General features: G+C 42.4%; 53 protein-coding genes and 1 other annotated feature (2 of these 54 only partly in view). Of the genes, 18 read left to right on the top strand and 35 right to left on the bottom strand.

The features are described from left to right. Positions 1-277, bottom strand: partial view of a DUF47 domain-containing protein gene (locus ACFSMW_RS07120; RefSeq protein WP_390354315.1) — the beginning only. It extends 341 nt beyond the left edge of the window; 277 of the gene's 618 nt are visible here — the first part of the coding sequence; its start codon is at positions 275-277; the stop codon falls past the left edge of the window. Between the two features lie 212 nt (positions 278-489). Then, positions 490-948, bottom strand: coding sequence for a hypothetical protein (locus tag ACFSMW_RS07115; protein ID WP_390354313.1), 459 nt, complete (start codon positions 946-948; stop codon positions 490-492). Positions 949-1,113: 165 nt separating this feature from the next. Between ACFSMW_RS07115 and ACFSMW_RS07110 the strand changes: the two genes are divergently transcribed. Further along, positions 1,114-1,665 carry a GNAT family N-acetyltransferase gene (locus ACFSMW_RS07110; RefSeq protein WP_390354755.1) on the top strand — a complete coding sequence of 184 codons (552 nt, stop codon included), beginning with the start codon at positions 1,114-1,116 and terminating at the stop codon, positions 1,663-1,665. 188 nt (positions 1,666-1,853) lie between these two features. Here the strand turns inward: ACFSMW_RS07110 and ACFSMW_RS07105 are convergent, their stop codons facing one another. Next, the gene (locus tag ACFSMW_RS07105) at positions 1,854-3,569 is read right to left on the bottom strand and encodes an ABC transporter ATP-binding protein (protein ID WP_390354311.1); all 1,716 of its coding nucleotides are present in this window, start codon (positions 3,567-3,569) and stop codon (positions 1,854-1,856) included. 157 nt (positions 3,570-3,726) lie between these two features. On the opposite strand from ACFSMW_RS07105, the gene ACFSMW_RS07100 reads away from it, so the two are divergent. Beyond that, complete coding sequence (locus ACFSMW_RS07100; protein WP_390354308.1) at positions 3,727-4,095, top strand: DoxX family protein; 369 nt, start codon at positions 3,727-3,729, stop codon at positions 4,093-4,095. Positions 4,096-4,361: 266 nt separating this feature from the next. Here the strand turns inward: ACFSMW_RS07100 and ACFSMW_RS07095 are convergent, their stop codons facing one another. The 10 genes from ACFSMW_RS07095 to ACFSMW_RS07050 all read right to left on the bottom strand — a co-directional run bounded on the left by ACFSMW_RS07095 (position 4,362) and on the right by ACFSMW_RS07050 (position 16,630). Next, complete coding sequence (locus ACFSMW_RS07095) at positions 4,362-5,579, bottom strand: S1C family serine protease (protein ID WP_390354307.1); 1,218 nt, start codon at positions 5,577-5,579, stop codon at positions 4,362-4,364. A gap of 94 nt (positions 5,580-5,673) precedes the next feature. Continuing rightward, entirely contained in the window at positions 5,674-6,459 is a 786-nt protein-coding gene (locus tag ACFSMW_RS07090) for an MBL fold metallo-hydrolase (protein WP_390354306.1), read from the bottom strand. After that, on the bottom strand, positions 6,456-7,382 hold the full coding sequence (locus ACFSMW_RS07085) for a two-component system regulatory protein YycI (RefSeq protein WP_390354305.1): 927 nt from the start codon (positions 7,380-7,382) through the stop codon (positions 6,456-6,458). The genes ACFSMW_RS07090 and ACFSMW_RS07085 overlap by 4 nt, the downstream gene beginning before the upstream one ends. Positions 7,383-7,384: 2 nt before the next feature. Further along, a complete protein-coding gene (locus ACFSMW_RS07080) occupies positions 7,385-8,701 on the bottom strand; it encodes a YycH family regulatory protein (protein WP_390354303.1) in 1,317 nt (438 codons plus the stop codon). Further along, positions 8,698-10,545, bottom strand: a complete 1,848-nt coding sequence (gene walK, locus ACFSMW_RS07075; RefSeq protein ID WP_390354301.1) for a cell wall metabolism sensor histidine kinase WalK — start codon at positions 10,543-10,545, stop codon at positions 8,698-8,700. The genes ACFSMW_RS07080 and walK overlap by 4 nt, the downstream gene beginning before the upstream one ends. A gap of 5 nt (positions 10,546-10,550) precedes the next feature. Continuing rightward, positions 10,551-11,255, bottom strand: coding sequence for a response regulator YycF (yycF, locus tag ACFSMW_RS07070; protein WP_390354299.1), 705 nt, complete (start codon positions 11,253-11,255; stop codon positions 10,551-10,553). Between the two features lie 255 nt (positions 11,256-11,510). Beyond that, entirely contained in the window at positions 11,511-12,875 is a 1,365-nt protein-coding gene (gene dnaB / locus ACFSMW_RS07065) for a replicative DNA helicase (RefSeq protein ID WP_390354753.1), read from the bottom strand. 208 nt (positions 12,876-13,083) lie between these two features. Then, complete coding sequence (rplI, locus tag ACFSMW_RS07060; RefSeq protein ID WP_390354297.1) at positions 13,084-13,527, bottom strand: 50S ribosomal protein L9; 444 nt, start codon at positions 13,525-13,527, stop codon at positions 13,084-13,086. Continuing rightward, positions 13,524-15,500 carry a DHH family phosphoesterase gene (locus ACFSMW_RS07055; RefSeq protein WP_390354295.1) on the bottom strand — a complete coding sequence of 659 codons (1,977 nt, stop codon included), beginning with the start codon at positions 15,498-15,500 and terminating at the stop codon, positions 13,524-13,526. The genes rplI and ACFSMW_RS07055 overlap by 4 nt, the downstream gene beginning before the upstream one ends. Positions 15,501-15,682: 182 nt before the next feature. After that, the gene (locus ACFSMW_RS07050) at positions 15,683-16,630 is read right to left on the bottom strand and encodes a YybS family protein (protein ID WP_390354294.1); all 948 of its coding nucleotides are present in this window, start codon (positions 16,628-16,630) and stop codon (positions 15,683-15,685) included. 323 nt (positions 16,631-16,953) lie between these two features. Between ACFSMW_RS07050 and ACFSMW_RS07045 the strand changes: the two genes are divergently transcribed. After that, positions 16,954-17,454: a hypothetical protein gene (locus tag ACFSMW_RS07045; protein ID WP_390354292.1), complete on the top strand. Its 501-nt coding sequence runs from the start codon at positions 16,954-16,956 to the stop codon at positions 17,452-17,454. On the opposite strand, the gene ACFSMW_RS07040 is transcribed toward ACFSMW_RS07045, so the two are convergent. After that, the gene (locus ACFSMW_RS07040; RefSeq protein ID WP_390354290.1) at positions 17,438-18,358 is read right to left on the bottom strand and encodes a substrate-binding domain-containing protein; all 921 of its coding nucleotides are present in this window, start codon (positions 18,356-18,358) and stop codon (positions 17,438-17,440) included. The two genes, ACFSMW_RS07045 and ACFSMW_RS07040, sit on opposite strands and share 17 nt — an antisense overlap. A 95-nt stretch (positions 18,359-18,453) precedes the next feature. Here ACFSMW_RS07040 and modA point away from each other — a divergent pair, with 95 nt between their 5' ends. The 3 genes from modA to ACFSMW_RS07025 all read left to right on the top strand — a co-directional run bounded on the left by modA (position 18,454) and on the right by ACFSMW_RS07025 (position 20,687). Next, positions 18,454-19,248, top strand: a complete 795-nt coding sequence (gene modA / locus ACFSMW_RS07035) for a molybdate ABC transporter substrate-binding protein (protein WP_390354288.1) — start codon at positions 18,454-18,456, stop codon at positions 19,246-19,248. A 24-nt stretch (positions 19,249-19,272) separates the two neighbouring features. Further along, positions 19,273-19,980, top strand: a complete 708-nt coding sequence (gene modB / locus ACFSMW_RS07030; protein WP_390354751.1) for a molybdate ABC transporter permease subunit — start codon at positions 19,273-19,275, stop codon at positions 19,978-19,980. A gap of 92 nt (positions 19,981-20,072) precedes the next feature. Further along, positions 20,073-20,687, top strand: coding sequence for a sulfate/molybdate ABC transporter ATP-binding protein (locus ACFSMW_RS07025; RefSeq protein ID WP_390354287.1), 615 nt, complete (start codon positions 20,073-20,075; stop codon positions 20,685-20,687). Positions 20,688-20,931: 244 nt separating this feature from the next. Here ACFSMW_RS07025 and rpsR read toward each other — a convergent pair whose 3' ends face one another. The 7 genes from rpsR to ACFSMW_RS06990 all read right to left on the bottom strand — a co-directional run bounded on the left by rpsR (position 20,932) and on the right by ACFSMW_RS06990 (position 26,006). After that, positions 20,932-21,162, bottom strand: coding sequence for a 30S ribosomal protein S18 (gene rpsR / locus ACFSMW_RS07020; RefSeq protein WP_390354285.1), 231 nt, complete (start codon positions 21,160-21,162; stop codon positions 20,932-20,934). Between the two features lie 137 nt (positions 21,163-21,299). Continuing rightward, a complete protein-coding gene (gene ssb, locus ACFSMW_RS07015; protein ID WP_390354283.1) occupies positions 21,300-21,806 on the bottom strand; it encodes a single-stranded DNA-binding protein in 507 nt (168 codons plus the stop codon). 15 nt (positions 21,807-21,821) lie between these two features. Next, positions 21,822-22,112, bottom strand: coding sequence for a 30S ribosomal protein S6 (gene rpsF, locus ACFSMW_RS07010; RefSeq protein ID WP_390354281.1), 291 nt, complete (start codon positions 22,110-22,112; stop codon positions 21,822-21,824). Positions 22,113-22,311: 199 nt separating this feature from the next. Next, positions 22,312-23,412 (bottom strand): redox-regulated ATPase YchF, encoded by a 1,101-nt coding sequence (gene ychF / locus ACFSMW_RS07005; RefSeq protein WP_390354279.1) that lies wholly within the window; start codon positions 23,410-23,412, stop codon positions 22,312-22,314. A 248-nt stretch (positions 23,413-23,660) separates the two neighbouring features. Continuing rightward, positions 23,661-23,843: a DUF951 domain-containing protein gene (locus ACFSMW_RS07000; protein WP_390354277.1), complete on the bottom strand. Its 183-nt coding sequence runs from the start codon at positions 23,841-23,843 to the stop codon at positions 23,661-23,663. A gap of 18 nt (positions 23,844-23,861) precedes the next feature. Continuing rightward, entirely contained in the window at positions 23,862-24,752 is an 891-nt protein-coding gene (locus ACFSMW_RS06995) for a mechanosensitive ion channel family protein (RefSeq protein ID WP_390354276.1), read from the bottom strand. 231 nt (positions 24,753-24,983) lie between these two features. After that, entirely contained in the window at positions 24,984-26,006 is a 1,023-nt protein-coding gene (locus tag ACFSMW_RS06990) for a YkvI family membrane protein (protein WP_390354274.1), read from the bottom strand. Between the two features lie 123 nt (positions 26,007-26,129). Here ACFSMW_RS06990 and yyaC point away from each other — a divergent pair, with 123 nt between their 5' ends. Beyond that, complete coding sequence (gene yyaC / locus ACFSMW_RS06985) at positions 26,130-26,747, top strand: spore protease YyaC (RefSeq protein WP_390354272.1); 618 nt, start codon at positions 26,130-26,132, stop codon at positions 26,745-26,747. A 343-nt stretch (positions 26,748-27,090) separates the two neighbouring features. On the opposite strand, the gene ACFSMW_RS06980 is transcribed toward yyaC, so the two are convergent. The 13 genes from ACFSMW_RS06980 to rpmH form a co-directional block, all read right to left on the bottom strand. Beyond that, the gene (locus ACFSMW_RS06980; protein WP_390354270.1) at positions 27,091-27,804 is read right to left on the bottom strand and encodes a DUF554 domain-containing protein; all 714 of its coding nucleotides are present in this window, start codon (positions 27,802-27,804) and stop codon (positions 27,091-27,093) included. 26 nt (positions 27,805-27,830) lie between these two features. Beyond that, positions 27,831-28,982, bottom strand: a complete 1,152-nt coding sequence (locus ACFSMW_RS06975; RefSeq protein ID WP_390354268.1) for an aminotransferase class V-fold PLP-dependent enzyme — start codon at positions 28,980-28,982, stop codon at positions 27,831-27,833. Between the two features lie 40 nt (positions 28,983-29,022). Further along, on the bottom strand, positions 29,023-29,763 hold the full coding sequence (locus ACFSMW_RS06970) for a CPBP family intramembrane glutamic endopeptidase (RefSeq protein WP_390354267.1): 741 nt from the start codon (positions 29,761-29,763) through the stop codon (positions 29,023-29,025). Positions 29,764-30,000: 237 nt separating this feature from the next. Further along, positions 30,001-30,837 (bottom strand): ParB/RepB/Spo0J family partition protein, encoded by an 837-nt coding sequence (locus tag ACFSMW_RS06965; RefSeq protein WP_390354265.1) that lies wholly within the window; start codon positions 30,835-30,837, stop codon positions 30,001-30,003. Continuing rightward, complete coding sequence (locus ACFSMW_RS06960) at positions 30,818-31,591, bottom strand: ParA family protein (RefSeq protein WP_390354263.1); 774 nt, start codon at positions 31,589-31,591, stop codon at positions 30,818-30,820. The genes ACFSMW_RS06965 and ACFSMW_RS06960 overlap by 20 nt, the downstream gene beginning before the upstream one ends. Positions 31,592-31,809: 218 nt before the next feature. Next, entirely contained in the window at positions 31,810-32,673 is an 864-nt protein-coding gene (gene noc / locus ACFSMW_RS06955; RefSeq protein WP_390354262.1) for a nucleoid occlusion protein, read from the bottom strand. Positions 32,674-32,913: 240 nt separating this feature from the next. Beyond that, on the bottom strand, positions 32,914-33,630 hold the full coding sequence (gene rsmG, locus ACFSMW_RS06950; protein WP_390354261.1) for a 16S rRNA (guanine(527)-N(7))-methyltransferase RsmG: 717 nt from the start codon (positions 33,628-33,630) through the stop codon (positions 32,914-32,916). A 247-nt stretch (positions 33,631-33,877) separates the two neighbouring features. After that, on the bottom strand, positions 33,878-35,764 hold the full coding sequence (gene mnmG, locus ACFSMW_RS06945) for a tRNA uridine-5-carboxymethylaminomethyl(34) synthesis enzyme MnmG (RefSeq protein WP_390354259.1): 1,887 nt from the start codon (positions 35,762-35,764) through the stop codon (positions 33,878-33,880). Positions 35,765-35,794: 30 nt separating this feature from the next. After that, entirely contained in the window at positions 35,795-37,171 is a 1,377-nt protein-coding gene (mnmE, locus tag ACFSMW_RS06940) for a tRNA uridine-5-carboxymethylaminomethyl(34) synthesis GTPase MnmE (protein ID WP_390354749.1), read from the bottom strand. Between the two features lie 438 nt (positions 37,172-37,609). Continuing rightward, positions 37,610-38,230 carry an RNA-binding cell elongation regulator Jag/EloR gene (gene jag, locus ACFSMW_RS06935; protein WP_390354257.1) on the bottom strand — a complete coding sequence of 207 codons (621 nt, stop codon included), beginning with the start codon at positions 38,228-38,230 and terminating at the stop codon, positions 37,610-37,612. Then, positions 38,227-38,988, bottom strand: a complete 762-nt coding sequence (gene spoIIIJ / locus ACFSMW_RS06930) for a YidC family membrane integrase SpoIIIJ (protein ID WP_390354748.1) — start codon at positions 38,986-38,988, stop codon at positions 38,227-38,229. The genes jag and spoIIIJ overlap by 4 nt, the downstream gene beginning before the upstream one ends. A 72-nt stretch (positions 38,989-39,060) precedes the next feature. Next, complete coding sequence (gene rnpA / locus ACFSMW_RS06925; RefSeq protein ID WP_390354746.1) at positions 39,061-39,402, bottom strand: ribonuclease P protein component; 342 nt, start codon at positions 39,400-39,402, stop codon at positions 39,061-39,063. A gap of 159 nt (positions 39,403-39,561) precedes the next feature. Next, a complete protein-coding gene (gene rpmH, locus ACFSMW_RS06920) occupies positions 39,562-39,696 on the bottom strand; it encodes a 50S ribosomal protein L34 (protein ID WP_035724279.1) in 135 nt (44 codons plus the stop codon). 1,030 nt (positions 39,697-40,726) lie between these two features. On the opposite strand from rpmH, the gene dnaA reads away from it, so the two are divergent. The 8 genes from dnaA to ACFSMW_RS06880 all read left to right on the top strand — a co-directional run bounded on the left by dnaA (position 40,727) and on the right by ACFSMW_RS06880 (position 51,475). Next, positions 40,727-42,073, top strand: coding sequence for a chromosomal replication initiator protein DnaA (dnaA, locus tag ACFSMW_RS06915; RefSeq protein ID WP_390354255.1), 1,347 nt, complete (start codon positions 40,727-40,729; stop codon positions 42,071-42,073). 204 nt (positions 42,074-42,277) lie between these two features. Further along, the gene (gene dnaN / locus ACFSMW_RS06910; RefSeq protein ID WP_390354253.1) at positions 42,278-43,414 is read left to right on the top strand and encodes a DNA polymerase III subunit beta; all 1,137 of its coding nucleotides are present in this window, start codon (positions 42,278-42,280) and stop codon (positions 43,412-43,414) included. A 233-nt stretch (positions 43,415-43,647) separates the two neighbouring features. Next, entirely contained in the window at positions 43,648-43,890 is a 243-nt protein-coding gene (gene yaaA / locus ACFSMW_RS06905; RefSeq protein WP_390354252.1) for a S4 domain-containing protein YaaA, read from the top strand. A gap of 219 nt (positions 43,891-44,109) precedes the next feature. Next, positions 44,110-45,222: a DNA replication/repair protein RecF gene (gene recF, locus ACFSMW_RS06900; RefSeq protein WP_390354250.1), complete on the top strand. Its 1,113-nt coding sequence runs from the start codon at positions 44,110-44,112 to the stop codon at positions 45,220-45,222. 13 nt (positions 45,223-45,235) lie between these two features. Continuing rightward, the gene (gene remB, locus ACFSMW_RS06895; protein WP_390354249.1) at positions 45,236-45,514 is read left to right on the top strand and encodes an extracellular matrix regulator RemB; all 279 of its coding nucleotides are present in this window, start codon (positions 45,236-45,238) and stop codon (positions 45,512-45,514) included. Positions 45,515-45,638: 124 nt separating this feature from the next. After that, positions 45,639-47,555 (top strand): DNA topoisomerase (ATP-hydrolyzing) subunit B, encoded by a 1,917-nt coding sequence (gyrB, locus tag ACFSMW_RS06890; protein ID WP_390354247.1) that lies wholly within the window; start codon positions 45,639-45,641, stop codon positions 47,553-47,555. 117 nt (positions 47,556-47,672) lie between these two features. Next, positions 47,673-50,171: a DNA gyrase subunit A gene (gyrA, locus tag ACFSMW_RS06885; protein WP_390354246.1), complete on the top strand. Its 2,499-nt coding sequence runs from the start codon at positions 47,673-47,675 to the stop codon at positions 50,169-50,171. A gap of 188 nt (positions 50,172-50,359) precedes the next feature. After that, positions 50,360-51,475 (top strand): HD-GYP domain-containing protein, encoded by a 1,116-nt coding sequence (locus ACFSMW_RS06880; RefSeq protein ID WP_390354245.1) that lies wholly within the window; start codon positions 50,360-50,362, stop codon positions 51,473-51,475. On the opposite strand, the gene ACFSMW_RS06875 is transcribed toward ACFSMW_RS06880, so the two are convergent. Continuing rightward, positions 51,465-52,427, bottom strand: coding sequence for a YaaC family protein (locus ACFSMW_RS06875; RefSeq protein ID WP_390354243.1), 963 nt, complete (start codon positions 52,425-52,427; stop codon positions 51,465-51,467). The genes ACFSMW_RS06880 and ACFSMW_RS06875 overlap by 11 nt on opposite strands. 235 nt (positions 52,428-52,662) lie before the next feature. Here ACFSMW_RS06875 and guaB point away from each other — a divergent pair, with 235 nt between their 5' ends. The 3 genes from guaB to serS all read left to right on the top strand — a co-directional run. Next, positions 52,663-54,135, top strand: a complete 1,473-nt coding sequence (gene guaB / locus ACFSMW_RS06870) for an IMP dehydrogenase (RefSeq protein ID WP_390354242.1) — start codon at positions 52,663-52,665, stop codon at positions 54,133-54,135. Between the two features lie 503 nt (positions 54,136-54,638). After that, positions 54,639-55,976 carry a serine hydrolase gene (locus ACFSMW_RS06865; RefSeq protein WP_390354240.1) on the top strand — a complete coding sequence of 446 codons (1,338 nt, stop codon included), beginning with the start codon at positions 54,639-54,641 and terminating at the stop codon, positions 55,974-55,976. 84 nt (positions 55,977-56,060) lie between these two features. Further along, positions 56,061-56,286: a binding site (T-box leader), on the top strand. A 114-nt stretch (positions 56,287-56,400) separates the two neighbouring features. Then, positions 56,401-57,671 carry the 5' portion of a serine--tRNA ligase gene (gene serS, locus ACFSMW_RS06860; RefSeq protein ID WP_390354238.1) on the top strand. Its footprint extends 4 nt past the window's final position, so the window shows 1,271 of its 1,275 coding nt (coding positions 1-1,271); it begins with the start codon at positions 56,401-56,403; its stop codon lies beyond the right edge, outside the window.

Genomic DNA, 57,671 nt, shown 5'->3' with positions numbered 1-57,671 from the left:
ATTCTTCCATGCCATCAATGACATCATCAAGATTCATTGCCAGCTGCATGATATCTTCTCGTTCAATCGGTGTGATGAATGCCTGATTGAGATCCTTGATGATTAGATGGACTTTCTCATCAGCTGCCGTTTCATATTGCTTCACGGTATCAGCAAATTCCCGCAATGTTTTGGAATCCTTCACCTTAAAGCGCACGAAATAATCCGCTGTTTCATCAAGATGCTTCGCAAAATCAACTAAATATGCAGAAAACTTGTCCGGCTTTTTATTAAACATGTTTTAACCCTCCGTTTGTACACAGCAAAACATTCTCTTACAATAACAAATCATACCCAGTCATTATATATCTTTCAACAATATATTGCACGTTTCGAGCTACATATTATACATCCTTCTACATGGTAACAAAAAATGATAGTATAGAACAACCCTATATTTTATTGTTTTATCGTGATAAGGCATTAAAAAAGCGGGGATATGCCCCGCTTTTATTGGATAGTTTTATCGTAAATCAGCCCATTACTGTTAAATTGGATCAGTTTCAACCGGCCATCCTCTTTCATGAAGATGGATTTATATTCCTTTCTGTGATTGTCTTTGTTTTGCAGGATAATGACCCGTTTATGCCGATTGTCCTCTACCACATTCAGCCGATAATCATCCATGACCACCTGCCCCTTGATGATTTTGTACTCAGGCATTTTGGTCACATCTTCCATGTTTCCTTTTTGCTCGTCTTGCATTTCTTCTGCCGTATCATCTATTTTGTCACCAGCATCTCCAACTGACTCCTCATCTGTGTTAGTGTCTTCGTCATGCTGATCCGCCTGCTTGGAAGACTGACTGTCATGCTCGTTATTTTCCGGATTTCCTGTTTCCTGATGACTTTTTCCACACGCGGTGAGTACGAGAATGCATCCCAGCAGCAATATTATTCGTTTTGTCATTTTATCCTCTCCCTGTCCTGTTTCTCTATCATATATCCTATCTGGTTTTCATAAGATTATCTGGTGAAGAAGATGAGAATTCACTAAGAATCATTTCCTGTTATCAGTCATCCTTATGATAAACTTAGTATAGTGACAATTATACACATCAGGTGGTGAAAGATGATGTTTCTTTATGAAGTGGATGAAAAAATCACATTAAGATTGCTTAATTTCGATGATACAGCAGATTTATTCAAGCTGATTGATGCTTCAAGGGCTTATTTACGAAAATGGCTTCCATGGCTGGATAATAATACAACAGAGGAAGACTCCAAACAGTTCATTGATCATGCCTACCAGTTATATGCTAACAGACAAAGCTTGACTGCTGGTATTTTTTACAATGAAAAACTCATTGGTATGACAGGCTATAACCAACTGGATTGGACAAATCATATCGGCTACATCGGCTACTGGATCGCACCGCAGTATCAAGGGATGGGTGTGATGACCCGTAGCGTCCGGGCAATGATTGACTATGGTTTTCAAGTCCTGGAGCTTAATCGCGTGGATATCCGGGCTGCCTATGAGAACAAGAAAAGCCGCGCCATCCCTGAAAGACTGGGATTCCGTACAGAAGGGCAAATCCGGCAGGCAGAATGGCTGTATGATCATTATGTCGACCACGTCATTTACGGCATACTTAAATGGGAATGGCTTCATGGTGCCAAATAAAGAGAATAACCCAACTGCTTCATTTTAAGATGGCTGGATTATTTCCTGGGAAATATCGACATACTTCACCCATTTCCGCAAAAATTTTCTTCAGCTATAAGTGTACCTTTACCTATAGGCTAATAAAAAAGCTGTCTCTTCAGGAACCAGGATTAATTCCCTCATTTTAGAGACAGCTCATTTTATCATTAAATCATTTGTATTTTATTCAAATGGGCGAATAAACCGTTTCGCTTCATTAATTCTTGCGGTGTTCCCTCTTCTTCAATGCCGTTTTTAGTAATTACCAATACTCTGTCGGCATTTTTAATGGTTGCCAGTCTATGGGCAATCACAATGGTTGTCCGGTTTGCAGCCAGTTCAGTGAGTGCTTTCTGGATAATCATCTCTGTTTCCGTATCCAATGCTGATGTCGCTTCATCAAGAATCAGTATGGGCGGATTTTTTAAAAACATTCTCGCAATTGCAATCCGTTGCTTCTGTCCACCGGACAGCTTCAAACCCCTCTCACCGACCTGGGTTTCGTAACCATCTGGCAAGCCGGCAATGAATTCCTCCATATGCGCACGTTTGGCGGCTGTTTTGATTTCCTCATCCGTCGCATCCAGTTTTCCATAGGCAATGTTTTCTTTCAATGTCCCTGTGAATAAAAACACATCCTGCTGCACAATGCCGATTTGACTCCTTAACGACTGCTTCGTCATGTCCCGGATATCCATTCCATCGATAGCAATCCTGCCTGCATCGACATCATAAAAACGTGGTACGAGCGAAGAGATTGTCGTTTTTCCGGCTCCTGATGGACCGACTAAAGCTACTGTCTGTCCCGCATTCACTTTAAAGCGCATATTCTTCAAAATTGGCTCTTGTGTTTTTTCATACCCGAATGTCACATCTTCAAATGCGATTTCGCCCCGAAGCGTGACCACATTTTTGGCATTTTCCCGGTCAGTGACATCAGGTGAAACTGCCAATAAATCAGAAAAACGTTTAAAACCAGCCATCCCTTTCGGATATAATTCAAGCAAGGCACTGATTTTTTCGATCGGTTTGAACAGAACATTGGTGAACAAGACGAAGCTGACTAGTTCCCCGATTGTCAGACTCCCGTGGAAAGCAAGATAGGCTCCAACGACAAGCACGACAAGTACCATCAGCCGCATCACCATATAAATATTGGAATTCACAAAAGCCATCACGCGATAGGCGACAAGCTTTGCTTTTCTAAAACTATAATTGTCCTTTGTAAAACGCTTCATCTCAAATGATTCGTTTGTAAAGGACTGGACTACTCTTGCACCTGAAATAGCATCTTCCACACGCGCATTCACTTCGGCAATTTCTTCATACATGGACTTCCAAGCCTTATTCATTTTCATATTGCTGTATGCGATTAACCAAACCAGAATCGGAACAACAATCAGGATAATGAGTGACAGCTGGAAATTGATATTGAACATGATGATGAAAGCACCAACAAATGTCATGATTGCTATGAAGAAATCCTCCGGCCCATGATGAGCCAGCTCGCCAATATCGAATAAATCATTGCTGATGCGACTCATGATGTGCCCTGTTTTCGTATTGTCGAAAAAGCGGAATGATTGCTTCTGCACATGGTCAAACAACTGTTGACGCATATCCGTCTCGATATTGATGCCAAGTTTATGTCCCCAGTAAGTGACGATATACTGCATGAAGGTACTAAGCAGATAGACGAACAGCAGCAAGACACTTACCAGTACAATCAGCTGCCAATTATTTCCCGGCAGCAATTTATCAATGAACTCCTGTACAGCCACAGGGAAAGCAAGCTCCAGGATGGCTACAAACACAGCGCATGAAAAATCAATCATAAACAACCGGCGATGCGGCTTATAATAAGAGAAAAACTGCTTGAGCATGAATGCACTTCCTTCTTTTATAAAATTCAATATAAGTATATGGATATTCAGCTCAATTCGCAAACAAACGCTACAAATAAAAGGCATTAGCTCCAAATAGGAGTCAAGCTTGAGGAATTTTTTGCATATACATAGGCAAAAAGGAGTTGTCCACATCATGCAATGTAGGAATTGGCTTTGCTGGATAGTCGGCTATGTTTTTATCATTTCCGGAGCAATCAAATTGCTCTCCACGGGATTTTTGGACTTTTTTATACAGGTGGGAGTTCCTTATCCGCAAGTCACTTTTTTTCTTGTGGCTATCTTGGAGGTTGGCTGCGGGGCATGTATCGCTGGGAAGTTTGCTGTAAAGCAAGCTGCAGCGGCCTTGATCGTCATCATGCTTGGGGCGCTTTATTTTGCAAAACTCCCTGCCCTGATGGATAAAGGCCTGCTCCAATTTGCTTTTGATGCACGATTGGATATTGTCATGCTCGTAATTCTCATACTGCTATTCCGGCAAGCTAAAACTATTTCTTTCACTTGATTTTAATCCACAGTTTTATCCACATATGCACAAATGTTCTTAGCTATTTTGTACCCGAAAATTCGTTTGCCACAAAATATGGATTTTACAAACAGAATATCCACGGTTTGTGTATAACTTTGACGAATTGTGGATATTTTTGTTGATTTTCTGTTTAAAACTGGACAGTTTCATAAACTTTTCCACAAACGTTCTGTTCCTAAGTCTGGACTGGTTGACAAACAAAAACAGCCCGCAAAAAAACGAGCTGTTCTTCCACTTGCTATTTATTTCTGTTCACCTAAAGTTACTGTTGTTTCATGCTTTTTGCCATCTCGGTAATAGGTCACTTTCACTTTGTCACCGACCTTTTTCTCTTGGAACAAAATCCGGCGCAATGCAATCATGTCCGTGATTTCTTTGCCGTCAAGTGCAGTGATGACGTCCAGGCGCTTGATGCCTGCTTTATCTGCTGGAGAGAAAGTCTCGACACTCCAAACGTAAACACCTTTATCGATGTTTCCTGGCAGCTTGAGCGAGCGATGAAGCTCCTCTTTCGGCACATCATCGAGTGAATAAAGCTCTAATCCCAAATATGGACGGACCACTTTTCCTGTTTTCTCCAGCTCATCCATCACAGGTTTAGCCGTGTCGATTGGAATAGAAAAGCCGATGCCCTCTACTGCCTCTTCATTTATCTTCATCGAATTGATGCCGATCAGCTGACCCTTCATATTGATCAATGCCCCGCCGCTGTTGCCGGGATTGATTGCAGCATCCGTTTGAATGACTTCTGCCTGCCAATCCGGCCGGCCATCATTATTGAAATCCTGTGGCACGGTCCGCAGCTTCCCGCTGATAATACCCTGCGTAACAGACCCGGCAAATTGCAGCCCGAGCGGATTTCCGATAGCAATCACTGGCTCACCGACTTTGATATTTTTCGATGTACCAAGCTCAATGATTTTTTTGACTGGCTTTTTGTCTATTCGCAGTACGGCGAGGTCAGAAAACAAATCACCGCCAAGCAGCTTCGCATCCAAGTCCGTATCATCATTCAGCACCACACCGATCTGGTCGGCATCTTCAATTACATGGTAGTTCGTAACCACATAAGCGTATTTACCGTCTTCTTTGTAAATAACGCCTGATCCTGTTGCAGCCTCACTAGCCTTCTTGTCCTGTTCCCAGAAATTCGACTGATTTTGATAATTGCTAACTCCCACAACTGCAGGCGATACGTCGCCAACAATGTCTGTGATTTGCGAACTGATGTTGACTTTCATATTCGTTATATCGCCGCTGCCGGCATTCTGGTCAGGCTGCTGGCTGATGCCATTTTCATTAGCCTGCTTATTCGAAAAAATACTGGAATCCTCCACAGCAGGCAGTGCTACGGTCACCAGCAAGATACCGATGATGATACCAAGAAGCACTGGTACAAGCCAGGAGGATCGTTTTCTTTTTTTCGGATCTTGCTGATAATGGTCGTCGTAATATCCCATTTACCCGTCTCCTCTTAGTTTGCATATGTAACCTCATCATTACATAAATAGTATTACCCCAAGATGGAAAAATATGAACCTGATCTTCCTTCAATCAGCCTACTTCATACAACGGTGTTGCCTGCCCTGGATCAGTGTCATGCAGTTCAATTTCAATGCCGCGCTCCTTGAGAACCTGATCGACAGACATCCTCGCTAAATCCTTCAAATTGTTATGCTGGCTGAGGTGTGCCAAATAAATCCGTTTGGTGCGGTTGGAAATAATGTCCGCCAGGGCAAGTCCCGAATCTTCATTGGATACGTGTCCGGAATCACCAAGAATGCGTCGCTTCAAATTCCACGGGTAGCTTCCCATCCGGAGCATTTCAACATCATGATTGGCTTCAAAGATATACGCGTCAGCATCCTCGACAGTTTTCTTGATTCTTTCTGATACATAACCAAGATCTGTCACGAGAGCCACTTTTCTATTTTCATGCCGGAACGTGTAGAACATCGGCTCTGCCGCATCATGGGATACACCGAATGATTCCACCTCCATATCTCCGAAGGTTTTCACTGTTTCCATATCGAAGTGGAACTTCTGATCCGTCTCGATACGCCCGATACTGCCCTCCATGGCACGCCAAGTCTTGTCATTCGCATAAATCGGCAGTTTATACTTTCTGGCCATGATGCCAAGCCCTTTAATATGGTCACTATGTTCATGCGTAACAAGAATGCCTGTCAGTTTCGCAGGGTCAAGACTTTCCTGGTCGAACAGACTGGTAAGTTTTTTGCCGCTAAGTCCGGCATCCACTAGTAATCTCGTTTGATCTGTCTCTATATAAAAGGCGTTTCCGGTACTGCCGGAAGCCAGTACACTAAAACGTAATGTCACTGTGTATCACTCCGATTGAGAATTTTCTCCTTCTCTGTTAGCATTTTACGCATTTCCTTTCCAGCTGCCTTATCATCGTCCACTTGCTGCAGTTTCGTTTTAATGAACTTGACCGCTTCTCCAAGAAATGATACGTCATCCTTCGATATGACGACCCCTTCAATCGCATTGACAAAATAACTGCGTTTGTCATTCACGGTCAATTTCCACGTCGGCGCAAAAACCTGGACGCCATTTGTGAGCGGAACGACGGTGTGATAACCGATTTTGATTTCTGATACTTCATCACCGCTGTTCAGCTGGTTGTTTTCATATAGCTTGCCGACTGCATCCATTGGTTTGACCAGCGTTTTTTTGTCTTTGTTTTTTTCGGGTGTGCTCAGCATCGATTGAAAATACCCTACAGCTTCATTGTCATCATTTAAAAATACAGCTACCATGCCGCTTTGATTGTAATAAACGGGGCGATTATTCTTCACTTGAAAAAAGAGGATCACATTCACATCTTTGTTCCACTCTCCGTATTGATATTCATTCAAACCGACGATTTCTTTACGTAATTTGTTGTAAATACTTTCTTTTGAATCATCCTCTGATAGAAGCGGATGTTTTTTAAAATGTGAAATGATATATTTATCATCTGCGATAGCTGCATCTTGGTTGGACAAGTGGTTCACTTTTTCAATCTGGCTTTTGGATAACGATTTTTGTTTGACGGAGATGAAGGCATCATCCGGTTGTGCTTCGGGCAGCTGCTTGATAGTGATTTTTTCATCTGATAGTCTTTCTTCCAACGTTGCACTTTCCGGTTCCAGCAAACTGAGATCGGCTGCTTCCCTTTTTTCCAGAAACTGAAAGATCAAATAGATATCCAGCACTAAAAAACAAAGGATGAATAATGTTTTTATCTGGCTCCATTGCATTGCTAATTCACCTCTGGATTGCCGTCTTTATTTTCCGTGAAATCTATTTCCTTCCAGTGTCCATCATACTTGATAAACCAAGCAGGCTCCAGCAGCAGAATGAAAGAAGAGGCTTCTTCCTGCTGAAAATTCATGCTGTAGCCGATGGAGATATCCGATATATCTGCTTCCTTATAATTTTCTTTGACAAATTCTTTCACAGTTGCTCCAGAAGGTATGGTTACCGTATCACTCTTCAGCGAATTGTTAATGCTGAACAACGGGCGTTTATACTGGTATAATTCCTGGTTGCGCCATTGCTGCTCAATAGTTGCCAATCCAGTCTGGCTGATGACCGGATAACCATCATAGTGCAGCAAATAGGTAACTGTATGATTCGTACCATTAAGTCCGTCCAAATAGTAGTCATCCGTCCAGCCTTTATGTTCATTGATGTTAAGAATGCTTTTATCAAGCAGTTCATAAAATGTCATTCGGTGCGTATCCGTTTGTTTTGGATTGATATAATCCATCACATGCCGATCCTGGTACACTCTCATTTGCCGGCCAGCATCTGTATAGTATGCCTCATTCGCGTTGGAAACGTTCCTTCTGACAGACGAGGGATCCGGGAATAATGCATTGACCAGTTTCTTCGGATTGGTGTTATTGACAGAAAAAGTATGTTCTTTCATCTGCACGGGATTAGAAGGAAAATAGACTGGCAAATTCGCCGGTCCGATAGCCTGCAGCTCCTGCATGCCTTTCAAATTGGACATAAGCTTCCATAAATAATCATATTTTGTTGCATCATTGACTACTGCTGTCGCTTCTTTTCTTCCATCAAGCGACAAAAAGTGGAATCTTAACAGATATTTATCTGGATTGAAAGTGATGAACAGGCGCTTGAATGAACCGAGGGCTCCTGTCTCAATATCATCATTAAATTGAAACAGGTTGCCGATAGTCTCCATCGGAATAGCGGTTGGGAACCGGAATTCAAGCTGATACTTTTCGTTAGGGACTTTTTCCAGATCCCTTAATTTAAAATCATATAATGTCCAGGTCTGCATATTTTTGTACATGGACAGGCTTTTCTTCGGATTTTTGTACCCATAATGTTTGGACTGATGCTGAAAAATGACTTCACTTGGCATCACAATGTCACGCTTGCTTTGCTCATCGCCTTCGATATAATAGTCTGCTTCATTCAAGTACTGGCCTTTTTTCTCCAATAATAATTCATTATCAGACTTATAGCTCCAGATATTGAAGGTGAGCAGCAGGCTCATGCCGACTAAGATAACCAAAATATACGATTTTACAACTTCGAATTTCATTTGCCGGCCCCCCGATCCCGGCCCATCAATGGCAAGGCGATAAACACTGTCGTTCCTTTTCCTTCTCTGCTTTTCGCCCAGATATCGCCCTGATGCGCTTCAACGAGTTCCTTGGAGATAGCCAATCCAAGGCCAGTACCGCCTAGTTTGCGGCTTCTGGCTTTATCCGCACGATAAAATCGTTCGAAAACCTTATCGACTTTATCGTATGGGATTCCCATTCCTTCATCCTCGACGCTTGCCAGAATGCGGTGCTTTTGCTTGATGGCCCTGAAATAGATTTTTCCGCCATCGGGAGAGTATTTAATCGCATTAGAAATCACATTGTCCAGCACCTGGATCATTTTATCCCTGTCTATCCACACAAACATTCTTTGCGGAGGCAATTCCCGACTGAAAGAAATGTGCTCAGGGACGTTCATTTCAAACCGGTCGATCACCTCATGGAAAAATGCGATGAAATCAACACGTTCCTGTTCCAGCTTATAATCTCTGCTGTCCATTTTGGACAACTGCAACAGGTCATTGACCATGCGGATCATCCGCTCGGTTTCATTTTGTGTCACTTGCAAAAAACGCGGTGCAATTGACTCGTCCTGCCAGGCACCATCTGTCAAAGCTTCGATATAACTGCGCATAGTTGTCAGTGGTGTCCGCAATTCATGGGACACATTGGAAACGAATTCTCTGCGTTCTGCTTCGATTTTCTCCTGTTCGGTGACATCACTCAATACAAGGATATAGGCTGCTGTGTCTTCATCCTCATCAAGAACCGTTGAGAATTTAGCCCGGATGAGCAAATCATTTTCTTCATCACCAAAATCAAAAATGACAGAACCGTGATCAGCCATTGTTGCAACGTGCAGCTGTTCCTTGTTCATTTCCACGATATCCAGCAAGTAACGTCCCTTACAATCTTCAGGGCTCTTTCCAAGCAGGATGGCAGCTGGCTCATTCATCAATGTGACGATGCCATTGACATCCGTTGCGATGACACCATCTGACATGTTTTCCAGCACCGAAGTGAGCTTGCGCTGTTCTTCCTCGACAATCGCGTACGTATGGCGCAAGCGATCATTCATATCATTGAAAGAAACAGCCAGCTGACCGATTTCGTCAGTTCCATAGATGTTGACATTTTGTGAAAAATCGCCGCGTGCAATGGTCTGTGCCTGTCTGCGCATTTCTTTGATCGGCTTGGTGATTGTCCGTGCCACTAATATTCCGAGAATGGCAGAAATAATGATAGCCAGAATAGAAGCTTTCAAGAAAATCTCGCTGATATTCTGCAGCTGGTCATACACGCTTTTTAAGGAGACCACCATATAGATGGCCCCTGCGACATCGCCATTTTTGTCATTGATATGAACTGCCTTCACAAGTACACGGCTGTCGATCTGCGGGTCATAGAATGTTTTATCCTGGTCGGATCCTCCGAGTGCGTATTGCACAATATCTTCAGTCGATTTTTTTCCGACAATATCATAATTCAGTGTATCATTGGTGCCAAGAACCTTTCCCTGGCTATTGACAACCTGCAAGGTCGTAAAATCCTTCGTGTCGATATCATCGATGACAGACTGTACTTCCTGTTCCAATGTCGGCATTTCTGGATTTTGTGAATCCTCTGGGGTTTCCGGTCGTTCTTTTTTAAAAACCTGTTCCAAATTATAGCTCATCAGCTCAATCCGGTCGTTGACACTCGACTTGAAATTGGTAATCAGTTCTTTTTCAAGTTTGGTGGCAAAGTACGAGCCGATGACCTGCACGGCCACCAGCAATAACAAAATATAGATAAGAATGAATTTTAGCTGAATCGAGCGAAAAAAGCCGATTTTATGCATAAAACCTACTCCTGTTCAGGATTGCGCAAATAATACCCGACACCACGACGGGTAACGATCCATGAAGGGGTGCCCGGATTTTCCTCTACTTTTTCGCGCAGTCTTCTGACTGTCACATCGACTGTACGGACATCGCCAAAGTAATCATATCCCCAAACCGTTTCCAGCAGATGTTCCCGTGTCATGACCTGCCCGATATGGCGGGCGAGATAATGCAGAAGCTCAAATTCACGATGAGTGAGTTCAATTTCCGTTCCATCTCTTGACACAGTGTAGGCATCGGGATGGATGACCAGCTGACCGATTTCAATATCCTTGTTCGCAAATTCTTCTTCTTCAGGCATTTGCTGCTGTCTGCGCAGATTGGCTTTCACTCTGGCGATCAGCTCCCTGTTGGAAAATGGTTTGGTCACATAATCATCTGCACCAAGCTCAAGTCCAAGAACCTTATCGATTTCCGAGTCTTTCGCAGTCAGCATGATGATCGGCATGCTTTGGGTTTTGCGGATTTCCCTGCAAACCTCATTGCCATCCTTACCTGGAAGCATGATATCAAGCAAAACAAGATCAGGCTTCTCTTCCTCAGCTAGCGCTACCGCCTCATCACCATCATAAGCACAAACTACTTCGTAACCTTCTTTTTCCAAATTAAAGCGTAAAATATCAGCAATTGGCTGTTCATCATCGACGACCAATATTTTCAATGTCATTTTTCATAACCCCTTTTGTCATTTTCCTATATGATTCGATTCATTCGTTATTAGATTTATCATATGCCGTTCGTAATCATCCAGTTTATAGACGGGACAAAAATGATACTTGTCCCTTTGTCTCATTTTACATTACTTTAACCTAAATGTCTTTTAATAGACGATAATTTCCGATATGTGGCATTTTAGCTGCGAGATAAGAAAAGCACCACCGAATGTGAGATGTTGTGTCTGACATTTGGGGTGCAATCCATACTATGCATGTATCGGCTCTGGAGGTACATCGCTCGAGTCATAGCGGTGATCCAGATCCACGAACTTATTATATTCTTTGACGAATGCCAGCTCGACGGTGCCCACCGGACCGTTACGCTGTTTGGAAATGATGATCTCTATAATGTTCTGTTTCTCTGATTCTTTATCATAGTAATCATCCCTGTATAGGAAACCGACAATATCCGCATCCTGCTCGATACTGCCCGATTCACGAAGGTCCGACATCATCGGACGCTTGTCCTGACGCTGCTCGACACCACGCGATAACTGGGACAGGGCAATAACAGGCACATTCAATTCTCGGGCCAATGCTTTTAATGACCTTGAAATCTCAGAAACTTCCTGTTGCCGGTTATCGCGGGAGCTGCCGCTTCCCTGTATCAACTGCAAGTAGTCTATCATTATCATGCCAAGGCCATGTTCCTGCTTCAGGCGGCGGCATTTGGAACGGATTTCACTGACCCGGATACCAGCGGAATCATCGATATAAATTCCCGCATTAGACAAGGAACCCATAGCCATAGTCAGTTTTCCCCAGTCCTCGCCCTGCAGCTGACCGTTACGTAAACGCTGGGCGTCGATGTTGCCTTCTGCACAAAGCATACGCTGGACCAGCTGTTCCGCTCCCATCTCGAGACTGAATATCGCAACATTTTCATCCGTTTTCACAGCAACATTTTGGGCAATATTCAAGGCGAATGCCGTTTTCCCGACAGAAGGGCGTGCGGCGATGATGATAAGATCATTACGCTGAAAGCCGGAGGTGATCCGGTCCAAATCCTGGAATCCCGTCGCAATGCCGGTGACATCGGAATCGCGGTTATGCAGCTGTTCAATACTGTCATATACATCAATCAGTACATCTTTGATTGCTTTGAACGCACCGGCGTTTTTTTTGCCGGATACAGCCAGGATATTCTTTTCAGCTTCGTTCAGCACCTCATCGACTTCATCTTCTTTGGCAAACGTGGATGTGACGATATCCGTAGCCGTATGAATCAGTCTGCGCAGTAATGCTTTCTCTTCTACAATTCTGCAATAGTAACCGATATTCGCCGCGGTAGGCACGCTTTCCGCAACTTCTGTCAAGTAGGAAACACCGCCGACTTCCTCCAGCAATTTGCTGTCCTTCAATGCAGCAGTCACCGTTAACAAATCAATTGGCTCGCCACGGTCAGAAAGCTTCAGCATGACTTCAAAAATCCGCTGATGGCCCGCCCGGTAGAAATCTTCCGGAGCCAGTGATTCTGAAGCAGTGGAAAAGGCTTCAGGCTCTAAAAAGATGGCACCAATGATGGACTGCTCTGCTTCTATATTGTGTGGCGGGACCCGATCATTACTCATATCGTTCACAACACCATTGCCTCCTTCAATTGCTGCAGCTTGAACATGCGTGTCCAGCTGCATCTGGCACAAACAAAACAAGTAAGAGACAACCAGATTCGACGAACAGCGGGTGCCCAGCTATTGTCGAACCTAGCTGTCTCGTGTATCCATTCAAGGGGTGTTCAATGTCTCATTTAAACCGGACCTGTTGAACAGCCTTCATTTATTATTTTTCTACTACATGAACCTTAATGGAACCGGAAACTTCTGGATGTAATTTGACAGGGACGACTGTATATCCCAGTGATTTGATTGGCTGATCCAATTCTATCTTTCTTTTATCCAGTTTATAGCCATGTTCCTTCTGAAGTGCTTCAGCAATCTGCTTGCTCGTAATGGAGCCAAACAATTTGCCTTCCCCGGATTTCGCCTGAATTTCCACTGTCAATTCTGCCAGTTTGTCTTTCAGCGTCATAGCTGCTTCTTTTTCTTCTTGTTCCAGCTGTTTCTGTTTGCGTTTTTGTGCTTCCAGGCCTTTCATGTTGCCAGGAGTGGCCTCGACAGCAATATTATTTTTCAACAAATAATTGCGTGCATATCCGTCTGAAACATTTTTTACTTCACCTTTTTTACCTTTTCCCTTAACATCCTTCATAAAAATTACTTTCATTCTTCGTCTCTCCCCTCAGCATATTCATCTAAAATATCCTTCAGCAATTGTTTTGCATTTTCGATGGTCGTATCTTCCATTTGTGTGGCGGCATTTGTTAAATGGCCGCCGCCATTCATTTTTTCCATCACGATCTGTACATTGATTTCCCCTAATGAACGAGCACTGATGCCGACTTTTCCATCTTTACGGTTGGAGATGACAAATGCTGCTTCCACGCCGTTCATTGTCAGCAGTGTATCAGCCGCTTGTGCAATGAGGACATTGTCACAGATCATATCATCGGGAGCTGCTGAAATAGCGATAGTGTTACGATACATTTCCGCACGTTCGATCAGCTTGCTTCGTTTTACGAATATATCCATATCTTCCTTCATGAACTTTTGCACAAGAACTGTATCAGCCCCTTTGGAGCGCAGATAGGACGCGGCATCGAATGTCCGCGATCCCGTACGAAGCGTAAAGCTTTTCGTATCAACAATGATACCTGCAAGCAAGGCTGTCGCCTCAATCATTTTCAACTTTCTGCCCTTTGGCTGGTATTCAAGCAGTTCTGTCACCAGCTCGGCTGTCGATGACGCGTATGGTTCCATATATACGAGGGTCGGATTCTCTATGAAATCCTCCCCGCGCCGATGGTGGTCGATCACGATTTTATATTCCGTTTTGCCAAGCAGTCGTGAATCAGCGACCATGGATGGCTTGTTGCAATCAACTACCACAATCAAGCTTTTTCTTGTGATGATTTCTTCCGCTTCATCCGGGCTGATAAAATTATTCCACAGTTCCTTATCCTGTTTGACTGCTTCCATCATACGGTATAGCCCGTCATTGACATCATCTTTGTCGAAGACGATAAACCCGTCGACACCGTTGAGCTCAGCAATGTTCAATATGCCGATGGCAGCGCCGATTGCATCCATATCCGGAGATTTATGACCCATAATGATTACTTTATCACTAGCTTGCACCAGACCGATCAATGCATGGGAAATAACTCTTGCCCTGACTCTTGTACGTTTTTCCATCGGGTTCGTTTTCCCGCCATAAAACCGTACTTTTCCGGTATCGTCTTTAATCGCTGTTTGATCGCCGCCACGCCCAAGGGCTAAATCAAGACTGGACTGTGCCAATTCTCCAAGGACTGGCAAAGAGTTGCTTCCGACACCTAACCCGATACTGATGGTAAGCGGGATATTCTGATCCGTGTGGATCTCTCTGACTGTATCAAGAATGTTGAATTTGTCTTTTTCCAACTGCTGTAAAATTTCAATCGAACCGACAGCCATGAATCTTTCCTGTGATGTACGCTTTAAATAAAGACCATTTTTCATTGCCCAGTTGTTCAGCACGGAAGTGACTTCTGTGTTCAGCTGGCTTTTTGTTGTATCATCGAGATTTTGTGTTACTTCATCATAATTATCCAAATATATGAACGCCAGCACCGTTTTCTCATTTTCATATCTTTCTTGGATCTCCGCCTGCTCGGTACGGTCAAAGAAATATAGCAACCGTTCTTCTTTATTGATGCTTGTTTCAAATGCATATCCATCAAGCATCACCCAAACTTCGCTTTTGTTCTCATTAATGGCAGGTATAAGATCTTCCGAAATGAAATTGAGCGATTTTTTCACTAATGTTTCTTCTTCAGGAAAAAATCTGTTCAAGTAATTATTTGTCCATTCGATCTGATATTCATCACTGAAAAGGATGATCCCGATCGGCATTTCCAATAATGCCTCTTCTCCGACTTTCTTGACACGGTGGGATAATGTCGTAATATATCTCTCTGTTTCATTTTTCTTGATTTGCTCCGTCCGGACACTCAGATAGAATGACACAGACAATAAAAGTGTCATTACCAAGCCAAGTATCCATTGATAATACCAGATAACAAGCAATAACATGATGGACAACGCGTAAATCGTCCATAAATGTTTGCCTAGTCCTGGTCTATTTTGAAAATCCGGCATAATTGTTTTCAGCTCCTGTGTTGATACCTTAAAAAACTATGGTATCATTTGCTCTTATCGCTGACAAATCGATCTGTTGGCCATGCGTCAGTCCGAGCTGTCGAAAGCGCCTGCAGCTGCTCATGCGTACAGGAAATAACTCCTTGTTCTCCTGCCTGCCCAATGCCGCCAGGGATGTTCAATCACTTCTTTTTCTCCATCATATTCCGCAGATTGAATCCTATATCAATTATACCAAGGATTCTCACCAATGGAAGGAGTAATGTGGAGAAGAATACGGTCAATATGATAACAATTATTGGCAGTGCTTTTGGCATTTTTTTCTCATGTGCGTAAAAGAACACAAAGGACAGTCCCTGAAGAACCATCAATGTCCCCGCAAGAAACAGGACATTCTGAACACCGATGTATAAAATGGTTTGCTTGCCGGGTCCGAAAAGCGTAATCACCAAAGCAAAAAAATAAATCCAGACAATGGCAACCGGGAATCTCATTTGGCGAAATGGCGGAAAGCGAAATTGTTTCCGTTCCACTCGATTGATTATTTTATATCCCAGCAATTGGCTGATCCATGCATAAAATAGCCCAACGATGACAAGCATGGCAGGGACAAGCAGTTTAAATGCCTCGAATTGCTGTTTCAATAAATCTAATTGTTTATCCATTTCGCTGGATGCTCCGCCCATTTTTCCGGCAAACTGCTGTGCATTCGAGATCGATTCTTCCAGTACTTGATCAAATTCTTTGCTGAAATTCACTCCGGAAATCGTCTGGACAAACATGAAGGCCATCAGCAAACCGATAACAAATCCAACGGTTCCACGTGCCAACGTCTCAAATCCCGGTGTTTTACGATGCATTGCTGTACCGATCATGACCCCGCCAAGTGCAGTAGTGATCGTCATCGGAAGGCTGAATACTGTGGCAAACAAACTTGCAAGAATTGCTGCTGCGGCAAACATGATAATGGCCGGCTTCCAGTCATATCTGTATGCATATATAATGAATGGAACTGGCAATAAAAAATAGATGACGAACGCCAGATAGGGGATGAAAAAAGATGCGACCAGCAGTACCAGATACATGACGGTCATCATTGCCCCATCCGTAAGTTTTTTCGTTTGATTCATTGCTACACCTCTGATTGATTTACAATTACATATATATCATATGATAACACGACTACTGAGCTTTTTGGAAACGCAAAGGGCTGGTCAAATAGCTTCTAACATGCACATTAAAGCAAATGGAAGCAGGTGACACTTTGTTTTTAGGAATATTCTGTGATATACAAAGTGATATGATCATAAATGGAATGTGCCAATTTATGGTTGGGGCACTGTTCCAAAGAGACTGCATTGTTGTGGGATAACAACGCAATATACTGCCTTCTGCCAGCCAACTCCTATATAATAAGAAAGACAAGTAGTATTTTAATGAGCAGGTGATTGGAATGACTTTATGGAAAATATGGACAGACAGCCTGAGACTGCCGAACAAACAGGCAATGTTCCGTTTAAATCGGACCGGTATGGATATGATGTTGATTTATATGCTTCTCTTGCTGGCAATTGTCTCCATTCCGGCTTTTATTGGGGTCCGCGCCGATCCCTTTGAGAAAATGGCACAGATTCATCTTGCCTTTCAACTTGTATATTTCCTGATTTTTTCTTATTTGCCGTTAGTAATCATCATTTGTTTATTATTATCAGGCATCGCCTATGCAGCAACAGGAATTTGCAAGCTGCTGCACAGGAAAGTGAAGTATTCTCTATTGTGGAAGCTTACCGCAGCCACAACGACCATCCCTTTTCTACTGTATACCATTATTGCCTTGACTTATCCTATCAATGAAAAATGGCTTTGGCTTTTCATCCCGATCAGTCTGTTGTTTATGATCAAGAATATTACCGTGTTTCCGAAACGTCGAAACAAGGCTACTGCTGCCAAATGATTTTTCCAATATCTTTTATCTGGTAGCCGAGTGATGCCAGGCGCTCGCGAAAGTCAGCCTGCTGCAGCAGTTCCAGCACTTTATCAGCCAACGGCAGGTGGAATTTGTCCGCCAGCATGACCAAATCATAGTTTTCTGTCAGCAGCGGCACAAACTGGATATTGGCTGATGTTGCCACCTGTTTGATGCCGATGCCAACATCACTTTTTCCAGCTGCTACTGCAGCAGCCACATCCTGATGACTCATTTGCTCATTATCGTAGCCGTGTACCTGTCGGCGATTGATACCAGCCAGCCGAAGCTTTTCATCCAGCAGCACCCTCGCTCCGGCGCCCGGTTCACGATTGACAAGCATGACGTCTTTTCGTGCCAGATCCGCCCAGTCTTGGATGTTTTTCGGGTTTCCTATAGCCGTATAAAAACCGATTTCCCGCTGGAGGAACCGTACGACTATGAAAGGTTTGCTGACTAAGAGCTTTCGTACATATGGAATATTGTATTGCAGTGTTTCCCCGTCAAAAAGATGTGTACTGACAATGTGCGTCTCTCCCTTATACATGGCGATCAGGCTGTCCAAACTGCCAGTATAAGAGCGAAGCGGCCGATATACGGTATCCTTTTCCAGATGTCTTGCCAATATATCCAGACTGCCATCTTGCCCGCTGATTACAATTTGGCTTGTATTGTTTTTATCTTCTTGTCCCCCATCCGCTGTCTTGATTTCCTGGGGAGTTTCTTTACTTCGAACCTTGTAATCTTCCAGTTCACCAGCATCAACGCGCATTTGCCTGCCAACCCTATATGCCTGCAATTCTCCTTTTTTAATCAAATCATAAATGGTCAGCTTGGATACTTTGAGCATTTGTGCAAGCTCATCAGTTGTATATGATATATTTGCCGCCACTTTTTCACCTCATTTTCAGTATTACTTGATAACTAGTTATATTTAGTTATAATTAGATATAATTAAATATAACTTATTGTAAAGGGGTTATACATATGAAAAGACTCATATTATTATTACTGCTTATTGTACCATTAATTGTTTCCGGTTGTAGTAGTAATAAAGACAATACTTCAACTGAAACCAGTAGCAGCAATAATGAAAAAGTTCCTCTCACTGTATCAGCAGCAGTCAGCTTGACAGATGCATTGGAGAAGATGAAAAAACAGTATGAAAAGGATCATGCAGTAGACTTGAAATTTAATCTGGCGGGCTCAGGAACCCTTGCCCAGCAAATACAGCAGGGGGCCCCAGCAGATATATTTATTTCTGCAAACGAGGATTGGATGGATACCCTGGAAAAAGACCAGGATATCATTTCCGATACGCGTAAAGACATCACAGGCAACCGGATCGTGATGATTACCGGCAAAGATAGTGATTACGACATATCATCCATAGCAGATATCGATCCGAAAAAAATCGATCAGGTCGCCATTGGAAACCCGGAAAGCGTACCTGCCGGGAAATATACCAAACAAACATTGGAAAACTCGCATCTTTGGGATACATTATCCCCAAAAGTAGTCCAGGCCAAAGATGTTCGCCAAGTTCTTTCTTATGTAGAAACCGGAAACACAGACATCGGATTTGTATATGAAAGTGACGCAAAAATTTCCGATAAAATTAAGATTCTTGCAACAGCAGACCAGGATTTGCACGATCCAATCATTTATCCAGGGGCGGTGACATCTGAGTCAAAGCATAAGAAAGAAGCAAAAGAATTCATGACATACTTGCAGTCAGATGAGGCACAAAAAATTCTGGAAGCGTATGGTTTTCAAAAATGAGTAAGGTGAGTCCACATGAATGAGATCAATTGGCATCCTTTATGGTTATCATTTGAGACAGCTGGAATTGCCACAGTAATTGTTTTCATCATTGGCGTTTTTCTGGCACGGCTTTTAGCAAGAAATTCTTTTTTCGGAAAAGGTATTATAGAAGCCATCATTATGCTGCCACTCGTGCTGCCGCCCACAGTTGTCGGCTTTGCGCTTCTGTATTTTTTTGGCAAGAACGGCCCTATCGGCAAACTATTGTTGCAATGGTTTGATTTTCAAATAGTTTTTTCCTGGTGGGCTGTGTTGATCGCAGCAATTGTTGTTGCCTTTCCACTGATGTATCAGAGTGCTGCAGCGGCATTTGAAAAATTTGACGCAAATGTGGAATCAGCAGCTTATACAATGGGAGCTTCCAAATGGAGAGTATTCTGGACGATTTCTTTCCCGTTGGCATGGCCCGGGCTTTTAGCAGGACTTGTCTTGACGTTTGCCAGAGCATTGGGGGAATTTGGTGCAACCCTGATGCTTGCCGGCTATATCCCGAATGTTACGGACACTATCCCGCTCGCTATTTATTTCGCCGTTGAATCCGGCGATATGCAAATGGCCACATTCTGGGTCGTCATTATCATCGCCCTTGGATTCTCCGCCATCCTTTGGCTCAACTGGTGGTCACGCCGCAGCCTGATGCGTCACCATAGAGGAGCAGGTCCTCGCCCAGATAAATGGAAGAAACGATAGAACAGCGGGGCCCCACCATGATAATGCATTAATGTAATACAGTGATAAAGCAATGGGGCAAGCCCACTTGCGATAAAGAGAGGGGTGTGCACTTGCTTGGTGCAAACATACGAAAACAGCTTTCTCATTTTAAGCTGGATGTCAATTTTACTGTCAGAGACGAGATAGTGGTACTGTTCGGTCCCTCCGGTTCAGGTAAAACGACAATTCTAAACTGTCTTGCCGGGCTGTCCAAACCAGATGATGGACACATCTCCTTGAATGGCATGGATTTGTTCACCTCCAAAAAAGTGAATATCGCTCCCCAGTATCGTCATATCGGCTATTTATTCCAGGATTATGCGTTATTCCCACACATGACTGTAAGGAAAAATATAGCTTATGGTATGAAGAAACAAACGTTAGCGGATCAACTGATGGCAGAGTTACATATACGTCATCTGCAAGACCATTATCCTGGAGAAATCTCTGGCGGGGAAAAACAGCGTGTCGCTCTCGCCCGTGCCCTTGCAACTGAACCAAAACTGCTTTTGCTGGACGAGCCATTTTCGGCACTGGATGATGAAACAAAACAGAAAAGCCATGCTGAACTGATCCGGCTGCATCGGCTATGGCATATACCAATTATCATGGTGACTCATAGTCATCAAGAAGCCGAAAAGCTTGGGGACCGGATCCTGTACATGCAGGAGGGAAGGTTCACATAATACGCATGTTCACTGTCTATACACTTAGCTGCAGTTCGTGGGATAGAAAATACTGTTTAAGCCGATCCCTTCGGCTTCTGAAAAAACGAGGCATATACCCTGCGCCAGGGGCTATGTCTCGTTTTATTTCGAGTAGGAGGGAAGGAGTGTATGCTATACTTCTTGTCCATGAATACAAAATACCGGTTATGCCCCAGATCATCTTCCAGATGAACTGAAGCATAGCCGGTATTATCTGTATGCCTTATTCAGCGACAAACGGCAGCAAAGCCATTTGGCGTGCGCGTTTGATTGCTCTAGTCAATTTACGCTGATATTTTGCTGAAGTTCCTGTTACACGACGAGGAAGAATCTTTCCACGATCGGATACGAAACGCTTCAGCAATTCAACATCTTTATAATCAATATGAGTGATGCCATTTGCAGTGAAATAGCATACCTTACGACGTTTTGCACGTCCACCGCGACGAGCCATGTGTATCCCTCCATTTCCATTTTGATTTAAGTTGCCTGCCTCCGCAGCAACAGCTATATTCAGGCTTCTGAGCCCGCCACTTCGCACACTTTGACCCGATATGGGGTATGCTGGTATTGGGCGCCTATGCCTTTATTCTAAAACGGTAAATCATCGTCTGAAATATCAATTGGCTCTCCACTATCCTTGAATGGATCATCCATCGGACTCTGATTTCGATTCGGGTTCATTTGATTGTTCTGATTGCGATTTTGATCATAGTTTGAGTTTGAGCCGAAATCATTTCCAAAGCCGCCCTGCGGACCGCCTTGTGATTGCCCAGCTCCCTTACTTTCCAAAAACTGCACACTGTCTGCAACGACTTCAGTCACATAGACTCTTTTGCCGTCTTGCCCATCAAAATTACGTGTTTGAATACGGCCGTCTACGCCGATTAAACCGCCTTTTTTCATATAGTTGGCAAGGTTTTCAGCTGGTCTGCGCCAAATGACGCAATTGATGAAATCAGCTTCCCGATTTCCCTGCTGATTGGTAAAAGGTCTATTACATGCAACCGTGAAATTAGCAACAGCGACACCGCTTGGTGTATAACGCAGATCAGGATCCTTTGTCAACCTGCCGACAAGTACGACACGATTTAACATCAGAACCACCCCTTATTATTGTTCATCATCACGTACCGCAATATGGCGAATGATGTCTTCAGAGAATTTAGCCTGGCGGTCAAATTCGTTGACAGCTGCTTCATCACCGCTGAAATTGATAACAACATAATGTCCATCACGGTATTTGTTGATTTCATATGCAAGACGACGCTTGCCTTTATCATCAACTTTTTCAATCTCCGCCCCATTATCAGTCAGGATTTTGTTGAAACGCTCCATCAAGCTTGTCTGCGCTTCTTCCTCCATGTCTGGGCGGATGATGTACATGATTTCATATTTTCTCATCCGTAGCACCTCCTTCTGGTCTTAGCGGCCCTTATGTTTCATAAGAGCAAGGAGTAATTTAGTTTCATTACTCACGATAGTATATTATAGCAAATAATTTACTGGATGACAAGTTGTTTAAAGGGATCCTGTCTACTTTACGTGATTTTTAATTAACTTGCGGTTATGCTAGCCGCCAGTTATCTCTCTGGCATCCTTCTTAAACATTAAAACGGAAATGCATGACATCGCCATCTTGAACGATATACTCTTTTCCTTCCAATCTTACTTTGCCTTTTTCTCTGGCATGCATCATCGATCCTGCCTCGATAAGATCCTCATAGGAAACTGTCTCCGCACGGATGAATCCCCGTTCGAAGTCTGTATGGATGATACCTGCTGCCTGTGGTGCCTTAATGCCTTTTTTAAACGTCCATGCACGTACTTCTTGTTCTCCTGCTGTGAAATAAGTAGCAAGACCAAGAAGATGATAAGATGCTTTAATCAGTTGATCGAGTCCAGACTCTGCGATACCAAGCTCTTCCAAGAACATTTCTTTCTCTTCCGCATCAAGTTCAGCAATTTCTGCTTCGATTTTAGCACAGATGACAATAACTTCAGAATTTTCCCCGGCTGCATATGCCTGTACTTTCTTTACATTGTCATTAGTCTCTGGATCTGCAATTTCATCTTCACTGACATTAGCCACATAAAGCATCGGTTTGGCAGTCAGCAAATGCAATCCCTTCACGATCTTTCTCTGTTCTTCGGAAAATTCAACTGCACGCGCCGGTTTTTCGGCTTCCAGCGCATCCTTCAGTTTTTCCAGCACGGTAAATTCTGCGACAGCTTCTTTATCCTTCTGTCTGGCAAGCTTTTCCACACGTTGAATTCGTTTATTGATCGTTTCCAGATCTGCCAAAATCAGTTCCAGATTAATAATTTCAATATCATCGACCGGATCGATTTTTCCGGAAACGTGGGTAATATTCTCATCTGAAAAACAGCGCACAACTTGACAAATAGCGTCAACTTGGCGGATATGGGACAAAAATTGGTTGCCTAGCCCCTCACCTTTGCTGGCACCTTTAACAATACCGGCGATATCAGTGAACTCGAACGCTGTTGGTATCGTTTTTTTCGGATGAACCAATTCAGTTAATTTATCTAAGCGATCATCAGGTACTTCCACAATACCCACATTCGGGTCAATTGTACAAAATGGGTAGTTTGCTGATTCAGCACCAGCCTGGGTAATCGCATTGAAAAGCGTGGATTTCCCCACATTGGGAAGTCCAACTATTCCTGCTGTCAAAGACATGTGATTTTTTCACTCCTTAAGGGTTGCCACTCATATGAGCTCTGTGTCACTAACATCATTATAGAGTTAACGAAAACATAAGACAAGTAACGAAAAACGAAAAATAGGCACTGAATCAGCGCCTATTTTTCATGTTTACCCTATTACATTGTCTATTTCTCTATACTTGCATCATAATCATATCATTTTTTAAAACAATAGTCCATTTATACTATTTTTACAAAAGTGTGCATTGATTGTGATAATGCTTAATAAACTTTCTTCAGTTTCTTGGTGAATTCCCTGCGCGGCAGCATAACACTGTGTCCGCACCCGAGACATTTAATACGTATATCCATTCCCATACGGATGATTTTCCAGCGGTTTTCACCACAAGGATGAGGTTTTTTCATTTGCACCTCGTCATTTAATGCAAATTCCTTGTCTGCCATATTCGCTTCTCCTTTACCTTAACGATCCCTTTCGTGTTTATTGATCATCCCTACGCCATCAGCTTCCCTGGAATACAAAACAACACGCGGTGAAGGGATATCGATACCCGCATTATACAAGCCCTGCTTGACTTCCTTGCGGATCATACGTGCTCCAGCCCATTGATAGACCGGCAAAGTTTCCGCAGTCACGCGGATGACAAAATAGGAGTCCTCTAGTGTCTGTACACCGATGATGCTTGGGACACTGATGATTTCCTCATATTTATCCGGCAATGACGCAACGATTTCCTCAATCACTTTTTCTGCCTTAAACACATCGGCTTCGTACGGTACATTGATGTCGACTACAGCCAGTCCATTATGAACGGAATAATTGATGACCTGGGTGATATTTCCATTCGGGATGACGTTGATTTCCCCTGTCCAGCTAAGGACTTTTGTCGTCCGTAATCCGATTTCTTCCACAGTGCCTTCCACTCCGGACACATTCACATAATCTCCAACGGAAAATTGGTCTTCAAAGATGATAAAGAAACCGGAAATGATATCACGGACAAGATTCTGTGCACCAAACCCGATAGCCAGACCAGCGACACCTGCACCCGCTAAAAGTGCGCCAATGTTAATGGTGAATACTTGTAACACCATGAGGATGGCTGTGAAATAAACGACATATGCAACAACGTTTTTGATTAATTTTTTCATTGTCGCTTCCCGGCGTTCTGAAATGCGCACAATCGCTTTATGACGCTTTCCAAAGGACCTGTCGACAACATTTTTAGTTATTTTTACAACGACAGATGCCAGGACGATAATAATTACGATTTTCAATGCGCCACGACCAAGTGATATCCATAATTCAGGCGCTGCGAAAAAGTCCCATAATTTATTTACTTCCTTTTCCAAACTAAAACCTCCAGTACACCAACAACTATTGTTTAGATTTTACAACATTCCCGAAACGATATAAAGAGAAACTTCTTTCAATAAGGTTTTTCACTCGTCTCTATTATATATTATTGAACAAATCAGGAATTTACGGGCCCTGCATCCTCCTGCTTTACACGTTGCTCTCTTGTAAAGGTCGGGTATATAATCGTTCATATCTATAAAGTATTATGATACTCTTTTACGGCATCATTTTTCATTTTTGCTGCTGCGCCATACCGGAAAGAGTAAAAGACGTGTCAGCACATATAGATTCAATATGCCGTATAACGGATAAGTGAAGCTGATCAAGCTGGAAAACCCCACCAGTGTCAAGGGAAGCATGGATATGAGCAGCAATGTTACCAATAGCCAAAGCGGCAGATTGAAATAACTTTTTATACGGCTTACAATTCCGAGAACCCCTGCTGCTGCGGTGGTAAAAATGGCAAACCACAACATGAATGACATGAAAACAAGCATCTTGAAAGAGTAATGTTTCAAGATGGCAAACAAAGGAATTTCATACACCAACAGTTCATCTGCAATCTGGATTAAACTATTATTATAGAGATACGATACAACTCCAAGAATTACGCCACTGCCGATACTGGCAATCCAAATTTCTTGTTTAGAGCTGATTTTATTTCCGATCGCCCCAACTACAGCAATTAATGGCAGGACATTCAACGCTGTGAACGGGAAAGCAGCCATCCAGTTGCGCTGTTCATGCCAATGGGAAAATAACTGTAAATCCTGATCGAATGTAAAACGCAGCAATACAAATACAAGTCCTATCAAGAGCACCGGTAAAATGAGTTCATTCACTGCCAGCAGCCCGCCAATCCCTTTGGCAAACAAAACAATCAGCACAACGACCATAATACCTATACCCCACCAATAGGATAGATTAAACGCTTGTCCAGTCGCACCGCTGCCTGAAATCATCACTACTGTTGTAGTATAGAGATAAATAAAGATCATGGCATCATATATACCGGCAAGCTTTTTTCCTACAATCTCCTTTAGGACAGGCCGATATTCTGTAGACTGGTATTGATAACTTACATGCATGATAGCATATATGGAAATAGAGAAAAAAATGACGAAGAGAACGATTGCCAGTCCACTTTCATGACCGAAAAACTCCCATAACTCTCTTCCGGAAGCATATCCTGCACCAATAGTTGTTCCGATGATCAAAAACATCCATTTCATAGCCGATCTCAGCATTCCATTTCCTCCTGCAATGTATTCGAAACCCATCAATAAATTTTTGATTGCCGTCGAGCTGCCATGTATAAAAAGAAACAGCAATCCGTATACTAATATCAATATGATTGCGGAGGATAAGCTATGAATCTGATGAACCGTTTTAAAAATAACCAAGATAGTCTGCGATTACTATATAACAGCCCGCATGCAAGAGAAACGATACTGGAGAAAATTATTTCCTGGACACCTGTTTCCCCACAGGATTACGTCGTCGCCTGTATCGGAACGGACCGTTCTACCGGTGATGCACTTGGTCCACTTGTCGGCACTTATCTTTCAGAGATGAAAATGAGACATATGACTGTATATGGTACACTTGATAACCCCATCCATGCGACAAATTTGCATGACCGGCTCAGTGATATACGAAAATTCCACCGTGACCCCTATATGATCGCAGTAGATGCTTGTCTTGGCAAAAAGGATTCCATCGGCCAATTAATTACCGGAACCGGAGCCATTAAACCGGGTGCCGCATTAAATAAGCCGCTTCCTGAGATTGGTAATTTGCATATTACCGGGGTCGTCAATGTCGGCGGATTCATGGAGCATGCTGTCCTGCAAAACACGCGTCTGTCCATCGTGGTTGATATGGCAAAACAGATTGCCAGCATTTTACACGGATTAGATGAACAAATGTCTTATCAAACCTTCCGCCCGGCAATTATCATACCGGCACGCAGAAAAACGATGATATAAGCCATCTTTTATCTTTGCTTTACTCATTGGTAAATGCTTCATTTCAACACGCTATATTCACGCAATTTTTGCAGAGTAAAACAGATAAAGAAATTCAGTCTGTACGTGTAGCATTCAACTAATTTCCAATCTTGCTTTTGGTTTTTTGGTTAACTATCAGTTTTTTTGAAGCTGCCTACGCACAGCTGGCTTGATTATCTTTACTTCCGATAATGACGTATATTAAAGCCACTGATATAGAAATGAACCATTAAGAAATAGTATATAAAAATGAGGCCATCGGATAATGGATGACCTCATTTTTAAACATGATTTCAGAATTTCAGATTGCTGGGAAGCCTCCTTATCCTGCCCATATTTGATTGACATAAAAAATGATGATAACAGTGACGATTGCCGGCAATAGATTGCCAATCCGTATTTTTGTCAGTTTCAGGATATTCAGGCCAATAGCTAAAATCAGTAAGCCGCCTACTGCAGTTAACTGTACAATCATTCCATCCAAAAATGTCTGCGGTACAAGCCGATTGATTTGCGTAGCCAGCAATGCGATGACACCTTGATATAAAACAACTGGGATAACGGAAAAAAGCACACCATATCCCAATGTTGAAGTCAGGACCAGTGCAGTAAATCCATCTATGATTCCTTTGGTAATCAATACACTGTGATCTCCGCGCAAACCACTGTCCAAAGCGCCTACAATCCCCATCGCACCAATGACAAAAATAAGTGATGCAGTAACAAACCCTTGCGAAACACTAATACCCGTCCCTTGCGGCGTAGTGAATTTACTGCCAATCCAATTCCCCAGTCCGTTCAATTTCTCTTCCAGTTGACAAAATTCTCCAATGATCGCTCCGGAAAGCAGACTTAATAAGACAATGACCAACATATTAGTAGTCAGTGCCATCTGCAAGCCAATCAAAATGATAGTCAACCCTATGCCATGCATGACAGTTTCCTTGAATCTCTCGGGAATTTTCGTTAGAAACAATCCTAATGTACTTCCAACTATAATACCAGCGCCATCTACCAATGTACCTAATAAAACCATTAACATTACCTCGCACTTCGATGTTGTTACAAATTCTGATATGCCGCAGCTATTTCTGCTATGGCACTGATAAACTGATCCACTTCTTCTTCTGTATTATAGTATCCCAAGCTTGCGCGAACCATCCCCTGTTCCAAAGTTCCCACTGCTTCATGTGCATCCGGACTGCAGTGGAGCCCTGCACGCACAGCGATCTGATAATGGGAATCCAGTATCATCGCTATTTCCTGTGATGGTGCGTCAGCTATATTGAAAGCCACAATTGGCATTCTCGGTTCCTTAGGATTCGGGCCATATAATTCAACATGGTTAATCTGTTTCAAGCCTTCCAGCAGCCGCTTTATCAACAATGTTTCACGTGGAACATTTTCTTTTTCACGTATTTTCAACAAATCTAATGCCGCAGACAGACCAGCAATGCCTGGCATATTCAATGTTCCACTCTCCAATCGTTCTGGAAGCTGTTTTGGTTGGAGATCCTCCAAAGAATGAACACCGGTCCCACCATACATCAAAGGCTGCAAATTTATATTCCCTTCAAGGAAAAGCATTCCTGTCCCCTGCGGACCAAGCAACCCTTTGTGGCCAGGCATAGCAAGCATATGAATGCCTTCTTGCATCGTGATTGGCATATGTCCTGCCGTTTGTGATGCATCGACAAGCATTGTCAGCTGAAATTCTTTTGCGATATGAAGCAGTTCAGGCAGTGGCAATATAGCGCCTGTTACATTGGAGGCATGTGTTACTGCAAGCATTTTTGTTTGTGGCCTGATCGCATTTCTGATATGTTCCAGAAATCTATCCTTTTGGTTCTCCCAAGAAATGGCTGTTAGTGAAACGTCCCTTGTTTTGCTGATATAATGGAGTGGCCGTCGAATAGAATTATGCTCCACATCTGTCGTAATGACATGATCTCCTGCTTTCCAAGGGAAACCTTGAATAGCTGTATTCAGTGCCATTGTTGCATTTTGACAAAAAATTACCTTCTTAGGATCTGAGCAGCCAAACAGAACAGCAGCCTTTTCACGTGTTTTTTGTACTAGCTCAGCACTGTTATTCGCCATTTTATAATTTCCCCGCCCTGGATTGGCACCAAGTCCAGTCATTTGATTTGTGACTGCGTGAATTACTTCAGGAGGCTTCGGGTAGCTCGTTGCAGCTTGATCAAAATAAATCACTTGGACACATCTCCTCTTTTAAAACTATTTTCTTAACAAGTTATGCCCTTTGTTCTTCCTTTTTCCCAGGTAAAAATATTAATTTGACGTCAAGAAGGATATGAAAGACGATTGCGGGCCATAAATAACCTGTAATTGTGAAAATTGCATACAGCACAGCTCCCACATAGGCTGTAGCCAGAACACCTTTCCATCCTTGATAAAGATGCACGAGCCCAAACAATGTGCTTGAAATGATGCCAATCTCCCATACGGTAAGACTGAAAGGGAGATTGCTTAGATAAAAATAAAATACGCCCCTGAAAATGATTTCTTCACAAATTCCAGCTGTGACAGCTACAAAAAAGAATAGCAAACGTTCTGTAGGTGAACTAGGAAATAAAAATTCGATTTCGCCAGTTTGAATCGGATGACTTTTTTTGTATGTATTTCGTTTCTTTGAGAAAAGAGAGAGACCAACAATCATACCAATGACGATAATCACCCCTAAGCAGAAGGGTATCCAAAATGAGGGGCCAAAATCCACTATAGGCTGGTCAAAAACAAACCATATATGAAAGTCCCTTCCTATTATCAGCCAATATGCCCAAACAACCAAAAGTGCTATCCATTGCACCAGCATGATTTCTACATACATACGGCTTTTTTTTACAGTTCCGGCATTCACCTTTTTCATGTAAAAGTGATCCCATAAAGGATAACCTGCGATAATCAACACAAAAAACACACTTAAAAAGACCATTAATCCCGCTCCTTCCATATAACCCGCATGATTTTCCACTGATGGAACTTCACGTACTCGCAGGAGGTTCAGTTTCTCTCAATTGTCGAAGAAATGAATAATAGCCATGCACGCTTGCTACCATTCAAATGAAGATCAATTTAGTTTGTATAGCTTTTGAGGTTTGAAATTTTGTGCTTACACTGACAGAGTCTATTAAAAATGGAAGCCAGTTTTTGACTTGGCTTCCTCTCATTATGCGATTTGTATAGATTTCACCAGAATTCTTAGCTGTTGCTATTCCCCCATTGCTTCCAGTATCCTGTTCAAATCTTCTGTAGAATAAAATTCGATTTCTATTTTTCCTTTTCTTTTACCACGTTGAATGGAAACAGCTGTGCCAAATTTATCACGCAACACGGTTTCTTGTTCTTGCAGAAATACATCTTTTTTTGGCTTTTGTTTCTGTACAGGCTTTTTCTCATTCATCTGCATGATTAATTTCTCTACCTGTCTGACATTCAAATGCTCTTTACGTATTTTATTGACAAGTGGTATCATGTTCTGTTTATTTTTTAAGCCAAGTAAAGCTCGTCCATGTCCCATGGAGAGCTCACCGTTATTGATGCATGCAACCACTTGTTCCGGCAGCAAAAGCAATCGCATCAGATTCGCGATATGCGAGCGGCTTTTTCCAATTCGGTTAGACAAGACATCTTGAGTGATTTTCAGTTCTTCAATCAATTTGGAGTAAGCTTGTGCTTCTTCAATCGGTGTCAAATCTTCTCTTTGCAAATTTTCCAGCAAAGCAAGCTCCATCATTCTTTCATCTGTCAGTTCTTTGATGATGGCAGGAATCGTTTCTAAGCCAGCTTCTTTCGCAGCACGAAAACGCCTTTCTCCCACCACAATTTCATAGCCTTTGATACTTTTACGTACGATCAATGGCTGAATGATGCCATATTCAAGAATAGATTCTTTTAATTCCTCAATGGCATCAGCATGGAATGTTTTCCTTGGCTGGTACGGATTGACCCGGCATTCTTTCACTGGGATTTCTTTCAAGACATCATTTTCACTGATCTCCATATCAGGAAAAAATGCTTCGAGACCTTTACCTAACCTTCGTGTCATTTTCCATCACTTCCTTCGCCAGTTCAAGATAAACTTCTGCTCCGCGCGACTTTGGATCGTAGGTGATGATTGGCTGGCCATGGCTTGGCGCTTCTCCCAACCGTACATTTCTCGGAATGACGGAACGGTACACTTTATCTTGAAAGTATTTTTTTACCTCTTCAATGACTTGAATACCAAGGTTTGTCCTCGCATCCAACATCGTCAGCAGGACACCTTCAATCATCAGCTGCTTATTTAAGTGCTTCTGCACGAGGCGGATCGTGTTGAGTAGCTGGCTGAGACCTTCCAGCGCATAGTATTCACACTGCACTGGAATGATAACTGTATCTGAAGCTGTCAACGCATTGATTGTAAGTAATCCGAGCGACGGCGGACAGTCAATGATAATATAATCGTATACATCCTTTACTTCATCTAATGCTTTTTTCAGACGAATTTCTCTGGAAATCGTCGGTACCAATTCAATTTCTGCTCCGGCAAGCTGGATTGTTGCCGGTATGATGTCAAGATTATGTGTATTTGTAGTGACAAGCGCATCGGCGGCAGTCGCATCTTCAACAAGAATATTGTAGATACACTGGTTGACATCACCTTTATTGATGCCAAGGCCGCTGGTCGCATTTCCCTGCGGGTCCGTATCAACCAACAATACCTTTTTTCCCGAATGGGCAAGACTTGCGCTTAAATTAACGGATGACGTTGTTTTACCTACGCCGCCCTTTTGATTTGCAATGGAAATGATCTTTCCCATGGTTACACCTGCCTGTTAAATATCTGCGAAGATTTATTAGATTGATTGAAACCAATCTGTATATCTATTATCATATCATTTTTTTTAGCCCAAAACCGAATAATATTCTTATTGAAAAAAATAATTCTGGTTATGAGAGCGTAAATCAATTTATATATTGCCATAAAACAAGCCCCGTCCTCGATCAGACAGGGCATTAGGCAATAATATAAATTAGATTATTTCTTTTTTGGTATTTTTATTGTGAATTGATAGTAGTCGTCCATATCCTGTTCATCTGCTTCCACTTCAATTCCAGTATCGGAAACCATATTTAATGATTGTCGAATGGTGTTCATTGCAATTCTGATATCTTTATTAACACCTTTCAACCGCGGTTTCTTCTTTATCTTTTTCTCTTTCGGCTCATTGAGCTGGGTGATTTTTTCTTCTGTCTGTTTAACATTCAAATCATTTTCCAAAATCATTTCCAGCAGCTTCACTTGCTTTTCAACGTCCTTGAGCTTGATCAACGCTCTTGCGTGACGTTCTGTAATCTGTTTTTGAAGCAATGCTTCCTGAACAGGCTCCGGCAGTTTCAATAACCGGAGTTTGTTTGCAATCGTGGATTGGTTTTTGCCCAGACGCTGAGCAAGTGCTTCTTGTGTCAATTGATGCAGCTCCAGCAATTTGGCATATGCTGTCGCCTCTTCAATCACAGTCAGCTCTTCACGCTGCAAGTTTTCTATTAGTGCAACCGACGCCGTTTGTGTGTCAGACATTTCTCTGATGATTGCGGGGATTTCTTTCCACTCCAGCAATTGAACGGCACGCCAGCGACGCTCTCCAGCAATCAATTCATAGCCATGCTCCTGGTCTTCCATTCTTCTGACCACAATCGGTTGGATGATACCATGCGTATTGATTGTCTGCGCAAGTTCGGCAATTTTTTCTTCATTAAAAAGCGCCCTTGGCTGATATTGGTTGGGTTGGATTTCTTCGACCGGCAATTGAACAACTTCATCAGGACGATAGTCCTCTTCCATTTTTTCCGGCTCTCCTTTATCCCCTAATCCAAAAATACGATTAAAAGGTTGCAACACACTTGACACCACCTTTTTAAAAACAATGTGCATGCTGTATATGTAAAGACTATTCGAGAAATAGTACGTAAAAAAATCACAATGTTCCACGTGGAACAATTTGTAACTTGTAAGCATCGTCACAAGTATACTTATTCTACCATTTACACAACGCCGATACTAGTCAGCTAACTTCATTTTATCATATTTAAATAGATAAAGATATGTTATTCCTGTGGCAGCATGCCAACTTGATACGGTTTACACAATCGGATCTTTATTTGGTGTGCCGGCTTTCCGGGGATATTTTTTGGGCGTCTTTCGTTTTTTTTCAATCAGCATGATGCTGCGCTCGCTATTTTCATTTGGCAAATGAAAATGATGCACATCCTGTATTTCTCCGCCGCATACCTCGATTGCAGTTTTCCCTTCCTGCAATTCTTCGTTGGCCTGAGCACCCTTCATCGCAATGAATATACCGCCTTTTTTACATAAAGGGAGGCATAGTTCGCTCAACACAGACATTCTTGCAACTGCCCTCGCTGTAACAATATCAAATTTCTCTCTGAAATCCGCTTTTTTCCCAAAGTTTTCAGCGCGGTCATGATAAAATGCTACTCCGCTCAAACCTAATTCCATTGATAAATGATTCAAGAACCCTATTCTTTTTTTTAATGAATCCACAATGGTGACTTGAAGCTCCGGAAAACAAATTTTTAAAGGAATACTTGGAAAACCAGCGCCAGCTCCAACATCACAAATACGTGCTGGACGACTGAAGTCCGCATAAAGAGCTGCTGTGATCGAATCATAAAAATGTTTTAAATAGACCTCTTCAACAGCAGTGATCGCTGTTAAATTCATTTTTTCGTTCCACTCGACTAAGATTCGATAGTACGCGGCAAATTGTTCAAGCTGCTCCTTATTCAATGTAATGCCTTTTTCATATAGCTGGTCAGCAAATTGTATGGGGGTCATAGCTTTTCTCCTCATCCAAGATAATAATTGATTCGCAAGTTTCTGATTAAACTTTTAAAGACATATTTAAAAAGGACGGGCTGTGTACTGCAAAATGCACACAGCCCGTAAAAACCTTCTGCAATCATATAATTTAAAAGCCTATACCATCCTCTCACTAACAGATATGGAACCTGCGAGTGCAAGGAAATCCTACAAGCTTAAGCAAATAAACGAAGCTTAGTTCAGCGCACTTGTGCTTTCCTTGTCAATTGGCGACTTTTGCAATCTTACCATGCTCGATGTAAACAAGCAAGATGGATATATCGGAAGGATTTACACCGGAAATACGGGAAGCCTGGCCGACAGATAACGGACGTACTTTCTTCAGTTTTTCTTTAGCTTCTGTTGCAATACCGCTAATATCATCATAATCGATATTCTCAGGGATTTTTTTGTCTTCCATTTTCAGCATACGTTCGACTTGATCACTTGCCTTCTTAATATAACCTTCATATTTGATATGAATTTCAACCTGTTCTTTCACATCATCAGACAATACTTCCGATAGCGGGACAATCCGGCTGAGCTGTCCAATATGCACTTCTGGCCTTTTCAGCAAGTCGGCTGCTTTTACAGCCTCTTTTAATGGAGAGCCATGTACTTCTTTCAACATATTTTGCACTTCTTCTGTCGGTTTAACCGTTATTTTGCGCAAATGTTTAATTTCAGCCTCCACCTGTTCTTTTTTCTGCAAGAACTTATTGTAACGTTCGTCAGAAATCAAACCTAATTCATGTCCCAGCTCGCTTAAACGCCAATCGGCGTTATCGTGACGCAAAAGCAGACGATATTCTGCGCGTGATGTCAATAAACGATATGGTTCCTGCGTACCTTTTGTGACTAAATCATCAATCAGCACACCGATATAAGCCTGAGAGCGGTCAAGGATGACTGGTTCTTTGCCAAGCACCTTGCATGCTGCGTTGATTCCCGCCATAATTCCTTGAGCTGCCGCTTCTTCATAGCCGGATGTACCATTAATCTGACCTGCGGTATACAAACCAGAAACCGTTTTTGTTTCCAGTGTCGGCCATAATTGAGTCGGTACGATGGCGTCATATTCAATGGCATAACCCGGGCGCATGATTTCTGCATGTTCCAATCCAGCGACAGATTTCACCATTTTATGCTGTACAGATTCAGGCATGGACGTTGACAATCCCTGCACATAAACTTCCTCCGTATCCCGGCCCTCTGGTTCCAGAAAAATCTGGTGACGCGGTTTGTCATGGAAACGGACAACTTTATCTTCAATAGATGGACAATATCGTGGTCCCGTGCCCCTTTTGGCACCCGAGTACATGGAAGATAGCGTCAAGTTTTCATTTATGATACCGTGGGTTCCCTCGTTAGTATACGTAAGCCAGCACGGAATTTGATCTGTGATGAAATCGACTGTTTCATAAGAGAACGCACGCGGATTGTCATCCCCAGGCTGGATTTCCGTTTTGGAATAGTCGATAGTGTGGCCATTGACCCGCGGCGGTGTACCCGTTTTGAAACGTGTCAATTCAAATCCAAGTTTCTCCAGGTTTTCTGATAATTTAATGGAAGCACGCTGGTTATTCGGTCCGCTCTCATATTCCAAATCGCCCATCAGCACTTTTCCACGCATGAATGTGCCTGTTGTGATGATGACCGTTTTTGCATGGTAAGCAGCATTCGTTTCCGTAACGACTCCTTTACAAATACCATCTTCTACAATCAATTCATTCACCATGCCCTGTCTGAGCGTGATGTTCTTTTCATTTTCCAGAATTTGCTTCATTTCTTTAATATACATCGGTTTATCAGCCTGTGCCCTCAACGCCTGGACAGCAGGACCTTTTCCAGTGTTAAGCATACGCATTTGTATATAAGTCTTATCTATTACCTTTGCCATCACCCCGCCAAGCGCATCTACTTCACGGACGACGATCCCTTTCGCAGGACCACCGATCGACGGATTGCACGGCATGAATGCGACCATATCCAAATTCAATGACAACATTAAGGTTTTCGCGCCCATACCCGCTGAAGCAAGCGCTGCCTCACAACCGGCATGACCGGCTCCGATTACAATGACATCATAATGACCTGCATCATACACCATTGTTTATCATCCTTTCTATTTAAAAGCTTATTATTTTCCTAGGCAGAATTGGGAAAATAATTGATCGATCAAGCTGTCACTCGCTGTATCTCCGATTATTTCGCCTAAAAACTCCCAAGTTCGTGTTACATCTATTTGTACCAGATCCAAAGGCATATTCATTTCTAAAGCTGCCATGGCGTCCTCTAATGACTGCTTCGCCTTTTTTAATAATTGAATATGGCGGATATTGGAAACGTATGTCAGATCTCCTTGGTCTAAATCACCGGAAAAGAAAGTTTCTGCAATTGCATTTTCAAGTTCGTCAACACCTTTTTCTGCAACGAGAGAAGTAGTGATAACCGGCTTTCCTTCTGCCAATTGTGTTACTTTTTGCAAATCCAGCTTTCTATCCAAATCCGTTTTATTGACAATAATGATGAATTCCAGACCTGCAATTGCTTCAAAGAGCTGGATATCTTCTGCAGTCAATTCCTCATTGTAATTCAGAACGAATAATATCAAATCAGCTTCTTTTAGTACCTGACGAGAGCGTTCGACACCAATTTTTTCGACAATATCCTCTGTGTCGCGAATACCCGCCGTATCGACAAGTCTCAGCGGCACACCGCGGACATTGACGTATTCTTCGATAATATCACGAGTCGTACCTGGAATTTCCGTCACAATCGCTTTGTTTTCTTGGACCAATGTGTTCATAAGGGAGGATTTTCCCACATTTGGTCGACCTATGATGGCTGTAGACAGGCCTTCACGCAAGATTTTCCCCTGTTTTGCAACCTGTAATAATTCCTCTAATTCTGTATGCACCTGCTTTGTTTTTTCTCGCATCATATCATGAGACATTTCTTCCACATCATCATATTCAGGGTAATCAATATTCACCTCGACATGTGCAATGGTTTCCAACAAGCTTTGACGGTACTTTTCAATCATACGCGACAAACGTCCATCCATTTGTTTTAAAGCGACATTCATCGCCTTGTCCGTTTTTGCCCGGATTAAATCCATGACTGCCTCTGCCTGGGATAAATCAATTCGTCCATTTAAAAATGCACGTTTTGTGAATTCACCTGGTTCTGCAATCCGGGCACCCATTGCCAAGACAATTTCCAACACGCGATTGACAGAAACTAATCCGCCATGACAATTGATTTCGACAATATCTTCTCTGGTGAATGTTTTGGGTGCTTTCATCACAGAAACCATCACTTCTTCCGCAATTTCTTCTGTTTGCGGATCCAAAATTTTCCCGTAATGAATGGTATGAGACGAAACAGAAGATAAATCTCTCCCCTCAAAAATACCCGCAGCTATATGGATAGCATCCTTACCACTCAAACGCACAATTGAAATAGCACCTTCGCCAACTGGAGTAGATATCGCTGCAATCGTGTCCATCTCCATCGCCATACTGGCACCTCCTATCCTGCTCATTTCTCTTTCATCTATATCAAGTTTAGTCTTGTTTTTCATTGGAACCTTGGCATATGCTCATTCCTATCCGTATATGCCATAGCTGTGTTTTTGCAGCAAAAAAAAGATCATGATACTTCTCCATCCGCTAAAAACATCACTAACATAATAGAATACCATAAATCATTATAAAAATAAACTTGTCCACAATAAAATCCTTAAGATGTACCGCTCGCTATATTATCAAGTTATGCACATGTGGACAAGTCGGCAGACACTTCATCTTCCATTTATTCCAGCAAGTAAATGCATTCATTAAAGCAAGCTGCCACTTTCTTTTGCAAACATCCATGATGAGAGACACCAGTTTGGATGCATGCCCGCACAAAAAAAGCCCTGGAAAATCCAGGACTTAGCATTTCTTTTCATTTATCCTTTAGCCACAATGACAATATGGCGATGCGGATCTACGCTGTCAGAGTATGTGGAAACGCGATCATCACGCTGTAAAGCAGTATGAATGATCTTGCGCTCAAAAGCCGGCATTGGCTCCAACGCCACTTTTGTTTTGTTGCGCACAGATTTTTCAGCCATGCGTGCTGCAAGTATTTCTAACGTTTCTTGCCTGCGCTGCCTATAGCCTTGGGCATCGAGCATCACAGAATAATACTTTTTCTTTTCCTTGTTTACATATAACTGAACCAAATATTGCAAGGCGTTCAATGTTTGTCCGCGTTTTCCTATCAGCAAGGCGATTTTTTCTCCCTGCAGATCAAAAGTGACCTGGTTTTCATTGACATCAGTTGCAATTTCTACATCAATTCCCATCTTATCGGCAATATCCTTGATGAAACGTTCTGCTTCCTGAATGACATTCTTGGCAACCGTCACTTTAACAACAGCTGGTTTGGTGCCAAATACACCCAAAAGTCCTTTCCTGCCTTCATCAATAATTTCAATTTCGACTTGGTCCTTTGATGTGTTCAACTGCGCTAACGCTGATAGGACCGCTTCTTCGACTGATTGTCCGCTGGCAGTTATTTGCCTCACTTTTTGCTACCTCCCGGATTCGCATTTTCTGTGATCTTTGGCTTACGGATGAGTAAAGCTTGTGCAATCATGAAAACGTTACCTACAATCCAGTATAGCGGAAGTGCGGATGGAAAGAAAAGAGCAAACACACCGATCATGATCGGCATCATATACATCATGACCGCCATCTGCGGGTTTTGTCCCGCTGCACTTCCTGCCATCATTAATTTCTGCTGCAGGAAGGTTGCAGCAGCCGCAATGATTGGCAAGATGAAATAAGGATCCGGCTGTCCAAGCTGAAACCATAAAAAGCTCTGTTCTTTGATAGCCGTTGTACGCATGATAGCGTGATAAATAGCAATCAAAAATGGCATCTGAACTAGTACTGGAAGACAACCAGACAGCGGGTTGACACCATGTTTTTGGAATAAGGCCATCGTTTCTTCCTGCAATTTACGTTGTGTATTGGCATCCTTGGAACTATATTTTTGCTGCAATTTCTTCAGTTCAGGCTGAACTTCCTGCATAGCCTGTGAGCTTTTTAATTGCTTGATATTAAGCGGCAATAAAATTAAACGGATAATAAAAGTGACGATTATAATTCCTAATCCATAGCTGTTTCCAAGCACTTTCGCGAAATATGTGATCGTCAGCGATAATGGATAAACAAAATATTTACTCCATATCCCTGTGCTTTCAGCATTGATCGGCTCATTGTACGACGTACATCCGCTTAAGAAAAAAATCAAACCAATCAATCCCAAACTCAATAACATTTTTTTACGCAAGTCGCTTTTCCCCCATTCTCATGAAGCAGTGATTTGGTATATGCGAAATCAAAGGCACCTTCATCTTTTCAGCAATTGCTGTTTTTTCAATAAATGCACCAGACTCTTTTTCATTTCTTGCAATCCCATATCTTTCGTTGGCTGACGCGCAATGATAATCATGTCGATTTCAGGTCTGATTTGCTCTTCCAACTCCAGAAACGCCTGCCGTAAATATCTTTTGATGCGATTGCGGGTAACGGCATTGCCGATTTTTTTTCCAACAGACAAACCTACACGAAAGTGCTTCTGCTCCGGTTTTTCTACATGGTAAATGACCAACTGTCTGTTGGCGAACGAATTCCTCTTTTTGAATATCTTTTGAAAATCCCGATTATCTTTTACTCGATATGCTTTCTTCAATGCCATCACCTTACATCTGCCTGTCCAATTCTCATGCTGCTGATGCTGCATCCACGCTTCAGCTTATGTATACCCATGGAAGACACTTTCAAAGGAGACTTGTACCCCTTAGCAGTTTTTCTTCCATAGAAAAAAAACCACTGACAAATATGCAGTGGTCTATGCTGATAATACTTTTCTTCCTTTTTGACGTCGGCGAGCCAACACTTTACGACCATTCTTAGTGCTCATACGTGCACGAAAACCATGAACCTTTTTTCTTTTGCGGTTGTTTGGCTGAAATGTTCTTTTCATTCTATTTTTGCACCTCCCTGAGGGATCTGAATCGATTCCAGATTAAAAATCTCTAGACAGTCTTTGTAATTATACTCAACATACCTGCAATCTGTCAATAACAACTAGAAAAGCATTTTTATTCTATAACCATATTCAAACCTTTGTTTCTCCGTATCATTTTCCATTGCATCTTGTTACTAACTTATCACCACATGCTTATGGCAAACTGATGTATAACAGTTCAGTCTCTCCCTAATAATACTACCAAAAATCTATTACTAGAAAGGATATTTTTTATCCACACCACTATGTGAAACAATTGAATGGCCCATTTTATACTCTGCAACAATTATCGACAAGATAACCACAATATACACGCTTGTGGACTGATTTTGTCTACAGTTGTCGGAACATGTGGATAAGTGTCTAAAAGCCATTGCACTATCTATTTTTTTTTGGTATGATTATTGTGTTTTAACTTGTGAATAAAAATAATTGCTTATGAACTTATGCACAATCTGTGGATAATCTGTGGACATTTGTTCACAGTATTGTTAGCCGAGTTATCAACAAGCGTGTGTACAATGCTTATAACCGGTACGATCTTTGTTGCAATCGTTATTTCCATCCACAAGTCCTTAAATAAATATTCGATGGACTGGCAAATCGATAATTGCTATCGTTTTATGCAAGATCCACTTATTTAACACTCGCATAATCCCTGCATATAAACCGAAAAATGCATCACTCGCATCTTTTTTATTCATATGCTATTTTCTTCGGATGATGCGATATTTTTGTCATTTCATCCAAGAAAATACAGCATTTCCCAATTATATGATCGCGGGGAATGCCTCAGTTTGGCTTGTACAAATCGCGGATGATGTTCTGCCGCTCTATGCTGGAAAACCTATCATTCAGCAAGCCTGCAGTGAAATCCATAGTTGCAATGTTCCTACTGCCAAGCAGTTGATAATGGGTGAATTCTGCCAAAAAAAATACGCTTCATGCAGTCATTTAAAATTAGTAGAAAGGAGTGGACTCCCCTTTGGAAAATATTGATGAGCTTTGGGCAATCGCTCTAGAAAAGATACAGGAAAAAGTCAGCAAACCAAGTTTTGATACCTGGCTGAAGAATACCCAGGCCGCCACACTTGAAGGAAAAACATTGGTCATATCCGCCCCGAATGAGTTTGCCAGGGATTGGCTGGAAGAACAGTACACGCAATTAATCGCGGATATTGTGGAAGAAATAACCGGGTCCAAGCTGACAATCAAGTTCATCATTCCTGATTCCCAGGCCGAAAGCGAACATATCAAACCTGTCGAAAAAAAGGAAAAGCCGGCTGAAGATATTCAAGAGCTGCAAAAAACCATGCTGAATCCAAAATATGTATTTGATTCCTTTGTCATCGGATCCGGCAATCGCTTTGCCCATGCAGCATCCTTAGCTGTCGCTGAAGCACCAGCCAAGGCCTATAACCCGTTATTCATTTATGGCGGAGTTGGATTGGGAAAAACTCATTTGATGCATGCTATCGGCCATTATGTCCGAGATCATAATCCCAATGCCAAGGTAGTCTACCTGACATCAGAGAAATTCACCAATGAATTTATCAATGCCATCATGGAAAATAAAACGACAAACTTTCGCAATAAATACCGCAGCGTCGATATTTTGCTGATTGATGATATTCAGTTCATTGCCGGAAAGGAATCGACACAAGAGGAATTTTTTCACACATTTAATGCACTGCATGAAGAAAATAAACAGATTATCATTTCAAGTGACCGGCCGCCTAAGGAAATACCAACTTTGGAGGATCGGCTGCGTTCCCGATTTGAGTGGGGGTTAATCACGGACATCACCCCGCCTGATTTGGAGACAAGAATTGCTATATTAAATAAAAAAGCGAAATCTGAAGGACTTGACATCCCGAATGAGGTCATGCTTTATATTGCAAACCAAATCGACACAAACATACGTGAACTCGAAGGCGCACTGATTCGTGTGGTCGCATATTCATCACTTGTCAATCAGGACATTGATGCAGCCTTGGCAGCGGACGCATTAAAAGACATCATTCCAAGCAATCGGCCGAATGTCATCACCATCAAAAAAATCATGGAAGTTGTCGGACAGAACTATCAAATCCGGATGGATGACTTCATTGCCAAAAAACGGACGAAATCCATTGCATTTCCACGTCAGATCGCAATGTATCTTTCCAGAGAAATGACGGATAATTCCCTGCCGAAAATAGGTGAAGAATTTGGCGGACGTGATCATACGACAGTCATTCACGCACATGAAAAAATAGCTAAAATGATAGACGCTGACACTTTATTTCAAAAAGAAATTGATGATTTAAGAGAACAAATAAAATCTCTTTAAGTTCAACCCTTGTGAATAGGCTGGATAACAATTCCAACTTATAAACAGTTTATCAACATGGGGATAACTGTGTCAGCAAAGGTTATTGTCATATATCCACAAATCAACAGCCCTTATTACTTGTATTACTATATTTTTATAAAAATAATAAATATATATGTATGATCAGCGTCTGAACTTTTCAGCCAATAGGAGGAACCAAAAATGAAATTCACGATTGAACAATCCTTACTTATTTCAAGCGTGCAGGATGTAATGAAAGCAATCTCTTCCCGTACAGCTATACCGATCCTTACTGGTATGAAAATTGAAGCCAGGGAACACGGCATCCTGCTGACAGGTAGTGATTCTGATATATCGATAGAATCCTATATACCAGCGGAATCGGATGGAAATGTTTATGTAGAAGACATAGAACCTGGTTCCATCGTACTTCATGCACGCTATTTTCCGGACATCGTCCGAAAACTTCCGGAAAACAAAGTTGCATTTGAAGCGGATGACAATATGAAAGTTACCATCCGTTCTGGTAGAGCAGAGTTCAATCTAAATGGCCAAGATGCAGAAGAATATCCACAACTGCCTATTGTACAAACAGATCAAAGTTTTGATATGCCTATTGCACTTTTAAAAACGATGATCAAGCAAACCAGTTTCGCAGTTTCCACAATGGAAACCCGCCCGATTTTGACTGGTGTGAATGTCACGTTAGAAAATAATAATTTAAATTTCACAGCAACAGACAGTCATCGTCTCGCTTCTAAGGACCTTCCTGTCGAAGCAACTGGCATGCAGTTTTCGAATATCGTCATACCAGGCAAAAGCATTAATGAATTATACAAAATTCTTGACGACAGCGAAGAAAATGTGGAAATTAGTGTGACGAATAATCAAATCTTGTTTAAGACAAAGCATTTGAACTTTTTATCCAGATTACTGGATGGCAATTATCCGCAAACTTCACGCCTGATTCCAGACCAGGTCAAAACTGTCATTCACGCAAAAACGAAAGATTTGATTCATACGATTGACAGGGCATCCTTGTTGGCAAAAGAGGAGCGGAATAATGTTGTCAAATTATCCACATGTGGACAAGATTCTTTGGAAATCTCCAGTAATTCTCCGGAAATCGGGAATGTGACAGAAGAAGTTTCGGTGACAGCTATTGAAGGAGAAGAATTGAAAATATCCTTTAGCTCCAAATATATGCTGGACGCATTAAAAGCTATTGAAGTGGAAGATATCAAAATCGATTTTACAGGGGCGATGCGTCCATTTATTATTCGTCCGACCAATGAAGAAAAAATCCTTCAGCTCATTTTGCCAGTCCGCACATATTAAAATACGAAAATGCGGCTGCCGGCCTTTGCGCCGGTTTTTTTGTTTCATTTTGCAACAATCCGTTCTGGATGCACAGGAGAGTAGAGGTTGTGGAAAAGAAAATATTTCCAGTCCCTAAATGAAAATATTAATTTTAAGCGTATTTAGAGCCGTTTTTGATAAAAAAAGGGTCAATCCTTTCCTAAACCTCAAAACTTTAGTAAAATAGATATATAAGATGATTTAAATAATGAATGGAAAATTTGGTGAGTGAATTGGAAGAAAAACTGGAAATTAAAACGGACTTTATTCCGCTTGGCCAATTTTTGAAATTGGCTAATGTCCTCGAATCAGGCGGAATGGTCAAGTCATTCTTGCAGGAACAAGGTGTGTTCGTCAACGGAGAGCTCGAGCATCGGCGCGGCAGGAAACTCTATCCTGGCGACATCGTAAAGGCTGAAGGGATCGGCACTTATATTGTTGCAAAAAAAAGCTGATGTATGATACGTTATTTCCCCTTTTGGTTTGAAAATAAACGCAACATATATGGCATTCGATACATTTTGCCTGAATGATTTCTTTCACTAATGCACGGGGAAGTATGCCGTTATTTCCCTTTTGCCAATCTCCTTTTGATTCGCTTAAAAATATAACAAGATTGTGCGGATGTTTTGCTACTCGCGTGTTGTCTGATGTACGACGAAAGAGGAATTTGCATGCATATTGAACAGCTACAATTGAAAAATTATCGCAATTACTCCGGTTTGGACATCAGTTTCCATAATAAAATTAATGTAATTATCGGGGAAAACGCGCAAGGCAAAACAAACCTGATGGAAGCGATCTACTTACTTGCCTTTACTAAATCCCATCGTACTGCCCATGAAAAAGAACTGATTCAGTGGGATCAGGAATTTGCCAAAGTGTCAGGCCGTATCCATAAACGGGGCCGATCGTTCCCTATGGAAATCATTGTTTCTTCCAAAGGGAAAAAGGCCAAGCTCAACCGGATTGAACAAAAGCGTCTCAGTGATTATATCGGTATGCTCAATGTCGTCATGTTCGCACCGGAAGATCTTGCTCTTGTCAAAGGTGCTCCGCAATTGCGCAGACGTTTTATCGATATGGAGCTCGGCCAGATTCAGCCGAAGTATATTCATCATCTTGGACAGTACCAAAAAATCCTCAAGCAACGCAATCATCTGCTCAAGCAGATGCAACGCAGGCAAATAGATGACAAAGTCATGCTGCAAGTACTGACAGAACAGCTTGTATCACATGCAGCAGAGATTTTGGAGCGCCGGTATCAATTCCTTCACATGCTTAAAAACTTGGCTCAGCCGATTCATTCTGGAATAAGCCGGGGCATAGAAACACTGGATATGAAGTATCAGCCCTCTATTGAAGTATTAGATGAGCCTGAGAAGGAGAAAATGGAAGTAGCATACCTGGATAAGTTCCGCCAACTTGAGGCTAAAGAGATTGAAAGAGGCACAACGCTGCTCGGTCCGCACCGTGATGATCTCAGCTTCGAAGTCAATGGCCGGGACGTACAGGTTTACGGATCACAGGGACAGCAGCGAACCACCGCATTATCAGTTAAACTGGCAGAACTGGAACTCATTTCCAATGAAGTTGGTGAATATCCAATTTTGCTGTTGGATGATGTGTTAAGCGAGCTTGATGATTATCGGCAGTCCCATTTATTGAATACCATCCAAGGAAAAGTGCAAACTTTTGTCTCCACAACAAGCGTTGATGGCATTCATCATGAAACACTCGACCAGGCGGAAATCTTTCGCGTCACAAACGGAAAAGTCGAATCATGAAGGGAGACGAAGGATGTTTATTCATATCGGAAATGGAAACGTGATACGTGCAAATCAGATTGTCACCATCATCGATGCAAGTATCATTTCATCTTCTCGGATTACGGAAGAGATGATGGCTGGCAATTCGGACAAGGTTGTTGGCAATAAGGAACAAAGTAAATCAGCTGTCATCACGGATGAAAAAATTTATTATAGCACGCTTTCTGTATCAACCCTGAAAAAGCGGGCAAGCATTACCTCAACAATCAGTAATGTGGAAGATTATTCCGATGACCTGGAGCTTGAATGATCATATAAGTGTGTGTGCAAGAAGGAGCGAAAAGGAACATGGTATAAAGGTTTTTATCAAATCCTTGTGTGCAGTTTATTTTCCCCTTTTTGGGCAACCTCTATTAGAAATGTAGGTGTAAAACATGGAAGAAAAATTAAATCAAGAGACATATAACGCCGATCAAATACAAGTTTTGGAGGGTCTGGAAGCAGTCCGTAAAAGACCGGGAATGTATATTGGGTCGACCAGTGAACGTGGATTGCACCATTTAGTATGGGAAATTGTCGACAACAGTATTGACGAAGCGCTGGCTGGCTACTGTGATCATATAACAATCACAATTGAAGAAGACAATAGCGTCACTATTACAGATAATGGACGCGGGATTCCTGTTGATATCCAGAAAAAGACAGGTAAACCTGCTGTTGAAGTCATTATGACTGTGTTGCATGCGGGCGGAAAATTCGGCGGAGGCGGTTATAAGGTTTCCGGGGGCTTGCATGGTGTCGGTGCATCAGTCGTCAATGCACTTTCCAGCAATTTGGAAGTATATGTGCATAGAGACGGGAAAATTCATTTCTTAGGATTTGAGCGCGGTGTCCCACAAAACGAAATTAAAGTGATTGGCGAGACGGACATCACCGGAACAAAAACTCATTTCAAGCCTGATCCGGACATTTTCACAGAAACGACTGTCTTTGATGACGACACATTAAGTCAACGTATACGGGAGCTGGCATTCTTAAATAAAGGTATCCGTATAACCTTTGAAGACAAACGTTCTGGAAAAGAGCCGGAAGAATTTCATTATGAGGGCGGCATTAGCGAATATGTCGCATACATCAACCGGAATAAAGAAGTGTTGCATGAGCCGTTTTTTGCTGAAGGAAACGCTGAGGGCATCACTGTCGATGTCGCTGTCCAATACAATGATGGATTCACAAGCAACATTTACTCTTTCGCCAACAATATTCACACATATGAAGGCGGGACACATGAGTCCGGTTTTAAAACTGCACTGACTAGGGTCATCAACGATTATGCCCGCAAGAGCAATCTGCTAAAAGATAATGATACGAATCTGTCAGGTGATGATGTCCGGGAAGGGATCACAGCGATTGTATCCATCAAACATCCCGATCCACAGTTTGAGGGACAGACAAAAACAAAACTCGGAAACAGTGAAGTCCGGACTATCACAGACGCATTGTTTAGTGAAGCATTTTCCAAGTTTTTATTTGAAAATCCAACTGTTGGCAGAATCATTGTCGATAAAGGTCTAATGGCATCACGCGCAAGGGCTGCTGCCAAAAAAGCCCGTGATTTGACAAGAAGGAAAAGTGCTCTGGAAGTATCCAGTCTTCCAGGTAAATTGGCAGATTGCTCTTCACGCAATGCAGAAATCAGTGAATTATACATTGTTGAGGGTGATTCTGCAGGTGGATCTGCCAAGCAAGGCCGTGATAGACACTTCCAAGCAATTTTGCCGTTGCGCGGTAAAATTTTGAACGTTGAAAAGGCTCGTTTGGATAAGATCCTTTCCAACAACGAAATCCGTACCATCATTACAGCACTAGGCACAGGCATCGGCGAAGAATTTGATATTTCCAAAGCAAGATACCATAAAATTGTCATTATGACAGATGCTGATGTCGATGGTGCGCATATCCGGACATTATTATTGACATTTTTCTACCGCTATATGCGTCCGCTGATCGAATATGGCTATGTATATATTGCACAGCCGCCGCTTTATAAAGTTCAGCAGGGGAAAGTGGTTCATTATGCATACGACGACAAAGAACTAGATCGTATCCTGGCTGAGATTCCAAAAGCGCCAAAACCGGGTCTGCAGCGTTACAAGGGGCTTGGTGAAATGAATGCGGAACAGCTATGGGAAACGACAATGGCGCCTGACAGCAGAACACTGCTGCAAGTGGAACTGGTCGATGCAATCGACGCCGACCATGTATTCGATATTCTAATGGGCGATAAAGTGGAGCCGAGAAGGAATTTCATCCAGGAAAATGCCCAGTACGTTAAAAACCTGGATATTTAAACATTTGGTACGGCATGGTATCTAGGGTAAACGCAAATGATGCAGATTGTCTTTTTGAAAACCCGGCAATATTGAGCGCTGGGGTGAAAGGGCGATAGGTAATGGAGGTTTTGAATAATGGCGGATTTAGATCGTCCAAGTGTTCAGGAAATAAATATAAGCCAGGAAATACGAACGTCTTTTCTTGACTATGCAATGAGTGTTATCGTATCGAGGGCGCTGCCGGATGTACGCGACGGCATGAAACCAGTACACCGCAGGATTCTATATGCAATGAATGATTTAGGAATGCATTCTGATAAAGCATATAAGAAATCTGCGAGAATTGTCGGAGAAGTCATCGGTAAATACCATCCACATGGCGATTCAGCTGTATATGAGGCAATGGTTCGTATGGCCCAAAATTTCAGCTATCGCTATATGCTTGTGGACGGACACGGCAACTTCGGTTCAGTAGATGGCGACTCAGCAGCGGCAATGCGTTATACGGAAGCAAGAATGTCTAAGATTTCTATGGAATTGCTGCGAGATATTAATAAGGACACTATCGACTACCAAGATAACTACGATGGTTCAGAGCGTGAGCCTGCTGTGTTTCCGGCGCGGTTTCCAAACCTGCTGGTTAACGGAGCTTCAGGTATTGCTGTCGGTATGGCAACCAATATCCCTCCCCACAATCTGGGTGAGACAATTGATGCGGTTCTGGCCGTCAGTAAAGATCCGGAGATCACCATAGATGATATCATGGAAAATCATCTGCCAGGTCCTGACTTTCCAACGGCTGGACAAATCATGGGCAGAAGCGGTATACGCAAGGCCTATGAAACTGGCAAAGGGTCATTGACTATCCGCGCAAAAGTGGAAATTCAGGAACAGAATAACGGCAAGTCAAAAATTATCGTGACAGAATTGCCATACCAGGTTAACAAGGCAAAGCTGATTGAAAAGATCGCTGAACATGTACGTGAAAAACGAATTGAAGGTATTACTGACTTACGTGATGAATCAGACAGGAACGGCATGCGTGTCGTGATGGAACTTCGCCGCGATGCAAATGCCAATGTTGTCGTGAATAATTTATATAAATTTACAGCTTTGCAGACGACTTTCGGAGTCAATATGCTGGCCTTAGTAAACGGCAAGCCGAAGGTCCTGAATATCAAAGAGGCTTTGCAATATTATCTGGATCACCAGGTTATCATCATCAAGCGTCGTACAGCATTCGAACTGCGCAAAGCTGAGGCACGGGCCCATATTTTGGAAGGTTTGCGTATCGCCCTGGATCATTTGGATGAGGTCATTTCGTTGATTCGTAATTCTAAAACAGCCGATATTGCCAGAAATGGTTTAATGGAGCGCTTCAATTTGTCTGAAAAACAGGCACAGGCAATTCTTGACATGCGTCTGCAGCGCTTAACAGGTTTGGAACGCGAGAAAATCGAGAATGAATACAAGGAACTCCAGGCATTGATTGAAGAATTGAAAGCAATCTTGGCAGATGAAGAAAAAGTGCTTGAAATCATACGTGAGGAACTCACTGAAATCAAAGAAAAATATGGTGATGAACGCCGTACGGAAATCACCATTGGCGGCAGTGACTTTTTTGAAGACGAAGACTTGATACCGGAAGAAAATATCGTCGTCACTTTGACACACCAGGGATATATCAAGCGTCTGCCAGCCTCTACGTACCGTACACAGCGCAGAGGCGGCCGGGGAATACAAGGCATGGGCACAAACGAGGACGATTTTGTGGAACATCTGATATCAACCTCCACCCATGATACATTATTGTTCTTTACCAACAAGGGCAAAGTGTATAAGGTCAAAGGATATGAAATCCCTGAATTCAGCAGAACTGCGAAGGGACTTCCGATCATCAACGTATTGCAAATTGAGAGCGGTGAATGGATCAACGCAGTCATTTCCATTGATGAGTTTTCAAATGACTGGTATCTATGCTTCACTACTAGACACGGTGTTTCCAAGCGGACGACGCTTGCGCAATTTGCCAACATACGCAAAGGTGGACTAATTGCTGTCGGATTGCGCGATGAAGACGAATTGATATCTGTCAGATTAACAGACGGTAACAAAGATATTATGATCGCGACGAAACAAGGCTATTTAATCCGCTTTCCTGAAGTGGAACTGCGTTCGATGGGACGTACAGCTGCAGGTGTAAGAGGGATATCTCTTCGGGAAGACGATGAGGTTGTCTCTATGGAAATCCTTAAACCAGGACTGCAGATCCTGCATGTCACCAATAAAGGTGTCGGTAAGCGGACGCCGGAGGACCAATACCGGATTACAAAACGTGGAGGAAAAGGTATTTTTACTTGTAAATTGAGTGAGGATACTGGCCATGTTGTCGCAGTCAAGGCAGTTACTGGCGAAGAGGATATTATGTTGATCACCATTGCCGGTGTACTGATCCGGATTCCTGTCGAAGAAATTTCCCAGACTGGGAGGAATACACAAGGTGTGCGCCTTATCAGGCTTCAGGAAGAGGAAGAAGTGGCTACCGTAGCGAAAATAGAGAAAGAAGACGAAGAGGAAATAGAAGCAGTGGATGAAACTGCCAATCATTCCTCGGATAATGAACAAGAAGACTGATAAAAAAGCAGCGGAAATGGACCGCTGCTTTTTTCTTTCCCGATGAAGGATTTCCCCGGTTTTTTAACTGCTTATACGACACAAATAAGATTGGCTCCATATAGCACCATCCCAACTTGCGAAAAATTCAAAACTATATTATTATGGTACTTAAGTACTAGTTTGTCTGATATATGGGGGGATGAGGGTTGCGTGTACATAGTTCACAGCTGGTGCCGGGTTGCATGTTACTAAGGCCCGTGAAAGGGAAAACAGGACAACCGATTGTCCAGGAAAAAATAGCAATTAACCGGGAACATATTGCATTTTTACGTGCGTTTTTAATTGAGGAAGTGGATGTGTACCGTACACTTGCTGATGGCAAACCGTTCATGCCACTTATAAATGATGCTGTCACGAAAGAAGAAAAAGCTTCCATTCAGCACAAACAGGATAAAGATGAGTTGGATACAGCAAAACTAAATGCTGCTGGGCTCTATCAATATGCTGGAGAATATTACTGTCGTTTATTTGAAGCGTGGCAAGCTAATAACCCGGTTAATATGCTGGAAATACGAAAATTGGCTAATATGCTGATGGATAGAGTCGATGAATTTAAAGGGATAATGAACACTTTGCCCACATTGTCAGCGGAAGGTAGACTGCTAAATCACCAGCCAATTGCTATTTGCATCATGTCAGCATATCTGAGTAAAAAAATGGGGCTGGACAAAAAAGATATCCAACAGATAGGCATGGCAGGACTGTTATGTGATGCAGGGCTGGCAAAAATGCCGGAGAATCTTTCTACTTATGGCGCTAAAAGAAGACAGGGTGGGGAATCACTATTGCGCCAACACCCAGTGTATTCCTACCGTATGATAGAAAAAGTACCAGGGCTTCACCGTTTAAGTAAATTAGCTGTATTGCAGCATCATGAGCGTATTGATGGAAGCGGTTACCCAATTGGATTGACAGCGGATAAGCTGCATCTTTACAGCAAAATTATTGCTGTTTGCGATACGTATTACAATTTGAGATGCAACTATCCTGATCGCTCCCCTTATAAACTCATGGAGGACATGAAGCAGGATGAATTTACAAGACTCGACCCGGGCATTATGAAGAAAATGATGCAAAGCTTTCCTGATTTATCAGTTGGCTCCATGGTTTTGCTGTCCAATGGTAAGCGCGCAAAGGTGATGTTCAAAGAGCCAAACGCTCCAATCAGGCCAATCGTGAGTGTTACTGATAACGAAGAAATCATCTCTTTAAAGGATCGGTCATCTATTTGGATTGAGCAAAAACTGACCGCTAATGAATGAAGCGTTTATACAATTCATTTCCCAAGTACAACGGCATTTTATCTGCGGTCACTTTTAAAAACTGGGATATGAGCGGAAAATCGACATCCGATTTTGTGACGAGCAGTTCCCCCCACCATTCTGCCTCATATCTGCTGAGCATACTTAAATTGTACAAAAGCAGGTAATGTACGACAGCTTCAGGAAGAGACAGGCATTGCTTGCGATCAGCAGGAAAATAAATGTTTTGTGTGCTGTCCAGGAAGAATGGGCTGTGTGCTTCGTCAACCGGGGCAGTGACCTCCATATACAATGTGGAAACATCCTCGTAGCTGCTATGGATACTGTTTCTGGCTACATATCCCTTTATCCTTTGCACAAAGGCCTGTTTGGTAAGGTGATACCTGTCAAGAAGCATCAGTGGAAAACGTAAGTTGGGATCCCCTTGGCTGCCAATACATATAAGGGGGGGTTGCTGCTGATGCCAGCTGAATAGAGGGCTTATTTCCGGAATCAATCGAAGCAACCGAGACATGTCGATTTTTTCAAATGGCAGATATTTCAAGTGAAATAAATGCTTGGTGAAATAAGGAAGCAGCCCGTTATGCTGTATTCTGACTTCATCCTCGCTAAAAATGTAATTTCTCTTTTTTCGCTTACGTGCCGAAACACCGTGAGCCAATACGGATGTCGATTCAGGATACTCAGGCCTTTCTGTCAGCAGGCATGCTTTCAGCAAATGCACCATGCCATAAAAGTACAAAAGCGGCTGTAGCAGTAAATCAAGATTTTTTCCATTTTCATAAAATTGCCTGCCATGTGCAAGATAATATAAGAATGTGTTTGCGTTCTCGTAACTTTTCTTCTCTGCGTCTACACCAGGAATTTTTTCGTAACATTGCTTTAAATAGTCCTGTGCTGTTTTCTGAGATTGTAAATACGAATAAAATGATATGATTTCTTCCTGCTTCATCACCAACCACCTTTAAAACTCTATTTACTGAAAAATTGCGAATGTAATTATTTCGTCAATAATCGCTTCCACATATTGAAAAACATCCGCTAATGACGTATTGTAATTTAAAATGAATCATATATAACATGTTTTTTAGCATTACCTGTTATCGGGACAATTATCCAAAAAGCGGCAGGCAGCCACTATCTTCGGGCACAAAAACTGTCGCCTTTTGAAAGAAGGAGGAAGCATCATGCGAGAGGATAAGTTTGCAAAAGAAGGTCTGACATTCGATGACGTCCTGTTGATACCTGCTGAATCAGATGTGCTGCCAAGAGAAGTAGATATCTCGACCAAATTGTCGGATAAGCTGAAATTGAATGTACCACTGATCAGTGCAGGGATGGATACAGTGACAGATTCCAGAATGGCGATCGCAATGGCGAGACAGGGCGGCATTGGCATCATTCACAAGAATATGTCGATTGAAGAGCAGGCAGAAGAAGTGGAAAAGGTGAAACGCTCAGAAAGCGGAGTGATTACGAATCCTTTCTTCCTGACTCCTGAACACCAAGTGTACGATGCTGAGCATTTGATGGGAAAATTTCGCATCTCAGGGGTTCCAATTGTCAACAATATTGAAGAACAAAAGCTGGTTGGCATACTTACCAATCGGGATTTGCGTTTTATCCAAGATTATTCCATCCCCATCGTCGAAGTGATGACGAGCGAACAACTCGTCACTGCACCCGTAGGGACTACATTGCAGGAAGCTGAAGAACTCCTGCAGCAGCATAAAATTGAAAAACTCCCTATTGTCGATGAAAACAATACTTTAAAAGGTTTAATCACCATTAAAGATATTGAGAAAGTTATCGAGTTTCCAAACTCCTCCAAAGATACACAAGGACGGCTGCTGGCGGGAGCGGCTGTAGGCGTCACCGCAGACACAATGACGCGGGTGGACAAGCTTGTCAAGGCTGGTGTGGATGTTATCGTGATCGATACTGCTCACGGCCATTCCAAAGGGGTGCTGCGTCAGCTTCGCGAGGTTCGCAGTGCGTTCCCTGATTTGGATATCATTGCCGGTAACGTAGCAACTGCTGAAGCGACAAAAGCATTGATAGAAGCCGGAGCAACCATCGTTAAAGTTGGCATCGGGCCTGGATCCATCTGTACAACGAGAGTGGTGGCAGGTGTCGGCGTACCACAAATCACTGCCATCCATGACTGTGCGACGGAAGCAGAAAAACATGGCAAAGCAATTATTGCGGATGGCGGCATCAAATTTTCAGGAGATGTCGTGAAAGCTTTGGCAGCAGGTGGCCATGCTGTGATGCTTGGGAGCATGTTTGCCGGTGTTACCGAAAGCCCGGGCGAAACGGAAATCTATCAAGGCAGAAGATATAAAGTTTATCGTGGCATGGGTTCACTTGCTGCGATGCAAGCAGGTTCCAAAGATCGTTATTTCCAGGATGAAACAGAAACGAAAAAACTTGTTCCTGAAGGTATTGAGGGACGTGTCGCTTATAAGGGGCCACTTGCAGACACATTGCACCAGCTTGTCGGCGGGCTTCGTTCAGGCATGGGGTACTGCGGTGCTAACAGTTTAGATCAATTGCGGAATGACAGTCAGTTTGTCCGCATCACCAATGCAGGCTTACGAGAAAGCCATCCACATGATGTACAGATTACAAAAGAAGCTCCGAATTATTCTGTTCATTAAATTGTCATAATCTGTCATTGCCCTTTCAAATAGGCAATGACGGATTTCACCATCTTTCTTGAAAACTCCAGTTGATTTCTTGCTATCTTTCAAGGCCATATAACTTTCCACATCACGATAGACAATCTCTTATCCAAGTAATATTTACGAAAAGATACCGGCTATTTTTTAATAGGCTTTTATGGTAGAATAACAGAGGTGAATTTATCCTTGATAAAATCGTGGGAGAAGCAAGTAAGAATGAAAAATGCTTCCACGGTGGAAAGCTGCCCAAAATAGAGAGAGCGGCGAAGCAGTGTGAAAAAAATATGACAGGTTAATCTTTTTGTAAAATAAATGACTTAAAATCTTCGCTTCATCCGAATAGATATAAACATAGCTTTCTATTTTATGGAATGGTATTTTGTAGGAGTTTGAAAATTCTTTTGGGTTTCCATTGGGAAAGCCAGATTTAACAATAAAGACAACAAGATAAGAAATAACCAAAAGAGGAGTAGAGAAAGTTGAAACACAAATACATTGGAAAAATATCGATCATGACGATGATTTTCGCCTTGTTCGTTTCTTTTATTGCCGCATCCCCAAAACCTGCTGATGCTGCATCAACAGTAAATTTAAAAGCCAAATCAGCAATTCTCGTTGATGCTGATTCCGGTAAAATTCTGTATGAAAAGAATGCAGATCAAGCACTTCCTCCTGCCAGCATGACTAAAATGATGACTGAATACATCGTGTTGGAAGCAATTAAAAAAGGCGATATCAGCTGGGATACAACCACACAAATCAGTGATTATGCGTATAGTATCTCGGGAAATGCGACCTTTTCAGGAGTCGGACTTACCCAAGATAAAAATTATACAGTAAAAGAACTGTATAAAGCGATGGCGATCAACTCCGATAATGGGACAACCATCGCATTGGCAGAATTGGTGGCCGGATCTGAAGGCAATTTTGTCAAGATGATGAACAAAAAGGCAAAAGAAATGAAACTGCCTGATTACAAATTCGTCAATTCTTCTGGACTTGATAATGAGTCATTGGGTAAAAATTACCCTAAAGGGACAGATCCTGACGGTGTGGATATGCTGTCTGCGAGATCTGCTGCATTGCTTGCATACCACTTAGTGAACGATTTCCCTGAAGCGCTGGAATATTCCAGCATGCCAAAGGCGAAATTTGATAAGCAGACGATAACAAACTGGAACTGGATGCTGCCGCATCATACAGTTAATTTTGACCAATATTATTACGAAGGTGTAGATGGTTTGAAAACTGGCCATACAGATCTGGCAGGCTATTGTTTCACTGCAACTGCAGAACGTGATGGTCATCGATTGATTTCTGTCGTGATGAAAACCAACAGTGAAGATACACGTTTTAAGGAAACAGCGAAATTGCTGGATTATGGCTACAGCCAATTTGGACAGAAAAATCTGTTTCCTACAGGTTATCAGTTGAAGGGCAAGAAGACTCTTCCAGTAGTGAAGGGTAAGGAAGATACTGTCGATATTGCAACCAACAACGACTTTAAAGTGTTATTGAAAAAAGGGGAAGAAAAGAAATACAAAATCACATATCATATTGATAAAAGCAAACTGAATGAGGATGGCCAATTGGTTGCTCCGGTGAAAAAAGGCGAGAAGCTCGGAACTGCTGAAATCGTGTATAAAGGCAAAGACCTTGGTTATATTAATGGCAAAACAGGCAGTCAAATCGATTTAGTGGCTACGAAAAGCGTGGACAAAAGTAATTGGTTTATGCTGGCACTTGGTGCGCTTGGCGACTTTTTCACTAACCTGTTCTCCTCCGCAGTAGACATGGTGAAAGGTTGGTTTAGCTGACCATTTAAATGCGCGGGCTCATCTTGATGTAGTGATTTTGCTTGCATTATGGTAAAATGATGTTTAGGATAGAGCATAATTAAGTGAAAAGTGACGATAGGAAATAGTATTTGTCATCTCTTTTAAAGAGAGTCGGTGGGTGGTGGAAACCGATAAAGAATGACATTGAATCCATCCTTGAGCTGGTTTTGGAAAATGGCATGCGCCAGTGAACAAAACCCGGCCGCAAACCGTTGACTTGCATGGAGCCGGAAGATATCATATCTTCAATCAGGGTGGCAACGCGGGAATACAAACTCTCGTCCCTATTTTAGGGATGGGAGTTTTTTATGATGGCTGTATTCTGTATATGATCTGCGATGCAGAAGCAATATGCGAAAACAGCTTTAATAATAATCAATATACCATTAGGAGGGCATATGGCATGCTGGATATGAAATATTTGCGTAATCATTTTGAGGAAGTGCAACAAAAATTACAGCACCGCGGGGAGGATTTATCTGAGCTGAACCGGTTTGGTGAACTGGATGTCAAACGGCGTGAACTAATCAATGAAACAGAAGCATTGAAGGCTAAACGGAATGAGGCTTCCAAGCAAATACCTCAGCTGAAAAAAGCTGGAAAAGATGCCGATCCGGTCATTAAAGAAATGCGCGAAGTCGGTGACCAGATTGCTGAATTGGATAAGGAATTGAAAGGGATTGAAGAACAGTTGGATCATATACTGTTGTCCATTCCGAATATACCACATGAAAGTGTGCCAGTAGGCGAGGATGAAGACGACAACGTGGAGATCCGCAAATGGGGGCAGCTTCCTGCATTTGATTTTGAGGCACAGGCACATTGGGACATTGCAACAAATTTGGATGTGCTCGATTTTGAGAGAGCAGCAAAAGCTACGGGCAGCCGGTTTGTCTATTACAAAGGATTAGGAGCAAGACTGGAGCGTGCGTTGCTCAATTTTATGATGGATCTGCATGCCGATGAACATGGTTATGTTGAAATGCTTCCTCCTTATATTGTCAATCGTACAAGTATGACTGGTACTGGGCAGTTGCCGAAATTTGAAGAAGATGCGTTCAAATTGGCTGACTGGGATTATTTTCTCATTCCGACGGCTGAGGTGCCAGTGACAAATTATCATCGTGATGAAATCTTAAAATCAGAAGAGTTACCTAAAAAATACGCAGCATTCAGTGCCTGCTTCCGGTCAGAAGCTGGTTCCGCCGGCAGGGATACGCGTGGATTGATCCGTCAGCACCAATTCAACAAAGTAGAGCTTGTACACTTCGTGAAACCGGAGGATTCTTATGCCACATTGGAAGAACTGACAGGCCATGCTGAAAAGGTGTTGCAACTTTTGAAATTGCCTTATCGTGTCATGAGTATGTGTACGGGTGACTTAGGTTTTACAGCCGCTAAAAAATACGATATTGAAGTTTGGATTCCTGCACAGCGCGCATACCGTGAAATTTCTTCTTGTTCCAATTTTGAAGATTTCCAGGCTAGACGTGCCGGTATCCGTTTCCGGCGGGAAACAAATGCCAAGCCGGAATTCGTGCATACGTTGAATGGTTCAGGGCTTGCGTTAGGACGTACTGTTGCGGCTATACTTGAGAACTACCAGCAGGAAGATGGGTCTGTGATTGTACCTGACGTGCTTCGTGGATATATGGGCGGTGTTGAAGTCATGAA

The sequence above is a fragment of the Tigheibacillus halophilus genome (assembly GCF_042683165.1).
GTDB lineage: Bacteria > Bacillota > Bacilli > Bacillales > Amphibacillaceae > Tigheibacillus > Tigheibacillus halophilus.
This window is presented reverse-complemented; position numbering and strand designations above follow the sequence as displayed.

Coding starts and splice junctions, on each gene's coding strand:
- guaB (WP_390354242.1), top strand. CDS start 52,663: ATGCGAGAGGATAAGTTTGCAAAAGAAGGTCTGACATTCGATGACGTC.
- ACFSMW_RS07000 (WP_390354277.1), bottom strand. CDS start 23,843: ATGGCAGACAAGGAATTTGCATTAAATGACGAGGTGCAAATGAAAAAA.
- ACFSMW_RS07055 (WP_390354295.1), bottom strand. CDS start 15,500: ATGCCGGATTTTCAAAATAGACCAGGACTAGGCAAACATTTATGGACG.
- ACFSMW_RS06965 (WP_390354265.1), bottom strand. CDS start 30,837: ATGACACGAAGGTTAGGTAAAGGTCTCGAAGCATTTTTTCCTGATATG.
- ACFSMW_RS07045 (WP_390354292.1), top strand. CDS start 16,954: ATGACTTTATGGAAAATATGGACAGACAGCCTGAGACTGCCGAACAAA.
- yyaC (WP_390354272.1), top strand. CDS start 26,130: ATGAATCTGATGAACCGTTTTAAAAATAACCAAGATAGTCTGCGATTA.
- rpsF (WP_390354281.1), bottom strand. CDS start 22,112: ATGAGAAAATATGAAATCATGTACATCATCCGCCCAGACATGGAGGAA.
- yycF (WP_390354299.1), bottom strand. CDS start 11,255: ATGACATTGAAAATATTGGTCGTCGATGATGAACAGCCAATTGCTGAT.
- dnaB (WP_390354753.1), bottom strand. CDS start 12,875: ATGAGTAATGATCGGGTCCCGCCACACAATATAGAAGCAGAGCAGTCC.
- modA (WP_390354288.1), top strand. CDS start 18,454: ATGAAAAGACTCATATTATTATTACTGCTTATTGTACCATTAATTGTT.
- remB (WP_390354249.1), top strand. CDS start 45,236: ATGTTTATTCATATCGGAAATGGAAACGTGATACGTGCAAATCAGATT.
- mnmE (WP_390354749.1), bottom strand. CDS start 37,171: ATGGAGATGGACACGATTGCAGCGATATCTACTCCAGTTGGCGAAGGT.
- rpmH (WP_035724279.1), bottom strand. CDS start 39,696: ATGAAAAGAACATTTCAGCCAAACAACCGCAAAAGAAAAAAGGTTCAT.
- walK (WP_390354301.1), bottom strand. CDS start 10,545: ATGCATAAAATCGGCTTTTTTCGCTCGATTCAGCTAAAATTCATTCTT.
- gyrA (WP_390354246.1), top strand. CDS start 47,673: ATGGCGGATTTAGATCGTCCAAGTGTTCAGGAAATAAATATAAGCCAG.
- ACFSMW_RS06960 (WP_390354263.1), bottom strand. CDS start 31,591: ATGGGAAAGATCATTTCCATTGCAAATCAAAAGGGCGGCGTAGGTAAA.
- ACFSMW_RS07100 (WP_390354308.1), top strand. CDS start 3,727: ATGCAATGTAGGAATTGGCTTTGCTGGATAGTCGGCTATGTTTTTATC.
- gyrB (WP_390354247.1), top strand. CDS start 45,639: ATGGAAGAAAAATTAAATCAAGAGACATATAACGCCGATCAAATACAA.
- ACFSMW_RS07115 (WP_390354313.1), bottom strand. CDS start 948: ATGACAAAACGAATAATATTGCTGCTGGGATGCATTCTCGTACTCACC.
- ACFSMW_RS07105 (WP_390354311.1), bottom strand. CDS start 3,569: ATGCTCAAGCAGTTTTTCTCTTATTATAAGCCGCATCGCCGGTTGTTT.
- rsmG (WP_390354261.1), bottom strand. CDS start 33,630: ATGACCCCCATACAATTTGCTGACCAGCTATATGAAAAAGGCATTACA.
- dnaN (WP_390354253.1), top strand. CDS start 42,278: ATGAAATTCACGATTGAACAATCCTTACTTATTTCAAGCGTGCAGGAT.
- recF (WP_390354250.1), top strand. CDS start 44,110: ATGCATATTGAACAGCTACAATTGAAAAATTATCGCAATTACTCCGGT.
- rplI (WP_390354297.1), bottom strand. CDS start 13,527: ATGAAAGTAATTTTTATGAAGGATGTTAAGGGAAAAGGTAAAAAAGGT.
- ACFSMW_RS07110 (WP_390354755.1), top strand. CDS start 1,114: ATGTTTCTTTATGAAGTGGATGAAAAAATCACATTAAGATTGCTTAAT.
- ACFSMW_RS06980 (WP_390354270.1), bottom strand. CDS start 27,804: ATGGTTTTATTAGGTACATTGGTAGATGGCGCTGGTATTATAGTTGGA.
- ACFSMW_RS07095 (WP_390354307.1), bottom strand. CDS start 5,579: ATGGGATATTACGACGACCATTATCAGCAAGATCCGAAAAAAAGAAAA.
- yaaA (WP_390354252.1), top strand. CDS start 43,648: ATGGAAAATTTGGTGAGTGAATTGGAAGAAAAACTGGAAATTAAAACG.
- spoIIIJ (WP_390354748.1), bottom strand. CDS start 38,988: ATGTTATTGAGTTTGGGATTGATTGGTTTGATTTTTTTCTTAAGCGGA.
- ACFSMW_RS06875 (WP_390354243.1), bottom strand. CDS start 52,427: ATGAAGCAGGAAGAAATCATATCATTTTATTCGTATTTACAATCTCAG.
- ACFSMW_RS07085 (WP_390354305.1), bottom strand. CDS start 7,382: ATGCAATGGAGCCAGATAAAAACATTATTCATCCTTTGTTTTTTAGTG.
- ssb (WP_390354283.1), bottom strand. CDS start 21,806: ATGTTAAATCGTGTCGTACTTGTCGGCAGGTTGACAAAGGATCCTGAT.
- mnmG (WP_390354259.1), bottom strand. CDS start 35,764: ATGGTGTATGATGCAGGTCATTATGATGTCATTGTAATCGGAGCCGGT.
- ACFSMW_RS07050 (WP_390354294.1), bottom strand. CDS start 16,630: ATGAATCAAACGAAAAAACTTACGGATGGGGCAATGATGACCGTCATG.
- rpsR (WP_390354285.1), bottom strand. CDS start 21,162: ATGGCTCGTCGCGGTGGACGTGCAAAACGTCGTAAGGTATGCTATTTC.
- ACFSMW_RS06990 (WP_390354274.1), bottom strand. CDS start 26,006: ATGCTGAGATCGGCTATGAAATGGATGTTTTTGATCATCGGAACAACT.
- ACFSMW_RS07080 (WP_390354303.1), bottom strand. CDS start 8,701: ATGAAATTCGAAGTTGTAAAATCGTATATTTTGGTTATCTTAGTCGGC.
- ychF (WP_390354279.1), bottom strand. CDS start 23,412: ATGTCTTTGACAGCAGGAATAGTTGGACTTCCCAATGTGGGGAAATCC.